Raw genomic sequence first — 57,671 nt, 5'->3', positions numbered from 1 at the left:
GCGAGCCGACTCGGGTTGTCCCACTCGATATTCCAGAGCAGCTCCTCGGTATGCCCGATGATGTGCCATCCGCCCGGCGTGCCACCGGGATAGACGACGGTCTGCGTTCCGGCGATGGCGACCGCGCCCGCCGCGACCCGAGGACGCGGCGAGGACCGGCGCGGCATCGACAGCTGACTCGCGGTCCCGTCGATATACGCGAATCCCGGTGCGAAGCCGAAGAATCCGACCCGATGGGTCGCGCTGGTGTGCGCGTCCACGATCCGCTCGCGATCCAGGCACAGCGCCTTCGCCACGTAGTCCAGGTCCTCCCCGTCGTACACGACCGGAACCACCACGCTCGCACCCTCGCCGCTGGTAGCAGCGGTCGTCCCGTCGAATCCACCGAGCACACTGTCGATCCGGTCGCGGAGCTGGTTCATCTGCCCGGCCGAATGCGCGATCACCAGAATCGATGCCGCCGCGGGAACGAGATCCTGTATCGCGCCGAACCATTCGCGGCCGCGGAACTCGAGTACCAGGGCAGCGATGTGCTCGGACGGGACGTCCACCAGCCAGCCGCGATCGCCCGCCCGGTGCACCGCGGCGGTGAACGCCGTCTGCGGGGTCATCGGGAGCGCTCGATCGGTTCGAGCCGGAAACCGTTCTCCAGCAGCGCTTTACCGGTCGCCCGAGCCATCCCGGCCGCACCGGGGGTGTCGCTGTGCACGCACAGCGCCAGGGCCGCGGCCTCCGGCGGCGCGACCTGCGTGCGTTCGCCATCGACCGAGGTCACCTCTCGACCGGTCACCATCGACACCGCCCGTCGCGCGGCGGCCTCGACGTCGGTCAACAGCGCGTCGGGGTGCTGCCGAGAGACCAAGCGTCCCTGGGAGGTATAGCCGCGATCGACGAAAACCTCTGCGATCGGAGTGATTCCGCGTTCGACGGCGCGATTCCACACCTCGGTGCCGTACTGGCACAACAGAGGCAGTGCGGGATCGACGATTTCGACCGCTTCGACGATCGCCGCCGCCTGCTCGACGTTGTCCGCGGCCACGTTGTAGAGCGCGCCGTGCGCCTTGACGTAGGTCACCTCGGTCCCGGCGATCCGGGCGAACGCCTGCAACGCGCCGATCTGATAAACGATGTCGTTGACCAGCGTCGGCCGGGCCACGTCGATGAAGCGGCGGCCGAAGCCGACCAGATCCCGATAGGACACCTGCGCTCCGATCGACACGCCCCGCTCGGCGGCCAGGGCGGTGGTGCGCCGCAGGATGTCCGGGTCACCGGCGTGGAACCCGCACGCGATATTGGCCGCCGAGACAAGATCCATCAACTCGGCCTCGTCGCTGTTGCCCCAGACACCGAACCCCTCACCGATATCGGTGTCCAGGTGCACCCGCGCGCTCATGCGTGACTCCGCCAGTACAGCCGCATCTCGTCCGCGGAGTTCTCCCACGCGTGATGCAGACCGGTCTGCCCGCCGTCGATGTGCGCGAGGATCTGCTCGGCCAGCGCATTCGCATCACCGTCGGCGAGGGCCTGGACCATCGCCTTGTGCTCGTCCTGCACGCGGTCGTAGGCGCAGGTGCCGTGCACGTAGAACCGGGAGTAGGGCTCGAGCCGGTGGTACATCTGCGAGATGAACTCGTAGCGCAGCGGCAGACCCGACAGGCGGTACATGTCGAGGTGGAAGGCCAGGTTGGTCCGCGACCAGGCGGCCGCGCCGATCTCCGAGACGCCGTCCATCTCCGTGGCCATCGCCTCGAACCGCGCGATATCGCGCCGGGACACCCGCTCGGTGACGTGGCCCGCGAAGCTGGGCTCGATCAGGCGGCGCAGGTCGTAGATCTCATCGATCTCCTCGATGTCCAGCGCGGTCACATAGGTGCCGCGGCCCGGCTCGGACCGCAGCAACCCCTCACCCTCGAGCGTGCGAATCGCCTCCCGAAGCGGAATGCGCGAGACCCCGAACCGATCGGCCAATTCCTCTTGGACCAGGCGATGTCCGGGCGGATAGACACCTTCGACGATCGTGGTGCGCAGCTGACTGGCGACGTCGTCCTTCGTGCCGGGCTTGTGTGACGCAGGTGACATATACTCTGTATACACTGAATACAGTCCCGAAGGAAAGAGGGGGTCGCCGGAGTTAACACGCTCGATTCCGGCGTAACACGGAACCAACAGCCGACGTCACCTCGGGCGCTACCGCCCGCGCACGAATGCCCGACGCGCAATCCCCCTCCCGGCCGCAGCGCAGACACTGGACGATCCTGCCTGTCCAGCCCGGTCGCGTCGAGAAACCAACCGTCGTCGCAAGAGCCCCACCGCTAGCTAATGTAGGTTAGGCTTACCAAGATTCTGATTGGCGAGGAGTGAGCGTGGCCGGGGCAGAAGTTACGACGCCGCCGGACGCGTCGCAGCGGGCCGCCACGCTCGCTTCACACGTTCATCGACGTCGCATCGTAGGTTTGGCCGTGTTGATCGTCGTCCTGGTGCTCGTGGTTCTGGCCGGTATCGCTTTCGGCGCGCGCACGATTCCGCCCGCGGATGCGTGGCATGCGGTGTTCGGCAGCGGTGGCGGTGCGGATGCGGAAATCGTTCGGTCCCTGCGGGTTCCACGTACCGTGCTGGGACTGGTCGTGGGTGTCGCGCTCGGGCTGGCGGGCGCGCTGATCCAGGGGTACACGCGCAATCCGCTCGCCGATCCCGGACTGCTCGGTCTGGATTCGGGAGCCGCGTTCCTCGCGGTGCTGGCCATTCACGTCTTCGGATTGGCCACGCCGAGCGGCTACGTGTGGTTCGCGCTGGCCGGATCGGCGCTCGCGGGGGTGGTGGTTTTCGCCGTCGCGGCCCTGGGCACGCGTTCGGGGACCGCGAGTCCGCTGAGCCTGTCGCTGGCCGGGGCCGCGGTGACATTCCTGCTCCAGGCGCTGACCAACGCGCTGGTCCTGACCGACACCGCGACCATGGACACCTATCGGTTCTGGGTGGTGGGTTCGGCGGCCGGGCGCGGGTTCGACGTGCTGTGGGACGTCCTGCCGTTCCTGATCGTCGGCGTCGTCATCGCGCTGTTCGCGGGCCGGGGATTGAACGCGTTGAGTCTGGGCGAGGATGTGGCGCGGGCGCTCGGGGTGAAGGTCGGGCTCGCCAAGGGGGCGGGCCTGCTCGCGGTCGTCCTGCTCTCCGGCGCGGCGACCGCGGCCTGCGGGCCGATCGCCTTCGTGGGACTGGTCGTTCCGCACATCGCCCGCGCGATCACCGGACCGGATCAACGCTGGCTGCTGCCGTATTCCGGGCTGCTCGGCGGGGTGTTGCTGGTCGCGGCCGACACCGTCGGGCGGCTGATCGCCCGGCCGGGCGAGGTCCAGGTGGGCATCACCCTCGCGATCTGCGGTGCGCCGGTGTTCATCGCACTGGTGCGACGACGGAAGTTGGTGACGTTGTGACCGAATCGGCCGCCGATATCGCATCGGACGCGAAAGTCGTTCTCCCGCAACGTCTCGTACGTCCCGCCGTTCGGATCGGGCCGATCTCGGCGGTGCGCCGACCGGCCGTGCTGACCGCGGTGCTGACGCTGGCGGTCGTGCTGGTCGTGCTGGCGGTCCTGTACGTGTGGCTCGGCGGCGATCCGATCCCGTTGCCGCAGTTGCTGAACGCGTTGACCGGCGGCGGAACCGGCGCGCAGCGGTTCATCGTCTGGGAGTTGCGGATGCCGCGCACCGCGACCGCGCTGATCGTCGGCGCGGCGCTCGGCCTCGCGGGCGCGATCACTCAGTCGGTGCTGCGCAATCCGCTGGCCGCGCCGGACCTGCTCGGGATCACCGCGGGCGCGAGCCTGGCCGCCACCGCCGCGACGGTTGTCGGCGGCGCGTTCGCAGCGAGCGTGTACGGCGTCCCGCTCGCCGCACTGCTCGGGGGGCTGATCACCGCAGCCGCGATCTACCTGTTCGCCTGGCGTGGCGGTGAGGTCGCGGGATTCCGCCTGGTACTCATCGGAATCGGCGTCAACGCGATGCTGGTCGCCGGTGTCGGCTGGCTGCTGGTCTCGGCGCAGATCCAGGACGTCGGTAAGGCTCAGGTCTGGCTCAACGGATCGCTCGACGACACCAGCTGGTCCCGATTCTGGCCGACCGCAGCGGCATTCGTGATCGCGCTGGCGATCACCCTCGGCGCGGCGCGCTCCCTGGCGGCACTGCGCTTCGGTCCCGACATCGCGCGATCGCTCGGCGTCCGGGTGCAGTGGAATCAGGGCCTGCTGCTGACAGCCGCGGCCGCACTGGCGGCACTGGCGACCTCGGCCTGCGGTCCGATCGCCTTCGTCGCGCTCGCGGCGCCACAGATCGCGCGCCGGATCACCGGTTCGGCGGGCGAGCCGCTGTTCGGCTCGGCCCTGACCGGCGCCGTATTGGTCACCGGCAGTGACCTTCTCGCTCGCGCGATACTTCCCGAAGATCTGCCGGTCGGCGTCGTGACCGCCGGATTCGGCGGCTGCTACCTGTTGTATTCGCTCGTCCGCAGCAACCGGAAGGCATCTCTGTGACGGCCCAGCTCTCCGCACGGGAGATCACCCTCGGCTACGGCGATCACATCGTTCTGGACAAGCTCAGTCTGGACGTGCCGCCGGGGCAGGTGACCACGATCATCGGCCCCAACGGCTGTGGAAAATCGACGCTGCTGCGCGCGCTGGGCCGTCTGCTGACGCCCTCGTCGGGTCGAATCCTGTTGAACGACAAACCTATTGCGGGACTTCGCCCACGCGATGTGGCGCGCACGATCGCGATGCTCCCGCAGACGCCGATCGCATCGGACGGTCTGACCGTCGCCGATCTGGTGGCCCGCGGTCGTCACCCGCACCAGTCCTGGCTGCGCCAGTGGTCCGCCGACGACCGGGCCGAGGTGGCCGCGGCCCTCGCCCGGACCGGTATCGCCGAATTGGCCGACCGGCCCGTCGAACAACTCTCCGGCGGGCAGCGCCAGCGGGCCTGGATCTCGATGGCGCTGGCGCAGGGCACCGACATCCTGCTGCTGGACGAGCCCACCACCTATCTCGACCTGGCCCACGCCGTCGAGGTCCTGGACCTGGTCGACAACCTGTCCGCCGAACTGGGCCGCACCGTGGTGATGGTGCTGCACGATCTGAATCTCGCGGTGCGCTACAGCGATCGGCTGGTGGTGATGGCCGAGGGGCGGATCGCCGCCTCGGGAACTCCGCAGGAGGTCATCGATGTCGACCTGCTGCGCACGGTGTTCCATCTCGACGCACAGTTGATCGAGGACCCGGTGTCGGGCCGACCGCTGATCGTCCCGGTCGGCCGCCGACGCGCCCTCGGCCCGATCAGTCCGGTTACGGCGAGCTGAATCACCCGGGAACTGCATTCACTCCGGTTCAGGGCGAGCCTGACCGCACAGCCGCAGGGCAGACCGAGCCACACGGATTCCCGACGAACCGGGTCACGCGGATGCGCGACGAACCGCCCCACGCGACTCACGGCAGGCCAGGGAGGGCCGATCGGACGAGCGGCGCTCGGTCGCTCAGAGGCCGACCTTCCCGGTTGCCCAGTACGGCTTGGTGGCGATCGACTTGCGCGATAATCCGTTGCGGTCCAACAAGATCCGGCGCTGCCGCTGGATCGATCGGGCGTGGCCGAACAGCGAGGCCGCGTCGTATCGCACCCCGGCCGACGCGGTCCCTTCGAGCCAGTCGGCAACCGCGTCGCCAGGGATCGAGGCGGCCGGGAGTACGTCGATTCCGGGCAGCAGGCCCGCGAGGGCGTCTCGATCCTCGGCGGGCACCTCGACCGCACCCGATGCCGTGCCGTTCGTGTTCTGGACGGCGGCGAGGCCGTGGATCGTGCCGACGGCGGATCCGTCGCCGAGATAGAGGTGCTCGTCGCCCAGCCGCTTCGGCGCGGGCGTGTTCATGCCGAGGACGATCGTCTCGTCACCGGCGTTCCGAGCCGCGACCCAACGGCTTCCGGGACCATCGACGCCGAGGTGGAACAGTACCGAGATCGTCGTGCCCGAATCGTCCACGGCCATCACCGAATAGTGCCGGAAGGTTTTGTCATCGATCCGGAACTGGACGTCCTGGCCCGCCTTCCAGCCCGACTTCAGCGGCTCGACCCGCAGGTCGACGCGGCGAAAATTCGGCGAGACCTGCTCGATCGCGGCGATGCTCGCGCGATGGCCGAACGATTTCTCGGTGAGAGTGGCCAGCAATCCGGGCATGGACGGCACGACATTCCTCCTGGTGACCGGGCGTCACTCCACGCCGCGACGTTTGGGTTAAGCTTAGCCTAACCAAAGATCGCAAACGGTTCCACGGCTCCGCTCATGCGTTCCCGAGGCGCAGCGACGTCGTGGCCACAAGGGAGTTCGAATGGTACCCAACGACGCTCAACATCGCGTCGAAACGTTGACAGCACAGGTACGCGGGCCCGTCACCGTCGCGGCGGTCGCCGAATCCGCGTCCGCCGCGCTCGCAGTGGTCCCGGTCATCGCCACGGTGAACATCGCCGGGCTCATCCTGGACGGCGGCGCCTCGCGCACGCACCTGTGGGTCTGGGTGCTCGTCGCGGCGGTCGCACTGGTACTGGGCGCGCTGTGCAGTATCGCGTCCTCGATCGTCGCCCACCGCGCCGACGCCGATCTGGGTCTGTCACTGCGGATGCGGCTGGCCGGGCACCTGGCCCGGCTCCCGCTGGGCTGGTACTCCTCGGACGCCGCGGGCAAGACCAAGGCCGTCGTCCAGGACGACGTCGCGGGCCTGCACGAGGAGGTCGCGCACCGCAAACCGGAACTCGCCGGATCGGTGGTCGCCGGAATCGCCGTGGTCGTCTACCTGTTCGTGCTGGACTGGCGGCTGGCGCTGGCCGTGGTCGTGCTGGTCACCATCGCGCAACTGGTCCGGAACTTCCTGACCCGCAAGATCATTCCCGCGTACGGCGCGGTGGCCGGAGCCTCGGCGCAGATGGGCTCGGCGGCGGTCGAACTCGTCCAGGGCATCACCGTGTCCAAGGTGTTCCATCGCGCCGACGAGGATTCCGAGGCCACCCCGGACACCGCCTACGGCGCCCACGCGCGTTTCCGGCGAGCGGCCGCCGACTACGCCGACGCCGACGAGAGTCTCACGAACAACATCGCGACGCTGCGTGCCTGCACCCGCGCCACCGTCGCGCCGGGCACGGTCGCGCTGATCGTGCTGGCGCTGGCGACGCTGCTGCTGGCCACGTGGGATGCCAAGCCGGTCAACATCATCGCGTTCCTGCTGCTGGGCCTGACCCTGTTCGACGTCACCACCCCGCTCTACCTGAACCTGGTCATGCCCAAACTGCGCCTGGCCGTGCCGATGCCGAACAAGGCACAGGCGATGGCCGAGCGAATCGGTCAGATCCTGGACGTTCCCGAGATGCACGAGCCCGCAGCTCCCGCGACGCTGCCCGCGACCGACGGGGCACGGCGGGTCTCGATGAAGAATGTGAGCTTCTCCTACGACGGGCAGCGCACGGTCCTGCAGGGTCTGGATCTGGAACTCGCGCCGGGCACCATGACCGCGCTGGTCGGCCCCTCGGGTGCGGGCAAGTCCACCGTGGGTCAGCTGCTGGCCCGCTTCTACGATCCGACCGAGGGCAGTATCGAGATCGACGGTGTGCCGATCTCCACCCTGGACGCCCAGCGGCTGTACGGCACAGTGGGATTCGTCTTCCAGGATGTCGCGCTGCTGCGCGCCACCGTGCGGGACAACATCGCCCTCGCCCGCCCGGATGCCACCCCCGAGGACATCGAACGCGTCGCGCGGGCCGCTCAGATCCACGACCGCATCCTCGCGCTGCCGGACGGCTACGACACCGTGCTCGGCGAGGACGCCGCCCTGTCCGGTGGCGAACGCCAGCGCCTGAGCATCGCGCGGACGCTGCTGGCCGACACCCCGGTACTGGTGCTCGACGAGGCGACCGCCTACGCCGACCCGGAATCGGAAGCGGCGGTTCAGGATGCGCTCTCGGAGCTGGCCCGCGGCCGCACTCTGCTGGTCATCGCGCACCGCCTGCACACGGTCGTGCACGCCGATCAGATCGCGGTGCTGGTGGACGGCGCGGTGACCGAACGCGGCACCCACGACGAATTGCTGAGTACCGCAGGCGAATACGCGAAGCTGTGGCAGCTGCAGACCACGACGATCGGAGCGCGCGCATGATCGCCCTTCTCGACAAGATCTTCGGCGATGCCGCGCGCCGACGCATCCGGCTGCTCATCGCCGCGAGCGCCGGTAACGCGGTACTCGAGGGAATCGCTGTGGCACTGTGCATTCCGGTGCTGCTGGAGCTGCTGCGCCGCGACATCGGCGCGGCCGGGTTGTGGCTGATCCCGCTCGCGGTGGTGGTCGCAGGCTACTGGGTGGTCAACGCGGTCATGGAGCACCTCGGCACGCATGTGGCCGCGACGTTGCGGCGCGAGCTGTTCGCCCGGCTGGCCGACAAGATCATCGCGCTGCCGCTGGGCTGGTTCGATTCCACCAGCGCCGGATCGGTGACCGCGCTGGTCACCGGCGGCTCGCAGGCGCCGCTGGGCGTCGTGACGGCGCTCAAGACCATCGCCGAGACGGTCATCCCGCCGGTGATCGTGCTGGTGGTCGTGCTGTTCCTGGATTGGCCGGTGGCCGTGGCGGTGCTGATCGTCGTCCCGCTGCTGTGGGCGCTGCAACGCGCGGTCGCGGGGCCGATCGCGCAGGCGGACGCCGACGAGGCCGGTGCGGTCGCGGACGCCAACGCCCGGCTGATCGAATTCAGCCAGACCCAGCCCGTGCTGCGCGCGAGCGGTCGCGAGGACCGGGGCCTGGGCGAGCTGTCGGCCGCGCTGCACCACCGGCACGCGACGACGAACAAGCAGATCCTGCGCGCCACAGCCGGACTCAACGTCGGCGAGCTGAGCGTGCAGCTCGGATTCGTCATCGTGCTCGCGGTCACGGTCGTGATCGGCAGCGGCGCTTGGCAAGTGGGACCGAACGATCTGGCCCGGCTGATCACCGCGGCGGTCTTCGGCATCTGGGCGCTGCGCCCGATCGGCAAGATCTCCACGGCGATGCTGATAATCAATGGTTCCGCCGCCGCACTGGGCCGCATCGATGCACTGCTGTCCCATCCTGAACTGGCCGAACCCGATTCGTCGGCGAAGGCCACGAGCACGGGCAACGCGATCGAACTGCGCGATGTGCGCTTCGGCTACCGCGAGGGCATCGATGTGCTCTCGCAGGTGAACATCACCGTGCCCGCGGGCAGCACGACCGCACTGGTCGGCCCGTCCGGTTCGGGTAAGACCACGATCGTGAACCTGGTGGCCCGATTCTGGGACGCGAGTTCGGGCAGCGTGCGGGTCGACGGGGTGGACGTGCGGGATCTGCGCGGCGAGGACCTGATGGACCGAATCGCATTGGTACCGCAGGATGTCTACCTGTTCGACGACACCCTCGAGGCGAACATCCGCGTCGGCAAGCCGGACGCCACCGACGAGGAGGTCCGCCGGGCGGCGAGTCTGGCCCAGGTCGATTCCATCGTCGAACGCCTGCCGCAGGGCTGGCAGAATCCGGTCGGCGCGGGCGGCAGCATCCTGTCCGGCGGTGAGCGGCAACGGGTTTCGATCGCGCGGGCACTACTCAAGGACACCCCGATCGTCCTGCTCGACGAGGCGTCCTCGGCGCTGGACGCCCGGAACGAGGCCGCGATCGCCGCGGCCCTGGGCGAACTGGGGCGCGGCCGCACCCTGCTGATCATCGCCCATCAGCTCTCCACCATCGCCGACGCCGATCACGTGGTGTATCTGCGGGGTGGTCAGGTGGTCGAATCCGGTTCGCACACCGAGCTTTTCGCCGCAGACGGCGAGTATGCCCGGTTCTGGCGGGAGCAGCAGCGGGCCAGGTCGTGGCGGCTGCGCGAGCGTGCGAGCGAACCCGCGCGCGGGCGCCCGGCCTGACCGGGCGGTCGGACGCGCCGACAGCGGTCGGGGTGCGGACGGGCACGGGCCCGTCCGCACCCCGACGATCTTTACCTGAACGGGTGACCATTATAGGATTGCCTTACCTAAGTAAGATTTCCTGAGAGGTTCTGCACTCCATGGCTTCACCGACAACACTGCGCCGGCGCACGCGCCCGATTCTGCGGCGAGTGGCCGCGACATCCCTCGCTCTGGGCGCTATCGCTTTCGCCGCGGGGTGCGGCAACTCGGACTCGACGACGTCGAGTGCGAGCGCCTCCTACCAGGCGGTCACCGTCGATCACGCCTTCGGGCAGACCGTCGTGGCCCACAAGCCGACCCGCATCGTGTCGCTGTCCCCGACCTTCACCGACGCGCTGGTCGCACTGGACACCAAGCCCGCGGGCTATGTGCCGAACCCCATGACGAATGCGGATTACGCCTGGGACCAGGGGAATTCGAACCTCGCCGGGGTCACCGAGCTGGCCCTGGGACCGGGCGGGACCGTGCCGGAGGAGAAGATCGCGGCGCTGCAGCCGGATCTGATTCTCGGCGGCGGACTCATCCTGTCCAAGGACGAGTACGACAAGCTCAGCAAGCTGGCGCCGACCATCCCGTCGCTGAAAGCCGGTGCGCTGGACAACTGGCAGGACGACACCACCCTGGTCGGCAAGCTGCTGGGCCGCCCGGCCGACGCCCAGCCGATCATCGCCGCGAGCGACAAGGCGCTGGCCGACGCCAAGACCAAGTACCCGAAACTGGCCGGAAAGACGTTCGCCGTCAGCCTCTTCGTCGATGCGACGAATATCGAGGTCATCACCAATCCGGATGACAACGCCAACAAATTCTTCGAATCCCTGGGCATGCAGATCCCCGACTCGCTGCACGGCCTGTCCGGCGGCCTCGGCGGGCTGAACGGGAAGATCAGCATGGAACGTCTCGACCTGCTGAATTCGGATCTGCTGACCGTCGGATACATGACGCCCGGCGCGGCCGGACAACTCGAGAACCAGCCCCTGTTCAAGCAGCTACCCGCCGTGCAGCACGGCACCTACGTGGCCACCGATGCGGATGTGAGTGCGGCACTGCGGCTTCCGACCGCGCGGACCGCGACCTGGTTGCTGACCAAGTTCGACGGGGCTTTCGGAAAACTCTGATTTCACCACAGTGGTAGCGCCGCAACGATTCTCGTCGCGGCGCTATCGCTGCGCGCCGAGTGCTGGCACGTATTCGATTGTGCCGCAATAGCTTACCCGTGTGACATCACGCAAGGACTCGACGCCGACGTTTCAAATTGTTAATGTAGCCTTGCCTCACTAAGGATTACCTTAGACGGTTCGATCCGTACTGGGTTCCTGTGATCGAAGGGATAGATAGAACGTGGGCACTGTCCACCGGCCGCTGCCGGACCTCCCAGACACCACCGATCCGAACGCCATCGTCGTCGCGTTCGCCTCGAATCCGGCATTCCGCGCCGCGGAATGGAGCGAACTCACCACCCCCGGCAACCCGTACCGCAGGCCGGTACGGCCCGACGATCTGGCCTGGGTCAAATACCACAACACGATGCTGCCGGAGAAGGCGTTGCGCCTGAGCGCCCTGCTCGGACATCGCATGCTGCGCAACATCTACGACCTCGAGTCCACTCTCGTCGCACCCGCCGACGGCGTCGACACGGTCGGCCAGGACCGCGCCGACTTCTACAGCCGGGACAACCGGGTGCGGTCCGCGCTGGCGCGCCCGGTCCTCGAGCGTCACCTGTTCGACTTCCTCGACGATGCCGACGACGACGAGACCTCCGCCGCGGATGCGCTGGAGCTGGTGCGAACCACCGCGCAGAGCCTGTCGCAGAGCGCTCCGGAGGCCGCGAAGCTCATCGAAAAGCTCACCGGCACAAAAGAAGCCGCCATCTTCGTGACGATGCAGTACCACGGCTTCATCCCCGCGGTGCGCGAAGCGTTGGGCCGCACCGGCATCGGCGAATTTCCGCGGCACCTGGACGGGCTGCAGGCCGCGCTGCTGGGCTCCTATCAGCAGTGGATCTCGCTGCGCTCGGCCTATCGCGACCTACTGGACGCCGCGGGCCTGGCACAGACCCCGGGCGGACACTGGCAGCTGCTGCTGGGAACCTCGCTGGCGCGCGGAAATCATCTGCTGTCGCTGGCCGCCGATCCGGGACGGCTGCCCGAACTCGTCGGCGCCGCAACGTTTTCGCATCTGGCCGGACAGCGGGACACCGCCGCGCTGCGGCCGATCCTCGAGCGCGGCCTGCCCGCGGAGACGAATTTCGCCGGATTCGATCTCGGTATCGGCTGGCCGGTCGACCTCGACGATTTCCTGCCCGAGGTCCTCGATGCCCTGGTGACCTCGTACGGCCAGGATGCGCCCCGCGCCTTCCGACGCGGATTCGCCGCCGCCCAGCGCCTGCACGAGCTGTGGCATCAGGACCTGGCCGCGCAGCTGAGCTGGGCCGATCAGATCGAACTGCATCAGGAGTACGCGGAGAAGATCGCGCACTACCTCGAGGACAACGACATCGTCGTCGATCTGGACACCTTCGTGGAGAGCGAGGAGGAGACCTCGACCACGCATGTGCACAACGAGCATCGACTGGTGATGATCGAGGAAGGGCAGATGCACTTCTGGAACAACGCGACCCACAAGATCGAATTGTTCACCGGCGACAAGATTCTCATTCCGGTGTCGCGGCTGCACGGCTCCACCGTGTTGTCCGGCGTGTGCACCTATCACCAGCCGATCATCCCGGACGAATTACTCCGGAAGATCATCTGATGGAGAGCGAAAGTTCGACCGGCCCAGGTGAATCCGACGGCCTGCGCCGAATGACCTTCGGCCCCCTGCCCGAATGGGGGATCAAGCACGGCACGGAATTGCTGGACCTGATCGGCCTGCCCGAGAACGGTTTTCCGTGCACCTTCGCGGTGCGCGGCGCGCTGACCGAGGGATTGCGATTCGGTTTCATCGACGAACTCTACGATTCCGGTGCGCGCGATGAACTCCGAGCCATTCTCCGGCGGTATCTCGGGATGTACAAGACCATCTCCCGGGAAACCTCGCTGATCGTCTTCTTCCAGACCAAGGAACCCGACGACACGCTGTCCGGGTATTACCGGACGTTCTGGGACATCCTGCAGGACCTGCACGACGGCGATCCGGTGCCGTGGCCCGAGGATATTCCGCCCGAGACCGACGATCCCATGTGGGAGTACGTCTTCGACGGTACTCCGATGTTCGTGGTCTGCAGCAATCCGGCACATACGCGTCGCCGCAGCCGCTACAGCCCGATCTTCTACATCACCTTCCAACCGCAGTGGGTGTTCGAGAACATCAAACCCGACACCAGAGCGGGTCAGTTGGCGCGCAAGCGTATTCGCAAGAGATTGGTCGCATTCGACGACGGCCTCGAACCGTCCTCGGTACTGGGCAACTACGGCGACGCGGACAACCGGGAATGGCGGCAGTACTTCCTGCCCGACGACAACGAATCGGACGTGCCCGCCGGCGGCTGCCCGTTCCTGCACCGCATGCGGCAACAACCACCGTCTTCCGATTGAGCGGCTCATCGGATCGACTACCGCACAAATCTCGACGGAAGAAGAAATACGAATGTCCGACAAGCCGAACTGTGACGATCTCCTGCGCAGATTGGTCGGTGAAGCGATGGGGGCCGACGCCGAATCTCTGGACTCCGACGCCAATCTCATGGCCCTGGGCCTGGATTCGGTTCGCGTGATGAAGATTTCGGGTCTGCTCAAGCGCGAGGGAATCCGCCTGCGGTTCGCCGAGATGATGTCCGAGCCAACCCTCGGAGCCTGGTTGCGACTGACCGGCGCCACCGCCCCGGACGCCTCATGACCGAATCGATGGGCGACGAACCGATCGGCGAGGACGCCGTCGCCGTGGTCGGCATGGCGCTGCGCACGGCGGGAGCGCAGACGCCCGAACAATTCTGGGCACTGCTGCGCGAGGGCCGTGAGGCACTGACCACCTTCACCGACGAGCAACTGCGCAGATCCGGACTCGGCGAGGCCGACCTGACCGATCCGACGCTGGTGCGCACGCGTCCGGTGATCGACGGCATCGAACAGTTCGACCCGGGCTGTTTCGGCCTCACCCCGCGGGAGGCCGAAACAACCGACCCGCAGTTGCGGCTGTTGCTCGAATGTGCTGGCGAGACACTGGAATCCGCCGCCATCGACCCGGCTCGATTCGACGGCGCGATCAGCGTGTTCGCCGGATCGGGCCCGGATTCCTACTACCAGCACCACCTGCTCCCGCTCGAGCGGCGCGATCCGGCCGCGCGGATGGACCATCTGCTGGGCAACAGCAAGGATTTCCTCGCCGCGCGCATCGCCTGGTCGCTGGGCTTGCGCGGTCCCGCGGTGAACGTGCAGGCCGGCTGCGCGACCTCACTGGTCGCGGTGCACCTGGCCGTGCAGAGCCTGCTGGCGGGGGAATCCGATCTGGCGCTGGCCGGTGGCGCGACGATCTACGTGCCCCAGTACACCGGCTACCGCTTTCGCGAGGGCGGAATCAACTCGCCCGACGGACACTGCCGCGCCTTCTCCGCCGCAGCCGACGGCACCACCCCGGGCGACGGCGTCGCGGTGCTGGCGCTGCGCCGACTGGCCGATGCGATCGCCGACGGCGATCCGATTCTCGGCGTGCTGGAAGCGACGGCGGTGAACAACGACGGCGCGGGCAAGGCCGGATTCGCCGCGCCCGACGCCGGTGCACAGGCCGAGGCGGTCGCCGAGGCGTTGAGCGTGGCGGGTATCGAGGCCGACGACCTGGATTACCTGGAAACCCACGGCACCGGAACCGCACTCGGCGACGAGATCGAGATCGCAGCCCTGAGCGAGGGGTTCGAGGGTCTGCTGCGCGATCGCGGTCACCGCGTGTGGATCGGCACGCACAAGCCCAATGTGGGCGATACCTGGGCCGCCGCAGGGGCTTTGGGCCTGGCCAAGGTGCTGCTCTCGCTCACTCACGACGAACTGCCGCCGAGTATCAACAGCGCGCCGCTCAATCCGCGCATCGATTTCGAGGCCACCCCGTTCGCGGTCAACCCCGCACTGCGGGCCTGGCCGGAGCACGAGTCCGGGCGACCGAGGCGCGCGGGTGTGCACGTCTTCGGGCTGGGCGGCACCAATGCTCACGCCGTCCTCGCGCAGGCCCCGCACCGTGCGCCCGCCGCGCCCCCGCGCGCCGCGGAACTGCTGACGCTGTCCGCTCGCAGTACCGTCCAGTTGCGCGATATGCGCAAGGAACTGGCCGATCATCTTGCCGCACACCCTGATACGGATCTGCGCGCGTTCGCGTGGACGTTGCAGTCCGGTCGGCAGTGCCATCCGGTGCGGGCCGCGTTCCTCGTCACCGATCCGGCCGAGGCCGAACGGGTACTGCGCGACGATTCGCTGGAGTCCTCGAACTTCGCGGTGTCCGCGGCCGACGCATCGGCCGCGGACACCGCGCCCGGTATCGATGTCGATCTGCTCACCGACGAGAAGTATCTCGCGACGCTGCGCACGGTGGGCCGGGCCTGGCTCGACGACCGCGCCGATATCGATCCGACCATCCTGCGCGGCGGGCACACCCCGGTCCGGCTCGCCCTGCCGGGCCATCCCTACCTGCGCCAACGCTGTTGGGCAGCGGACCTGCCGCAGGAGACGGTCGAGTACGCGACCGCGGAACCTGCCGCATCGGTCCATCCCCGCCCGATCACCCTGCCGCACTATGTCGAGCCCGGCTCGGCCACCGAGACCACGGTGACGCGGATCTGGGCCGCGGAGTTCGGCTTCGACCGGATCGGCGTCCACGACGAATTCTTCGACCTGGGCGGCCATTCGCTGCTGGCGGCGCGCCTGGTCGACCGGTTGCGCGAAGCCTGCGCCGTGGACCTGTCGATCCGCGAATTGCTCTCCGAGGCAACGACTCCCGCCGAGCTGGCGACACTGATCGATGCGCGCGAGCGGGTCGAGAGCAACCAGGACGCACCTGCCTGGCAACCGGGTATGCGCATACCGCTCAGCGCCGCACAGCGGCGGATGTGGCTGTTCATGCAGCTCTACCCGACCTCGAGCGCCTACAACATCGGATTCCCGATGCGGCTGCGCGGCACCGTCGACGTCGTGGCGCTGCGCCGCGCGGCGAACCGGCTGCTGGCCCGGCACGCCGCGCTGCGGACCCGGTTCGTCGTGCACGAGAACACCCCGTTCGCCGTCGTCGACGAACCGGACGACACGGTGGACATCCTGACCGTTCGCGACCGCGACGACCGCACCGCCGAACAATGGATCGGCGAGATCGACTCGGCGCCATTCGATCTGGGCGCCGGTCCGCTGGTGCGATTGGCCTTCGCGCCCGCCGGGAATCCGGACGGACCGCATCTGATGCTGCTGTGCGCACACCACAGCATCGCCGACGGGATGAGTGTGGCCGTCCTGCACGCCGAACTGGCCGAACTGTATGCGGCCGACCTCGACGCGCGCACCCCGCGACTGCCCGCGGCAGTCGCGCAGTTCCCCGATCTCGTGCTGCGCCGGGAGGGTCCGGCCCGGCGCGCCGAACGCGCTGCGGCACTGGACTATTGGCGTACACGCCTCGCGGGTGAGCCCGCGGCGCTCGACCTGCCCGCCGACCGTCCGCGTCCGGACACTCCCACGTTCGCCGGACACGCGCTCACCTTCGACCTCGCCGCGGAACCATCCGCCGCCCTGCGCACGCTCGCGCAAGGCCGGCACGCGAGTACGTTCGCGCTCGTCACCGCGGCGTTCGTCACGGTGCTGCACCGACTCACCGGCCAGACCGACATCCTGACCGGCACCGTCACCCACGGCCGCCTCGACGCGGCCGAACGCGATGCGGTCGGCTGCTTCGCCGACACCGTGCTGCTGCGCGAACGCATCACACCCGACCTCGCCTTCAGCGCCCTGCTCGGCCAGGTGCGCGACACCATCGGCGAGGCGCTGGCCCACCAGTCGGTGGCCTTCGACGAACTGGTCGCCGAACTGGGCTGGGACGCCACCGCCAACCGGACGCCGATTCCGCAGGCCATGGTGATCGGCCAGCAGCCGGTGCAACCCCTGCGGATGGGCGGGGCGGTCGGCGAGGCGATCATCGACCGCGTCGACACCGCGCGATTCGATCTGGTGTGCAACGTCTGGGAGGAGGACGGCCGCATCCGGGGCGCGGTGACCGGCGCACTGGACATCTTCGCGGTCGAAACCATCGCCCGGATCGCCGAATCGATCACCGCGGCACTGGAATACCTTGCCGTCGAGCCTGATTCGTCACTCGCCGATGTCTCGATCGTCCCGGCCGCCCAACGCGAACTGGTGCGCACGGGATGGACCGGTGCGGCGCATCCGGATTCGGCCGAGGTCTCCAGCACCGGAATTCCGCGCGGGGCACGTCCGCCCTCGGTGCCCGAACTCGTCATCGAGGCGGCGCGACGCGATCCGGCGGCCGTCGCCATCACCACCGATTCGGCGACGCTCACCTACGGTGAACTGCTCGCCGCCTCCGAACGCCTGGCCCGCCGACTGCTGGACGCGGGCGTGGCGCGCGAACAGATCGTCGCGGTATCGCTGCCGCGCGGCATCGACTACGTCGTATCGCTGCTGGGCGTGATGCGCGCGGGCGCGGCATTCGTACCCGTCGACACGACCTGGCCCGTCGAACGCCGCCGCCAGGTGCTCGCCCAGGCGGGCGTATCGCTGATGATCACCGATCCCGATGCGACGGACGTTGCGCTGCAGGGTATTTCGGTGATCGGTGTGCGGTCCGAGGCAGAACCGGGTCGGCACACGCTGCCCGCAGTGGATCCGGAGCAACTCGCCTACGTGATGTTCACCTCCGGCTCGACCGGAACGCCCAAGGGAGTGATGATCCGGCACGGCGCGATCGGCTACCGGCTGCGCTGGCAGCAGGATCTGCTGCAGTTCGGCCCGTCCGACGCCGTGCTGTTCAAAGCCCCGCTGGGCTTCGACATCTCGATCAACGAGATCTTCCTGCCGCTCGCGGTCGGCGGCCGCCTGGCCATCGTGGCTCCCGAGCGCGAGGCCGATATCGGTCATCTGCTGGAGGTGATCGAGCGCGACAAGGTCACCTTCTTCTACGTCGTGGCCTCGATGCTCGATCTCCTCCTCGATCGTCGCGACAGCGCCACCCGGGCCCGCTCGCTGCGCTATGTGTGGTGTGGCGGTGAGGCTTTGACCGACGAGCTGTATGGCCGATTCGCCGCCGCCTTCCCCGAGGCGACCATGTTCCACGGGTACGGGCCGGCCGAGGCGACCATCGGGGTGGCCTGCCGTCCCTACACGCCCTCGGGCGGCGCGAGTACGGCAGTCACCATGGGTACGCCCAATCCCGGTGCGCGCGTGTACGTTCTGGATCGCCGGTTGCGTCCGGTCCCGGCCGGAATGGTGGGAGAGCTGTACATCGGCGGGCTGCCGCTGGGACGCGGCTATGTCAACGCTCCCGGCCGAACCGCGGAATCCTTTGTCGCCGACGTCGTTTCCGGCCTGCCCGGAACTCGTCTCTACCGGACCGGCGATCTGGCGAAGTTCACCGCGACCGGGGAGCTGCAGTTCTGCGGCCGCGTCGATCACCAGGTCAAGGTGCACGGGCACCGGGTGGAACTGCCGGAGCTCGAGACGGTGGCCCTGCGCCACCCGGCGGTGCGCCGCGCCGCGGTCGTCCTGGATTCCGACGGTGAACTCGCGGCGTTCTGTCAGCCCGAGGACGGTGCGCAATGCGATGTGAATTCGTTGCGACAGTGGTTCACCCGGTGGGTTCCGGCCTTCATGGTTCCGCGCGGCATCACCGTCCTGGACCGGATTCCACTCACCGATGCGGGCAAGGTCGACCGGAAGGGATTGGCTGCCCTGGCCGTTCCGCCGCAGGACGAGCCAGTCGACCGCATCGCGCCCAGCGGCGATACCGAGCTGCGGCTCGCCCGGATCTGGTGCGAGGTGCTCGGCGTCGAATCGGTCGGATCGAACCGCAACTTCTTCGAACTCGGCGGCCATTCCATGGCGATGGTGCGCGTGCAGAACCTGATCGACGCCGAATTCGGTACCGAGATCGCGCTGTTGGAGTTGTTCGAGCACACCACGATCGGCCAGCTGGCCACGCACCTGGACAAGCACCGAACCGGCGACGAGGACGGGTTCCCTGCCCAGGCCCGAGTCGACAGCGACGCGGTCGCCGCGGCCCGGCGACGCGCCGAGGCGGCCAAGACCGCACAGCGAGCGGCCGCCGCACGCCGGAGGAACAAGCGATGACGACCGAACGCTTCGAACCGTTTCCGCTGACCGACACTCAGCGGGCCTACCTGATCGGCCGCGGCGACTTCTATCCGCTCGGAAACGTCTCCACGCACGCGTATCTGGAATACCGCTGCGTGATCGACCCGGACCGCTTCGCGGTGGCCTGGGCGCGCGTGGTGGACCGCCACGACATGCTGCGCGCGGTGGTCGATCCGCGCACCGCCACCCAGCGGATCCTGACCGAGGTGCCCGATTCCGGTCTGGTCCTGCGGGATCTGCGCGGGATCGACGAGTCCGCCGCGGCGGCACAGCTCGCCGCGATCCGCGACACGATGGCGCACGAGGTGCGCGCGTGCGATCGGTATCCGATCTTCGGAATGGCGCTGTCGCTGCTGTCCGATACCGATCGGGCGCACGAGGTGCAGGCCCGATTGCACGTCGGCATCGACGGATTGACGCTGGACTACGCGAGTTGGCATGTGCTGCTTCGTGATCTGTCCATCTTCTACGACGATCCCGAGACGACGCCGCCCGAGCTCACCTGTTCGTTCCGCGATTATGTGCTCGCCGCACAGGATCTCGCCGATCCCGAGGACATCGCGGAGGCGGACGAGTACTGGGACCGGGTGCTGCCGGATCTGCCCGGCCCCCCGCAACTTCCGCTGCGCCGCGAGCCGGAATCGGTCACCCATCCCCGATTCGATCGGCTCGACGACTGCCTGGACGCGTCGACCTGGTCCCGGTTGCAGACCAGCGCCACCGAGCACGGGCTCACCGCCAGCGGACTGATGATCGCCGCCTTCGCGCAGGTCGTCGCGCACTGGAGCGCGACCCCCCGCTTCACGCTGAACGTTCCGCGGATGGGCCGCAACGAACGGCTGGACGGCGTGCAGGACGTGGCCGGTGAATTCGCCACCTTCACCCTGCTCGACATCGATGCGAGCGAGCGGGAACCGTTCACCGACTTCGCCTTCCGGGCGCAGCGCCGGATGTGGGAGGCGCTCGAGCACGGTGTGATCAGCGGTACGGAACTGCTGCGCCGACTCGGCGAACTGCACGGCGCCGAACACGGGCCCGTCCTGATGCCCGTGGTGCTGACCAGCACATTGGCCTTCTCCAAGGGCGATTCCGCGCTGGTGCGCGCGCTCGAGCCGGTCTACCACATCACCTCCACGCCCCAGGTGTATCTCGACGTGCAGTTGGAGGAACGGCTCGGTGAGCTGTACATCAACTGGGACTACGTGTGCGATGTGCTGCGGCCCGGCGTCATCGAGGCGATGTTCGCGGCCTGGTCGGCGCTATTGCGCAATCTCGCGAGCGACGAAACCCATTGGCGCAGCGTGGACCCGATCGGCTTGGATGCCGCGCTCACAGTAGGCGCGCAGGGTCGGCCCGGCGGCGACTCCATCGGGCTCGACCCGACGGAGTCGGCCGACGAGCAGAGTCGGCACAGTAATGACCTCACAGGTCTCGACGCCGCCGTCGTGAATGATGAGGGGGCTCGGCAGAACAGCGTGTCTGCCGACTGTGCCGTGCCCAACGCAGTGCACGAGATTTCCCCGGCGCTGATCGAAGATAATGCTCTGGCGCACAACGACTTTCTGGAGCAGGTGCGGACTCGCCCGGAGGCACCGGCGGTGCGCGGTGCGGACGGCCGCGAGTTCACCTACGCACAGGTGCACGCCCGAGCGTCGGCCATCGCGTGGTGGCTGAGCGAGGTATCGCCGGAACCCGATGCGCCCGAACCGATCGTCGCGATCGTCATGGGCAAATCCCCTGTGCAGATCGCCGCGGCGATCGGGGTGCTGTGCGCCGGAATGGCGTATCTGCCCATCGATCCCGAGCTGCCGACGTCCTCGATCGCCGCACTGCTGGAGCGGGCGCGGCCGATCGCGCTGCTGACCGACACCGCGACCGAGCAGGTATTGCCGCAGGGCGCACCGCCAACCCTCGCCGTCGACCGGCTCGCGCCCTCCCCACAGCTCGGACTTCCGCAGACCACGACCACCGCGCGCAGCCTGGCCTATCTGCTGCCGACGTCCGGATCGACCGGCGAGCCCAAACTCGTCGCGGTCGAGCACGGCGGCGTCGTCAACTGCCTGCGCGCGACCGCACGCACCTTCGGCATCGGTCCGCAGGATCGCTCGCTGGCGGTCACCGCACTGCACCACGACATGTCGCTGTTCGACGTGTTCGGCGTCCTGGGCGCGGGCGGCTGCGTCGTGGTGCCCGACGCGGCCCGGCGCACCGATCCGCAGCACTGGCTGGTGCTGATGTCCGAACACGGTGTCACCCTGTGGAATTCGGTACCGGCGATGATGCGGATGCTGCTGGACTACCACCGGGAGAACCCGGCGGCCGAACTCGGTTCCGTCCCGCTGCGGCTGAGTTTCCTCGGGGGAGACTGGTTTCCGCTCGAACTGGCCGCCGACTATCGCGCCATCTTCGATACCGCCGAGCTGGTCAGCGTGGGCGGCCCGACCGAGACGACCCTGTGGAACATCTGGCATGACGTCGGCGATCCGGCCGACTATCCGGACTGGATCAGCGTGCCGTACGGCAAGCCCATACCCGGCGCGCGCTACCACCTGCTCGACGAGCGCGGCTTCGAATGCCCGGACTGGGTGGTCGGCGAGATGTGTTGCAGCGGAATCGGTGTGGCCCGGGAGTACCGGGGCGATCCGGAACTCACCGCACAGCGATTCGTCCGGCATCCGGTCACCGGCGACCGGCTCTACCGCACCGGCGATCTGGGGCGGCGTCGGCCGGACGGCACCCTGGAATTCATCGGCCGACGTGATTCGCAGGTCCAGTTGCGTGGCCGCCGGGTCGAGCCCTCGGCGGTGGAGGCGGCGCTGCGGACTCATCCGGAAGTGCGAAATGCCGTCGTCACGGCGGTGCCGCAGACCTCCGGACCGGGACATCGCGCGCTGATCGCCCACGTGGTGGCCGATACCGACGAGCCGACGCTTCGCGCGCACCTGCTCGATCGCGTCGCGGGATATCTGGTGCCCAGCCGGATCCTGGTCCTGGAGAAGCTGCCGCTCACCGCGGGCGGCAAGGTCGATCGCGCGAGGTTGACCGCGCGCGGTCACGCGGCCCTGAGCGAGTCGGTGGCCGTGGAGACCGACAGCACCACGGATTCTGCGCTGACCACGGTGATCGCCGCCGCCTGGGCCGAAGTCCTGGGCCTGGACCGGGTCGGCCCGCACGACAACTTCTTCGCCCTCGGCGGAGATTCGTTGTCCGCCACCAGAATTCTGGCGCGGCTGCGGCGAGAGCTGGCGGGCTGCGAGGTGTCCGCACGCGCCGTGCTGGCCGGTATCGACGTCGCGACCTGCGCGCGGGAACTACTCGCGCACGCGGGCCAGGCGATCGAGCAGGCAGCACGTCGTGCGCTCGACGACGGACCCGCACCCGAGTCCACCGGACCCCGGACCACCTTCGAGGGCGGATCCGCACCAGTTACCGGGACACTGTCGGCTGCCCAGCGGCGCATGTGGTTCGCCGAACGCCTCGCCCCCGGACGCGCGGCCAACCATCTGGCGGTGACGATCCGGCTGGACGACGCCCTGGACCCGGACGCCCTGTGCGCGGCCCTGGCCGACGTGGTCGCCCGGCATACGGTGTTGCGCACCGTCTACCGCGTCGACGCGAACGGCCTTCCCACGCAACACATCCTGGACTGGAGCCGCGACGAGACATCCCGCACCGCACCCGTCGGCGACCCGAACACTCGGACAGACGCGGTTCGGCCTCTCGAGGTCGCCCGGATCAGCGATCCCGACCCGATCGCCCACGCGCATGCCGAGGCGATCCGCCCCTTCGACCTGAGTGCGGAGCTGCCGATCCGGGCGGGCCTGGCCCGGGACGAGACCGGGGACGGCTGGCTGTTGTGGATCGCGTTGCACCACATCGCCTTCGACAACAACTGCTGGGACATTCTGTTCGGCGATCTCTCCGCGGCCTACCGCACCCGGCGTGATGGCGAAGTCCCGGCGCTCGGCACGGCAGGCAGATATCTGGATTACGCACTGGCCGAGGACGATCGCGCACGCAGCGTCGAGTACGCCACCGCCCGCGACTACTGGCGTTCGCGTCCGTTGCAGGCCCGTCCGGGCTCGGCTCTCCCGCCCCGTGGCGGCCGCAGGGCCGTCCGGGAGCTGACCGCGTCGGATCTGGACGCGGTCGCTGAAACCGCACGTACGCATCGGATTTCGGAAACCACGGTACTGATGACGGCCGCGGCGATGACCATCGCGCGCCGCACCGGCCGCGACACGGTCGCGCTGGCCGTGCCGGTGATCGACCGCGGTGCGCCGGGCGCGGAATCGGTCCTCGGCAACTTCGGCAATCTCGTGCTCGTCGACATCGATCTCGCGGCCGACGATCCGCTCGCGGAGGTCGCCGCCAGGAGTATCGAAGCCTATGCGCACCAACAGGTTCCGTTCGATGTCGTGGTGGCCGACCAGCGCGCGGCCCGGCCGGGCGAATCCGGCCCGCTGTTCGAGGCCGTCTTCTCCGCACGCGGCGAACTGGCGGGCGAACTGGCGCTCGACGGCGTGCGCACCACCCTCACCCCGATCGACCTCGCCACCGCGCGATTCGACCTGGTACTCGAATCCGTCGACAGCGGCGGCGGACGCCAACTCGGTGTCGTCGCGGACCGCGACCGCTACCCCGCCGACGACATCGAGTCCCTGCTCGGCGAATTCCACACCACACTCATCGGCCTGTGTTCACCTACCCAGCCGACTCCGCAAGCTCCGTCGGCTTGCCACCCCCCGACCACGGCCCGGAAGGAAGTTCAGATGACCGGCACCCACGAATTCGAGGAACTACCCGAAGGGCCCGACGCGGACGCCATCGCGGTGATCGGCATGGACGGCCGGTTCCCCGGCGCACCGGATCTGACGACCTTCTGGGACAACCTGATCGAAGGCCGGGAAGGCGCAGAGGAATTCAGCCTCGCGCAATTCCTCGCCGCCGGCGGGACCGAGGCCGAATACAACGATCCCGCGCTGGTGCGGGTCGCCTCCACCGTCGAGGGCATCGACCGATTCGACGCCGATTTCTTCGGCTACCGCCCGTCCGAAGCCGAACTCATCGACCCGCAGCAACGCCTGTTCCTGGAATGCTGCCACCAGGCCCTGCAGCAGTCCGGTCAGGTGCCCGACCGCTTCGACGGCCGGATCGGGGTGTACGCGGGCAGCAGCCAGAGCCGTTATTTCCTGGAGAACGTGTACCCGCACGTCATGGACCAGGCCAATTCGATGGCGTCGCTGCCCGCCACCTCGGGCAGCTCCCCCGGCGGCATCGCCACCCGGGTGGCCTACAAGCTGGGTCTGACCGGTCCGGCGATGAGCGTGCAGACCGCCTGCTCCACCTCCCTGGTCGCGATCCACGTCGCCTGCCAGGATCTGTTGAGCTACCAGTGCGATGTGGCGCTGGCCGGCGGTGCCTCGCTGAATCCCAATCCGCACCAGGGATATCAGGCGATCGCCGACGGCCCGCTGTCCCCGGACGGCCGCTGCCGCGCCTTCGACGCGGGCGCGAACGGCATGTTCCCCGGTGACGGTGTGGGCGTGGTCGTACTCAAGCGCCTGGCCGACGCGCTGGCCGACGGCGATCCGATCCGCGCGGTGATCAAGGGTTCCGCGGTCAACAACGACGGCAACCGCAAGGCCGGTTACGGCGCGCCCAGTGCGCCCGGTCAGGTGGAGGTCATCCTCGCCGCGCAGGCCGCGGCCGGGACGACCCCGGAGGACATCGGCTACGTCGAGGCGCACGGCACCGGCACGCCGGTGGGCGATCCGATCGAGCTGCGTGCCCTGGACGACGCGTTCCGCACCGGCACCGACCGCACGGGCTACTGCCTGCTCGGTTCGGTCAAGACCAACCTCGGCCACCTGGACGCCGCGGCGGGTGTCGCCGGATTCATCAAAACCGTTCTCGCCCTGGAGAACCGCACGATCCCGCCGAGTCTGCACTACTCCGCGCCGAATCCGCTGTTCGACCTCGACGCCAGCCCGTTCCGGGTCGTCACCGGCCCGACCGAATGGACCGAATCGCTGCCGGAGCTGGCCGCGGTCAGTTCCTTCGGCATCGGCGGCACCAACGCGCACGTCATCCTCGGGCGCGCGCCGCAGCGCGAGTCGGACCGCGGAAATAGCGGCGCCCCGGAGGTTCTCGCTCTCTCCGCACGCACCCCGGAGGCGCTGGGGCAGGCCGCCGAGCAGTTGGCGGCGCATCTGGCGGCGCATCCGCAGCTCGACCTGGCCGATGTCGCGCACACCCTGCGCGTCGGGCGTGAGGACTACGAATTCCGCACGGCCGTAACGGCTTCCGGAATCGACGAGGCCCGCGACGCACTCGCCGCCGCGGCGCCTGCGCATGCCCGTGCCGACCGGCCGGTCGTGTTCGTCCTGCCCGGCGGCGGCACCGACTACGCGCGGATGGGCCTGGGGCTCTACACCTCCGAACCGGCGTTCCGCGAGGTCATCGATGCGGCGGCCGCGGTCGCCGAACCGCTGACCGGCGTCGACCTGATCGCCCAACTGCGGGATCCGGAAGGGTTCACCGAATCGGGCGATTCCGCGGTCGCGTTCGCGGGAATCGTCGCCACCGAGATCGGGCTCGCGGCGACCCTGGCCCGCTACGGCGTCACCCCCGCCGCGCTCATCGGCCACAGTCTCGGCGAATACGCCGCGGCCTGCATCGCGGGCGTCATGAGTCTCGAGGACACCATCCGGGTGGTGATCGAGCGCGCGCGTCTGCTGGACCGGGCGGGCGGCGCGGCCACGAGCGTGCTGCTGGGCACCGACGAACTCGCCGAATACCTCACCGCGAACCTCGGCATCGCCACGGTCAACGGACCGCTGCACACCACGGTGTCCGGTCCGGTCGACGAGATCGCCGCACTGGAAACCGCTCTGGAGGTCAAGGGCGTCGACGTCAACCGGCTGCCGCTGCCCGCCGTGCACTCGTCGCTGCTGGACCCCGAATTGCCCGCGCTGGCAAAGGTTCTGGTGTCAGTAACGCTGAGCGCACCGCGAATTCCGGTGATCTCCAACGTCTCCGGCACCTGGCTCACCGCGGCCGAGGCCGCCGATCCCGACTACTGGCTGCGGCACACCCGGCAGACCGTTCGCTTCGCCGACGGTATCGACACCCTGGTCAAGGAACACGCACCGCTGTTCGTCGAGGCCGGACCCGGCCGCGGACTGACCCGGCTGATCGAACTCCAGGCGGGTAAGGACGCGGTCGGGGCGCCGGCCATGCGACATCGTCGCGACGAGAGCGAGGATCGCATCGTCCTGCTCCAGGCGCTCGGCGGCATCTGGGCCGGCGGCGGCGCGGTGGACCTGGCCCTGACCAGCTCCCCGGCGGCGCAGAAGGTGACCCTGCCCGGCTACGCCTACCAGCGTCGCCGGTTCTGGATCGATCCTCCCGCTCGCAGCGCGACCCGGCGATTCGACCTGTTCGGCTATCTGGATCGGCGGGAAGACGAACTGCGCCAGCAGATTCCGGTCGAACATGTCGAACAGGGCCTGGATTCGCGACTGGAAGCACTGTGCGCGCTCTACGTGACCCGCTTCCTTCGTGAAATCGGTTGCGCCACAGCGCCGGGCACGCTCATCGACCCGGCGGCGATCGCCGCGGAGCAGAAGTTCGTCGCGCCCTACGAGCGATTCTTCGACGCGTTGCTGTCCCTGCTGCTCGCCGACGGGTACGCGGTGCGCGAGGGCGATCGCCTGCGCATCACCGACAAGCCCTGCGACGCAGGCGAACTCGACCGCGAACGCGCCGCGCTGCTGACGCAGTACCCCGACGCCGAGGAGGAACTGGCCTTCCTGGACTACTGCTCGGCCCGCTACCGCCAGGTGTGCACCGGTGAGATCGCCGGAACCGAGGTGATGTTCGCCAACGGATCGGACGACCGCTCGACCGATGTGGTCGACAAACGTCTCGCGCACAGCGACGTCGCGATCTACACCCGCCTGGTCGGCTCTGCGCTGCGCGAACTCGCCGCCGGTCGCGACCGTCCCCTCCGGATTCTGGAAGTCGGTGCGGGCCAGGGCTATCTGACCTGGGTGGTGGCCGAGGCGGTGCACGGCGCGCCGGTCGAATACACCTTCACCGACCTCGGGCGCTCGTTCGTCGTCGCCGCACAGCGCAAGGCCCAGGAGGAGGGCTACGACTGGATGCGTTTCGGCGTGCTGGACGTCACCTCGGACGCCGAGGCGCAGGGCTTCACCGAGCCGTTCGACGTTGTGCTCGCGTTCAACGTGCTGCACGCCACCCCGGAGCTGGCCACGACGGTGTCCGAGGTGCATTCGCTGCTCGCCCCCGGCGGCAGTCTGCTGCTGCTGGAATCGGCTCAGCAGCGCCGGGTTTCGATGCTGACCGCGGGTCTGTTCGAGGGCTGGTGGTACTTCACCGATTCCCTGCGCACCCATTCTCCTCTGGTCTCCCCGAAGCAGTGGGCCGAACTGCTGCGCGGCGCCGGATTCGCCGAGGTGCGCGTGCAGGCCGATGTGGACGCACACGAGGGTCCGATACCGGTGGACCACGCGCTGATCATCGGCACCCGCGCACTCACCGGTACGGCCGACGCGCCGGAGCAGCAGGCCCCGGCCGGTCGCGGAATGTTCGGTGGCGGTTCGGCATTCAACGCCCGGCCCAACCTGTCGGTCCCCTACCGCGAACCGGACGGGCCGTTGCAGGGCCGGATCGCCGAGGCGTGGCAGGCGGTGCTGGGCATCGACAAGGTCGGCGCCGACGACGACTTCTTCGATCTCGGCGGCGAATCGCTGCTGGCGATGCAGCTGGTGACCAGTCTGCGCAAGGAGCTGGGCGTGAGTCTGTCGGTCAAACAGTTCTTCTCCTCGGGCAATCTCACCGTCACCGGGCTGGCCGAACTGGTCGAACGCGCCCGGTCGGACAACGGCGCGGAACGCGCGGCCGACGTGATCATCCCCAGCGCGCGACGTGCGGTGCGGTCATGAGCGAACAGGAGACGCTGAGCTTCCCCGCCTCCTTCGCCCAGCAGCGAATGTGGTTCCTGCACAGGCTCGATCCGGGCGATCCGTCCTATCACGTGCCGCTGCTGCTGCGCATTCGCGGACCGCTGGACGCCGCGGCGCTGGCCGGAGCGTTCGCGGATGTGATCGACCGCCAGGAGCAGTTGCGCACCTCGTTCGCCGATGTGGACGGCGAACTCCAGCAGCGGGTGCATCCGCGCGGCGGGTTCGAACTGAACCGGCACCGCGTCGAGGCCAGGGATGCGGCCGATGCCGAACTGGTCGACCGGCCCGCCGTCGCCGCGATACTGCGCGAGCTCATCGACGCGCCGTTCGACCTGGGCGAGCCCGGTGCGCTGCGGGCGGGGTTGCTCGAACTCGGCGGCGAGGACCGGTTGCTCGCGATCGTGGTGCACCACATCGTGGTCGACGGACTGTCGCTGAAGATTCTGCTCGGCGAACTGGACGCGTTCTATCAGGCGCGCACCGCGGGTGTCCCGGTTATGTTGCCCACGTTGGAGATTCAATACGCCGACTACTCCGAGTGGCAGCACGGCAGGACCGACCAGACCGCGCTCGACGCGGAGCTGGCGCATTGGCGCGGGCTGTTCCCGCACGGACTCGCCGATTCCACCGTGCCGGCCGACCGGCCGCGCTCGACGACGCGCACCTCCAACGGGGCGCGGCACGAGTTCGATATCGACGCCACGGTGGCCGATGGCGCGCGTCAGCTCGCCCGCGGCGACGGCGCGACGCTCTACATGGTGCTGCTGGCCGCCTGGGCCGCGACCGTCTCCCGGGCCAGCGGCGGTTGTGACGACGTCACCGCCGCAACCCTGCTCGCCAATCGCGACAATCCGCAGATCGTCGATCTGATCGGCCTGTTCGTCAACACGCTGCCGATCCCGGTCGATCTGAGCGGGCAGCCGACCTTCCGTTCGCTGCTCTCGCGCGTGCGCGCCGCGACCATGGACGTCTTCGCCCACCAGGACGCACCCGTCGAGCAGATCGTGCCCGCCCTGCGCCGGACCCACGACACCGGCGAGGTCACCTTCCCGCTGCTGTTCGCGTTGCAGAACTTCGCCGACGCCCGGGTTCGCTTCGCCGACCTCGATGTGGTGCGCATCGACGAGGACGAGCGCTCCACCCGGTTCGAGCTCGAACTGCACATCTGGGAGCATCCCGATCGGCTGCGCGCGGCCATCGTCTACAGCACCGATCTGTTCGACGCGGACACCGTCGAACGGTTGGCGCAGACCTTCACCACGATGCTGCGAAGCTGCTGCGCCGCACCGGATCTGGAGTTCGGCCGACTCGCGCTGCCCGCCGAGTCGGTGCTGCCGGCCTCCCCCGTGCGCCGACCGTACCGGGCATCCGAGCGCAGCGCCGCACCCGACGTCAGCGAGCTCACCTCGCCCGTGGAGTCAGAGCTGCCCGACTCGAGCACTCGCCGAGATACCGAGGCGGACCTACGCTCCGATGACGAAGCCGCGCCTGGCCGCGACCAATTCGGATCGACCATCGAGTCGATATTGTCCCGCTTCTCCGGACAACGAGAGTCGTTGCCGGAACCGTCTTTCCGCCCGGACGCCGACTCGGTGGCGCGGTACGAGGCCGTGCTGCACGAGGCGGGGGTGCGTCCCGGCGACGTGGTCGCGACCGCCGGGCATCTGCGCTCGAGCGACGTGCTGATCGCCGCGCTCGCGATCCTGCGTCGCGGCGGCGTGTGGCTCCCCCTGGACCCGCGTGACTCGGATGTGGCGCTGGCTCAGGAGATCGCCGCGGCCAACCGCTGGTACCGGGCCGAGAACTGGTACGCCGTCGGGTTCCGAACACCGGGAGTCCACCCGCTGCGCGCACCCGGCAGTGTCGAATCCGGCGACGCCACTATCTTGCCGCCTGCGGAGCTGACACCCGACCGTCCCGCGATCCTCACGACCGCCATCGACGGCCGAGTGCTACTGGATCGCGCAGCCGTGGCCGCGCAGGTGCAGACCATGCGGACGTGGTTCCCCGGCGACGCGAATCGGACGATCTGGCTCGGCGATGCCGCGCACGCCGCGGACGTACTCTGGGCCGCAAGCGAATTCGGTCAGATCAACGACACACCGACACCAGGTGACACCGATGTAGCGCTCGGCTCCGGCGCGGAACTGTCCGGTTTCGAAGGCGCGGCGATCGCCGTCGGCGAATCCGTCGCCGCCCCCGTGCACACCCACACCGTCTACGGCGACGAGGCTCGCGGCTGGTACCTGCGAGTCGACGCCGACGCGAGCGCGTACAGCCCCGGCGAACTGACCGTGCGCGACCACTTCGGCGCGGTCGTGCCGCACGGCTTCCGTGGCGATGTCCACATCGATGCCGAACCGACCGGGTTGCGCGGCGCCATCACCGGGACGCGACTGCGTATCGACACCAACCGCGCCGACACCGCCGTCTGGACCGGGCGAGGTCCGGCGCTCGCCGCCCGCGTGCGCGATGCGCTGCTGACCCTGCCGCAGTTGCGCGAAGCCGCCGTGTTGTCCCGCACGAACGCCGCGGGTCTGCGCGAAACCATCGCCTACGTCTCGCGGGCCACCGCCATCGATGGGCGCGCGGTGCTGCGCCTGCTCGACGACGACGTGCCGCGCGCACTCGTCCCGGACGCCGTGGTCACCCTCCCCGGCGCACTGCCGCTCGACGCGACCGGCGGCATCGATACCGTTGCGCTGCAACGTATCCCCGTACTCGACGCGGTGGAGACCGAACGCATCACCGCGGCGGCCGTCGCGGCGGGCGCCACCACCGCGACCACCGGCAAACCGCTGCCGCCGCCCCTGCGCCGCACGGCCGTCCCGGCCGCGGCTGCCACAGCGAACGGCGAGGACGTCCCCGGCACCGGTCCCGCGCTATCCGACGGCGGTCCGCAACCCGAACCGCGCTGGACCGCCCTGGGCCCGGCGCTGGTGGCCGCCGCCGGTGGCAGCGGCAGCATCCGGCATCTGCGCGCCACCGACACCGAGACCGTCTCGAACTACGGCGAACTGCTCTCGCGGGCAACCGCTCTGGCCGAGGCTCTGCTCGACGGCGGCAGCCGGACCGGCGACCCGGTCGTCCTGCAGGCCCGCGACACCGAGGATTTCCTGGTCGGCGTGTGGGCGTGTCTGCTGGCGGGCCTGGTCGCCGCACCCATTGCCGCCCCGGTCGACTACGCCACGCCGAGTCCGGCGCGCGATCGGTTCCTGCGCATCTGGCAGAACCTGGAACAGCCGATCGTGCTGGCCGGACGCGACGAGTACGACACGCTGCGCAGGTGGCACACTCCGGACGGAGATCCGGTGCGCGCCATCGGCATCGAGGCGTACTCGCGCGGCTCCGCGAATCCGGACAACCGTTCGTCCCGAGAGCTGCCGAAACTCGGCCCCGACGACGTCGCGCTGCTGATGTTCACCTCCGGCAGCACCGGGGCGCCCAAGGGCGTCGAGCTGACGCACGGCAATATCCTGCGGCGCGGCGAATCCCTGCGCACCGTGGAGGATTTCACCGACTCGTACGTCTCGTTCAACTGGATGCCGCTGGATCACGTCGGCGGCGTGGTGATGTGGCATCTGCGCGACGTCTACCACGGCGTCGATCAGATCCACGCCCCGACGGACTGGATTCTCGCCGACCCGCTGCGCTGGCTCGATGTCATGGACCGCTACCGGGTGACCGGCACCTGGGCCCCGAACTTCGCGTTCGGCCTGGTCAGCGAGGCTGTCGGCGCATCACCCGAACGCAGCTGGGACCTTTCCGCACTCCGGATGACCCTGAATGCCGGAGAGGCCATCGCGCCCGCGGTCGCGGCGGCGTTCCTGGACGCGCTGACTCCGCACGGCCTGGCCGCCGACACCATGGTCCCGGTCTGGGGTATGTCCGAAACCTGTTCCGGCGTGGTGTATTCGCCCCGGTTCCGCAGTGCCACCTCGCGCGCGGACACCTTCGCGCACCTGGGCGCGCCGATTCCGGGATGCCGAATCCGCATCGTGGACGACGCGGATCGGCTGCTCGCGACCGGCGAGGTCGGCCGTCTGCAAGTGTCCGGAGCCACCGTGACGCGCGGCTATCGCAATCTGCCGCAGCAGAACTCGGCCGCCTTCGATGCCGAGGGCTGGTTCGACACCGGCGATCTGGGTCGCATCGACGACGTCGGCAGCCTGCAGATCACCGGCCGGGCCAAGGATGTCGTCATCATCAACGGCGTCAACTACCCGTGCCACGAGATCGAAGCCGCGGTCGATCGGCTGGACTGCACCCTGACCTCCTGGTCGGCCGCGTGCGCGGTGCAGCAGGGCGACGGGGAGCAACTGATCGTGTTCTGCCGTCTCGCGGACAACGACGACGCCGCTTCGGCGGTATCGGTGATCCGGGCCGCCGTCGTTGCGACAGTGGGTGTTTCACCCGCCGTGGTGCTGCCGTTGCCCGAGGGCGTGATCACCAAGACCGAAATCGGCAAGATCCAGCGTTCGGCCCTGCGCGAACGTTATGAGCGCGGCGAATTCGCCGCCCTCACAGCCGATCTCGCGGCCCTGGGCGTCGCGGCCGGAGATGCGGGCACCGTCGCCGACCATTTCTTCGACCTGACCTGGACGCCCAGACGACTCGAGGCCGATGCACCATCGGACCCAGGCACGGTGATCACCGTCGGCGCCGTCGAGGGCGCGCCCGCCGAGGCAGCCACGGTGGACGACACCGCCACGCCCGCACAGGTATTGGCGGCCCTGGCCACCGCACTGTCCGAGTGCCCGCCCGGCGCCTCGGTGACCGTGGTGACCAAGGCGGCGTTCGCCGTCGGCACGGCGGCCGACCCACTGCACGCGGCGTGCGCCGCACTGGTGGAAACCGCGCGAGCCGAACTCGAGCAGTTGCACATGCGCCACATCGACACCGCCGCATCGGTCTCCTCCGAAACCCTCGCCCGCGAAATCGCCAGCAGCACAGGTGATCCGGTGGTCGCGCTGCGAGATGGCCGATTCGTACCCCGGCTGCTGCGCAGTACGACCCCGCTGGACGCCGAACCGCCCACGCCGGGTGATTTCTATCTGGTCAGCGGTGGCCGCGGCGGTGTCGGCACCTTGGTCACCGCACACCTGCGACGCCGATACGGGTTGCGGCTGCTGGTGATCGGCCGCTCCGAAGCCCCCGCCGATTCGGACGGAATCCGCCACGCCGTCCTGGATCCGACCGACGCCGAAGCCCTGCGGCGGTGCGTCGAGGCAGCGGAGACGGATTTCGGGCGACGCCTGGACGGCGTGATCCACCTCGCCGGACATTTCGCCGAACATCCGCTGGCCGAATCGACGGCCGAGGATTTCGACACCGCACTCACCGCCAAGGCATCGGTCGCCGAAACCCTGATGCGCCTGGGCGATTCGCGGCCTGATCTGCGCTGGATCGGATTCTCCTCGGTCAACGCCGTATTCGGCGCGGCGCATGCCGCGGCATATGCGGCGGCCAACGCCTATCTCGACGCGCTCACCGGACAGTTCGCGGCGCGCGGGCATCACACCCGGTCGATCGCCTGGTCGACCTGGCACGGCGTCGGCCTGAACCGTGCCAGTACGCTGAGCGATCTGGGCCGGGCCAACGGCTATCGCGCCCTGGATCCGGCCGAGGCACTGGCCTCACTGGATGTGTGCCTGTGTCGCGAAACCCCTTATCCGCTGGTCGGACTCGACCCTCGGGGGGCGCGGATCGCCGGATTGCTCGCCGTCCCCGACCCGACGACCACCGATCTGGTGCTGCGCCTCGACGCGGCCTCGCGCGACCGAGTGCTCGGCGCCCTCGGCACGGTGCGCGACCGCTTCGGCGTGCCCGTGCGCATCGAGGTCGCCACCACCGACGCACCCGGCGACGCCGGCGCGGGCTCGGACACCGGAGGACTGGACGCCACGATCGCCTCGGTGTTCGGTGCCGCGCTGCGCGTCGGCGAGTTCGGGATCCACGACAGTTTCTTCGACCTGGGCGGCACGTCGATCAGTGCGATCCGCGCGCACGCACTGCTGGAAGATCAGCTGGGACAGCACTTCTCGCTCGCCGAGCTGTACCGGAGCCCGACGCCGTACCGGCTGGCGCACACGCTGCGGCCGGTGCGGGTGGTCACCGCGGCCCAGCGCGTCGCGGCACGAGCACAGCGGCGACGCGCCGCCCGAGCCACTCGATGATCCGGCCGCCGGGTTCCCGATATCCGTCACCCCTTACCCGACCACCGAGTATTTTGTTATGGTTAGCCTAACCTTACATATCCGGGCCGAACTCCGTTCGATCCGAGTTCGGCTCCGGCGGTGGGTTTTCGGACGGGTAGCAGTTAGTTCGCGAAGAAGAGTTGGGAGGATCCTGTGGCTGCGGTTCCAACGCAGGCAAACGCCGAGGCCGTGGTCGTCGAAGGCGTCGAGAAACGATTCGGTGCCGTGCACGCCCTCCAGGGAGTCAGTTTCACCGCACCGGTGGGCAGCGTTCTGGGTGTGCTCGGACCGAACGGGGCGGGTAAGACGACGACGGTATCGGTGCTGTCCACCCTGGTCCGGCCGGATGCGGGGCGCGCGACGGTCGCCGGATTCGATGTGGTGCGCGATGCCGCGTCGGTTCGCGCATCGATCATGCTCACCGGACAGTACGCGGCGTTGGACGACCTGCTGACCGGGCGGGAGAACCTCGTACTGTTCGGCCGTCTGCTGGGGATGGGCAGCAAGGCCAGCAAGCAGCGGGCGGCGGAACTGCTCACCCAGTTCGATCTGGAGGAGGCCGCCGACCGGCGCGTCGGCCAGTACTCGGGCGGTATGCGCCGACGCATCGACATCGCCTGCGGTCTGGTCCGGCTGCCCAAGGTGGTGTTCCTGGACGAGCCGACCACCGGACTGGATCCGGTGAGCCGCCAAGCGGTCTGGTCACTGGTGCGCGATCTGCGGCACGAGGGCGTCACGGTGCTGCTGACCACCCAGTACCTCGAGGAAGCCGATGTGCTGAGCGACAACATCATCGTCATCGACAAGGGCCGAGTCATCGCGGAGGGCACGGCCAACGATCTGAAAGCGCGCTCGGGGCCCAGCTATTGCGAGGTCGTGCCGGTGGAGTCCTCGGACATCCCCGCGGTGGCGAACGCCATGGCCGGTCTGGGAGAGGTCACCATCGCCGACGCCGGGGACCGCGTCTCGGTGCCCGCTCCGGGCGGAGCCGCGACGTTGACCGCGGCGCTGGAACGCATCTCGGCCGCCGGAATCGAGTTGGTGGACATCGCCCTTCGCCGTCCGTCGCTGGACGAGGTGTTCGTCAAGCTGACCAGGTCCGACGCGAATTCCGACGCCGAAGCGGTGCAGGCATGAGCGAACAGGCCAGCATCGCGCTGCCACCGACCGGCCTGCAGTGGCGCACACTCAGCGGCCGCACCGTGCGCGCCGCGATCCGAGAGGGCGACCTGGCTTTCGGATTCCTCGCGCCGATGATCTTCTTCATGTGTTTCTATGTGCCGCTGCGGCATTCGATGGAGCGGTCCGGGATGAACTACGCGCAGTACCTGCTGCCGGTGATCGTCCTGCAGGGCATGTTCTTCACCGCCATGTCGGCCGCCGACCGCGCGGCCCTAGACACCTCGAGCGGAATGGGCACGCGATTGCGCTCGATGCCCGTGCGGCCCTGGGTGCCCATGGCCGCGCGGATGTCGGCCAACGCCTCGCGCGCGTTGGTGGCCATCGCCGGTGCGCTGGTGATCGGTTCGATCTTCGGGTTCCGATTCCACGGCGTCGGCACCGCGGTCGTGTTCGTGGTTCTCGCGCTGTTGTTCGCCGTCGGCGTGGTGATCGGCGCCGACGTGGTCGGCACCGCGACCGGAAATCCCGAGATCGGCGGGCAGATCCTCCTGCTGCCACAGCTGCTGCTGATCATGGCCTCGACCGGATTCGTTCCGGCGGAAGGCTTTCCGGGATGGATTCAGCCGATCGTCCGGTGGCAGCCGGTATCGGTGTGCAGTGACGCGTTGCGCGCGTTGTCCGCGGGCCGGTACGACTCGGTGGGCTCGGCGCTGGCGTGGGCGGTCGCCTTGATCGCGGTGTTCACCGCGGTGTCGGCGCGGATCGGAAGGCGAGCACGATGACCACGACGACACAGCAGAACGACACCGCGACCACGCACGCATCGCTGGTCGGGCAGAGTCTGATCCACGCCGGCCGACTGCTGCGCCGTTGGCAGCGCGAACCCGAGATCATGGTCCAGTCGCTGATCTTCCCGACCGTGCTGCTGCTGATGTACCAACTGGTGCTGAGCAGATTCCTGTCCGCGTCCTCCGGACGGGCGAGTATCGAGGGCTTCGTTCCGCTGGTCGCGGTGACGGCCACGATGTTCGGCGCGATGGCGAGCGGCACCTCGCTGCACGCGGAGGCCGAGAACGGCCTGCTGGACCGCTGGCGGGCGCTGCCGGGCCACCGGGCAGCCATCCCGGCGGGCAGACTGCTCGCCGAATGCGCGCGCACGCTCGGCGCGACGGTGCTGCTGCTCCTGATCGGTGCGCTGCTCGGGCTGCGCTGGCACACCGGTCTGTTGTCGGTGCTCGGCGCGCTGCTCGTCCCCGTGCTGCTCGTGGTGGGATTCGCGACGATGGTGATGGCCCTGGCGATGAGCCGCGCGGGCGCGAAGATCGTGGAACTGTCCTCGATTCTGATCCTGCTCGGCATGTTCTTCAATTCGGGATTCGTTCCGGTGGACCAGTATCCGGGCTTCCTGCAACCGGTGGTCCGGGCTCAGCCGATGAGTGTGGCGATCGACGCGATGCGCGGTCTCATCTCCGGCGGACCAGTGGCCCTGCCGGTGTTGTACACGGCACTGTGGTCGGTGGGACTGACGATCGTATTCGGCGGGCAGATCATTCGCAGCTTCCGCAAATAGCATCCGGGGCGGAGATAGCCGGTGCGAACAATGTGTTTCGTCCGCGCGACCGTACGGGATCGACAGGCCGAGCGGGGAGAGGTGAACCGATGACGAATCACTTCGCCTCCGCTCGGCGCGGTCAGTGGATCGCGCTGAGCGAGCGGGCGGTTCGCACTGCGCGAGCGAGATCTGGCGTTCGGATTCCTCGCCCCGATGATGTTCTTCATTTCTTTCTATTTACCGCTGCGCTATTCGATGGCGGTCGTCGGCTACGACTACGCGCAGTATTTCCTGCCGGTGATCGTCGTGCAGGGGATGTTCTTCACCGCCGTTCCCGCGGCGCGGTCTAACTCCCGGGGCGTCGTGCGCGAAAACGGAAGCTGGACAATCGTTTGTCGACCTCGATGTCGGTGAATCCGATGCGGGCCAGGCGCTCGGTGATCGTCTCCGGGGGTACCGGCACGCAGGTGTCGCCCACGTGCATCAGCCGGAACGGCAACTGATCCAGGCCGTCGCTGCCCGCGAACACTCCGCCGGGGCGCAGCACCCGCAGCGCCTCGGCGAACAGTTCGTCCTGCCGGGAGGGCGAGGACACATGATGCAGCATCGTGAAACAGACGACCGAGCTGAACTCGTTCTCCGGCAACGGCATTGCCGCACCATCGCCCTGGACCACGCGCAGCCGCTCACCGTGCCTGCTCCGCAGACCGGCCGCCAGTTCGGGATCGATCTCGACTCCGGTGAGTGTCGCCGCGCGAGCGCGCAGCGCCCTGACATCGGCGCCGTATCCGGGACCGATCTCCAGCGCGGAGTCGCCCAGATCCAGACCCGCCAGCGCCCACGGCACGATCTTCTTCACGCTCGTGCGCTCCCACAATGCGGAGCGGCACAGCACTCGATGTAGGTAGTTCATTCCCATGACTCGACGGTAGGACGCCTGAGCCGTGGCAACCAGACGCTACAGTGACAGACTGTGTCGCAAAACGGCCACGCACAGCTGCTCACCCCACCGCCGATGTCGACCACGATGATCTTCGGCGCCGGCGACCTCCCGTCCGGCCATTGGTTCGAAATGCACGAACACCCGCAGCACCAGATCGCCTGGGCATCTCGGGGAGTCCTCGCTGTCCAGATCGGCGTCGGCCGTTGGGTGCTGCCGCCCACCAGGGCACTGTGGATCCCCGGTGGTATCGCGCACCGCACGGGCACATCCCACGGAGCCGCGATGCGCGGCATCTTCGTGGAGCCGGAGCACACCCCGGTCGCCTTCACCGCGCCGACGTTGCTGCGGGTGGGCCGCCTGCTGCACGAATTGTTCGACCACCTGGCATCGGACGATGCCGACGCCGCGAACGACCGCCCGGACGCCCGGCGTGACCGGGGCGATGCCGGGCCACGCCGACGAGCGGAAGCGGTCGTGTTCGACCTGCTCGACCCCGTGGAGGTGGTGCCGGTCGGAGCGCCGATGCCGACCGATCCGCGCGCCCTGACGGTGGCACGGGCGCTGGTGCGCGATCCGGCGGACGACCGCGCCCTGCACCAGTTCGCCGCGACGGCCGCCGCGAGCCCGCGCACCCTGGCCCGGCTGTTTCTCGCCGAGACCGGAATGACCTTCGGGCAGTGGCGAACTCAGATCCGGCTCGCGGCCTCACTACCGCTGCTGGCCGGTGGTCTGCCGGTGACCCGGATCGCGGAGCGGGTCGGCTACGGCACGTCGAGCGCCTATGTGGCCGCCTTCCACCGCATGGTCGGCATCTCCCCGGGCCGGTACTTCGCGCGGTGATCACCGGCACGCCGACGCCGGGACAACGTCGTGCCGTTAGTCTCGGTACCGATGAGACGCAGGCAGAAGCCACCGTTGCCGAAGCGGCACGGACTGGACCCGGCGCGGCTGCGGCTGCCGGAGGAGGGTTCCTGGGCGACCATCCGCGATCACCTCGTGGAGCGGTTGCCCAGAGTCGCGCCCGCCCGCATCGATGAACTGCTCGCTCAGGGCGGCATCGTGGACATGACCGGCCCGATCGCGCCGGACGCACCCTATGTGCCGGGCGGGGCGGTGTGGTTCCACCGGGATCTGCCGCAGGAGACCGAGGTGCCGTTCCGGATCACGATCGTGCACCGCGACGAGGACCTGCTCGTGATCGATAAACCGCACTTCCTGTCCACCATCCCGCGCGGCAGGCACATCCTGCAGACCGCGCTGGTGCGCCTGCGGCGCGAGCTGGAACTGCCGGATCTCGTCCCGGCACACCGCCTCGACCGCGCGACCGCCGGACTGGTGCTGTTCGTGATCAACCCCGCCAAGCGCGGGGCGTACCAGAAACTGTTCGGTCAGCGCCGCGTGCGCAAGGAGTACGAGGCGATCGCCCCGTACCGTCCGGACCTGTCGCTACCGACCACGATATACAGCCGGATAATCAAGGAACGCAACATCATTCGCGCCTTCGAGGTGCCGGGTGAGCCGAATGCCGAGACCCTCGTGGAACTTCTCGACCACCGCGACGGGCTGGGCCGCTACCGCCTGAGCCCGCACACCGGCCGCACCCATCAACTCCGCGTGCACATGAACGGCCTCGGCATCCCGATCCTCGGCGACGATTTCTTTCCGGAACTGACCGAACGTCCCATCGACGACTTCACCCGGCCACTGCAATTACTCGCCGCCACACTGGAATTCACCGACCCGGTGACCGGGGCAGCCCGCCGCTTCGAAACCACCCGAACCCTGCGGGCCTGGACGGATCCCACCGGCTGGTCGGCCGGGCCGCCCCCGGAACCGCACCGCGACAACTGATCTCGAATATTCAGATGTCGAGGTATTCGATACGCGGCTGCTCGACCACCGCGACCACGCGACGGTGCAGTTTGGCCGAGAGCAGTCCGCGCAGATCGTCGAGGGTGTCCACGACCTCGACCTCGTAGTCACCCCAGGTCGGCTCGGCCTCGAGATCCACGCCGAATCCGCCGCCGCCCAGCATGCTCAGCCAGTTCTTCCAGTTGCCCTGGAAATTGGCCCGCGACGCCATCTCCGCCCAGTCGAACCGCTGCCGCTGCACCACGAATTTGCCCGAGCGCCCCTGGTAGACCTTGGTCACCTCGACCTCGCGCTTGCCGAATTCGCGCCCCTGGACCACGAATCGGCCCTCGAAGCGTTTGGTTCGTGCCCCCGCGGGGCCGTCGGCGAGTTCGACGGTGGTGAATTCGGCCGCGGCGTCGGTCGAATCCGGGGTGTCGGCCGAGACGGGCTGCTGCGAATCGATGGCCATGGGTTTCACCTTCCTGAATTGATGCATAGATGCGCATCAAGTGATCTGTTCGAGGCACGGGGGACCGTGCGATCGAGACTCCGGCGACCACCCGCAACATCGCGGGCTACCCAACGTCGAACTGTCACCTTGTCTGTCGACCACTATACGTAGACGTATACATATAGCGCAAGGACTGTTCGGGACCACGTGATCGATGGAATACAGCGAACTCTCAGCTAGCGAACGTAGACTGGCCTCGATGTCTCGAAACGATAACGGCAATACGCCGGTCGCGACCGACTCCGGCGCGGGCGCGCACACTCTCGCCGAACCGCCCGCGACCGCCGGACCGGTTCGGCGGCTCCACGCCTACGTGGACGTGGCCGTCGTCGTTCTCACCCTGGCGGGCACGAATCTGATCGCGCACTTCACCTCGGCCTGGGCCAATATCGCGACCGTCCCGGTAGCTGCGGTGGTGCTGGTGCTGCTGATGCGCCGACGCGGCCTCGGCTGGGCCGAACTCGGCCTGTCACCGCGACATTGGCGACGCGGCACGCTGTACGCGCTGGGCGCGGTCGGGATCGTGCTGAGCGCGGTGGTGATCGGGGCGGCGCTGCCGATCACGCGGCCGTTCTTCCTCGCCGATCGCTATGCGACCGTCTCCGGCGCGCTGATCGCCTCGATGATCGTGATCCCGCTGCAAACGGTCATCCCCGAAGAACTCGCCTTCCGCGGCGTCCTGCACGGCACACTCGACCGCGCCTACGGCGTGCGCGGCGTATTCGCCGCGGGCTCACTGCTTTTCGGGCTCTGGCATATCGCCTCCTCGCTCGGCCTGACGCACGGCAATCGCGGACTGAGCGGAATTCTCGGCAGCGGCCCGGCCGCACAGATCGCGGGAATCGCGCTGGCGGTCCTGGCGACCGGCGCGGCGGGCGCGGTCTTCACCTGGCTGCGACGGCGCAGCGGCAGCCTGCTCGCGCCGATCGCGCTGCACTGGTCGCTCAACGGGGCCGGCGCACTCGCCGCGGCGGTGGTCTGGCACACCGCGCTGCACTGATGCCGAAACCGAAACGAGGGCCCGGGATCCGTCATCGGACGGATTCCCGAGGCCCTCAGCGATTCCCGCGGGGTCGGACGTGCGGATCACACCTCCAGGTCCTCCTCGATGCCCTTGAGGCGGTGCCGGGCCAGCGCCAGGTTCGCCCGCGCCCGATCCGTGGCCAGATAGAGGAACAGGCCCTGGGATTTGCGGCCGGTCATCGGCCGGATGATGTGGTACTGGCCGGACAGGGTGATGAGGATGTCCTCGATACTGTCGCTGAGCCCGAGCTGCTCCATGGTGCGCAGCTTGGCGCGCACGACCTCGGTGTTCCCCGCCGCGGCGACCTGCAGGTCCAAGCTCTTGGAACTACCGAGCATGCCGAGCGCCATACCGCTGTTGTAATCGACGACGGCTGCTCCGATCGCGCCGTCGATCGCCATCATCTCCTTGAGCGCCAGATCCAGATTGGACATATGTGTTCCTTTCAGTGGGTGTTCGTCGGCTGGTCTTCGTCGGAAACCGCGAGATGGTCGGCGATCGCGCGAGCCACCGGCCGTGACTCCAGATGGAGCCGGCCGACGTTCACCTCCGCACTCGCCAGCACGGTCAGCGAGGTCCAGCCCGCCGCGTAGACCACGACGTGCCCGCCGGTGCCGCGCACCACGACCTCGTGGAATCCGCCGCCGTGCGCGGTGGTGGCGAGCCGGTGTGACAGCGCCAGCTGCGAGGCGGCCATCGCGGCCATCGTCGAAGGCTCGAGGTGTTCGGGCAGATCGTGCGCGACGAGCAACCCGTCGCTGGAGGCCACCAGCGTGCCGGTCAGCTGCGGGACGCGATCGCGCAGTGCTTTCAGCTCCGCCAGCACCGCGGCGTTCGGTTCGGGTTCGGACATCGCCACCTTCGTCAACCTTCCCTTCAGTGCTTGACCGAGCAGTTTCCTGCGCGCGGTCATGCGAGCTCCGCCAGAGCTGCTCGCAGACGCAGGAGTAGGTCCTTGTCGACCGGCTCCCAACCGTCCGAGTCGGGAATCGGCTCGGACCGCCGCGGCGCGCGGCGAGGGAGCGGCCCGGACCGGGCGGGCGCGCGAACGGCCGCCACCGGCTCAGCGTGCACCGGCTCGGCCGTCGTGACCTGGGCAGGCGCCGCGACCGGCGGCTCGATCAGGCCCGCCGCGGTCAGATCCCGCACCGCCTCCAGACAGCCATAGGTGGTGCGGCCGAGGTCGCGGGCGATCTCGGTGACGCTGCGCCGCGTGTCGGCGGCGGCCAGCACCTCGGCCTGGCCGCCGGTGAGCACCACACGCCGTCGCCGCACGCGGTGCACCGGCACGACCGGAGCGCGGTCGACCAATTCCGCAGGCCACGGCCCGGATTCCGGATCACCACGTCGGGCACACTCGTGTACCAGCGCGCGCGGAGTGATGTGGCAGATCGGAGCGAGCCAGTGCGGCGGCGCGGGCCGGAATTCGGGGACCGACGGGGAGGCCAGCAGGAAATAGGCGGCGTCGAACGCCGACAGCAGTGCCAGGGTTTCCAGCCTCGGCCGTCCCAGCATGTGGCCGGGATCGCCGGTCGCGGCCCGCTGCCAGTCGTCCGTGGTCGCCACACCCGCCTCCACGACGAGACGATCCAGCCCGACCGTGCGGCGGCAGTCGACGGATGCGATGGCGCCTTCGGCCAGATGGAACACGCCGTCGCTCGCGCGCAACATGCCGGTACGTCGTTCCTGCTCGAGCCGCCGCAGTTCGACCGCGAGCTCAGCGGTCACGACCGTCCGTCCAGTTCGCCCAGAATCCCCCGGAGCTGGAACCGCGCCATCGCGAGATTGCCTGTGTCGCCGTCGAACAGCACGTGCACGAAGAGGCGACCGTCGAAGTCGCCGTTCAGCAGATTCAACAGGTGATAGGCGCGGGTGCCCGAGACGATGATCTCGGTGACGTCGTCATCGCCGCCATCGGGGCGGGTCGCCAGCGCGGCGCAGCCCAGTACGGCACGGACCACATCGGTGGTCGCCGCGGCGTCCTCGTGCTGATCCACCAGATCGTGTCGACCGGCCGCGGCGATCGCCAGACCGCTCGCGCCGTCCACCAACGTCACGCTGCACGCACCGGGAATGTCCATGATGCGGCGCAGACAGCCGTCAATATCGGTCACCGTGCCCTGGCCTGTCTGTCGTGTGAGATTTTCAGCAGACCAGACGGTACACACCGCGCCCAGCGAATGTACAGAAAATACCGGAATATTCTAGTAGAAAATACATTTCCCCAGGTCGAGACATAAAGAATACCAATCGGTTTGATCTATGTCAGGGCTGGAGACCCGCTCGCGAACCAGGTGCGCGATTCGGCCTCGCCCCGCCGACAGATTTCGACGATCACCAGCCTTCAACCGAACGGATGTTCGGTGGAAACATTGACCTCGGATAGGCCGGGCATTACTCTCACTGCGGTCACACATACGTTCGAGTAATCGGTTCGGCGGCTGCCGGAACCGCATCCGCACCCGGGAAGGCGCGCCATGCTCGACAACCGGTCGACCGGCAATTCCGAACCCTCCGACCCCGCGACCACTGCCCCGCCCCAGGCGGCGGAAGCGGCCACCGCGACGTCACCCTCGCCCGCCGAGGCCGCGATCGCCGCCCTGGCGGATCGGGTCGCCACCGCCCGCGGAAAGCTGCCGCTGCAATCGGATCCGGCGCTGTTCGCCGAACTGTCCGAGGCCGAGATCGCCGCCGAGCGCGAACTCGCGGAATGGATGCGCAAGCAACGACGGCAGCAGCGCCGCCGGGCCGTGAGCGCCGAACTGGCCGCCGAGAAACGCGACCGCAGCGTCGCGCTGTCGGTGCGCCGCGCCGACGACGCCGATGCGCGCTGGCACCGGCGCGCCCTGGCCGCGCGGCGGCGGGTGTCCAATCCCGATGCGCGCCTTGCCCAGTTGTATCGCCGGGCCGAATGGTCCTCGCGGGCGCTGATCGGCGTCGTCGTGCTGGGCATGCTGTGGGCCGGGGTGAACGTGCAGCACAATCTGGTGCCCAGCGGCGATATGACCGACCCGCTGTACTGGCTCAGTTACGGTTTCGAGGCGATGATCTCGATCCCGATCATCACCATCATGGTCGTGGCGACCACCGCCGCCCGCTGGGGTCGCGAAATCGCCCGCGGCAAGGTCGTTTTCCTGGAGGTGGCGCTGCTGGGCGTCACCATCGCCCTCAACGCGGGCCCGCATCTGGTCGCGGGCGAATTGGCCCGCGCCGCCGAATCCGCGGTCGCGCCCGTCATGGTCGGCGTGGTGATCTGGTTGCACTCCTGGGTCTCGGCCCGCTACGCCCAGCTCATCGACGCCATCCCCGTCGAGAACGACACCTCCGCGCCCGACCGGTCGCCGCGCCGACTCACGCACACCACCGTCGAATTCGGCGAACCCCATCCGTTTCCCGAATTCACCCCCGAACCAACCGATTCGGTAGCCCTGCCCATCGGCCACACCGCTCGCCCCGTCGACGGTTTCGACACCTACGGCGCCCGATTCGATCCCGCCGCAGGATTTTTCGCCACGGCCGACCCGAACGGCGTGACCGCTACCTCCGCGACTCCACAGCAACCTCCGGTCCCCCACGGCGACAACAGAACCACCGCGCCCCACCAGCCTGCGCAGGATCAGGCAACGGTCCCCGCCGCCGCACCCCAGCAGGCTCCGGCCACGGCATCCACCGTGCTCCCGCAGACCGATCCGTCCGAATTCCCCACGGATTACGCCACTTCCACGCCGAGGAACAACGGTTCCACCGCAGTCGCCCCCGATCCCGCGCCGACTCCGCTCGCGCACAACGTGATCCCCGATCCGACGACGACCGCTCCAGATGTCGCCGCGGCCGCCCTCGCTGCCTCCGAGCAGATCGCGACCAGCGCACCCACTCGGACCGAGGCCAGCGCTGCCGGCCGCCCCACTGAAGCACCGGCTCCGGACGGCACGATCACCGAGACCACACCCCGGAACGAGACGGCACCCCGCCCCACGGCGATCACGCAAACAGCCGACGCTCCCGAAGCCACCGAAACCCCGCGAAGCGAAACTCGAGCGCCCGCCGACGGCGCACCCACTGCCGCCACGACGGACGAATCGCAGCAGCGGGCCGCGAGCGCACGCCAGACGGAACCGGCCCAGCATCCCGCCCAGCGCGCGGCAGCGATGCCCGAGTCCGCCGAAACCGCCCGCCGGGCCTCGAGCACCGAGCAGCAGGGCACACAGCTCGCACTCGACGAGCAGGCGGTCGCCCAGGCGCCGGTGCGGCGGCCACGGCCGCGCATCGTGCCGGTTCCGGAACCGCAGGAGCGCGTCCAGGAGCACCGCGAGCTCCCCGAGGCGCACGATCCGTGGGACGACGGTGACGAGATCGACCCCGACAGCGACGAGACCGGTGTCTGGGCCGTGGCGCGGGAGATCTCCGCGCGCCGCCTGTCCAAACTTCCGGTGGAACAGCTCGCGGAAGTCCTGACCCTCGCGGACGAATCCTGGACCCCGGCCGCCATCGGCGCGTCGATCGGCCTGCCCGGCTCGCGTATTCTCGGCATCCTCGAGGCCGCGCGCCGCCTCGCCCGCCCGTACGCGGTGAGCAGTTGAGCGGAAATCGGACTAATCCGCACACCGCTGACCTGCAATTATGTCCTGGTGGCGTAGCTCACCGCGCCGCACAGCTTGACCCGCTGTTGCAACCTGACAACACTGGCTGCGTGAAGCGCGTTTCGAGATTCGGCATCTACGCCACTGTTGTCGCGGCGGCGGCCGTAATCGGACTTGGTGCCCAGCACGGCCACGCGGGGGCCACCGGACCCGAGGCAGCGCAGGATCGGCCGACGCTCGCCGTGGTCGGAGCATCGATCAGCGACGGGGTCGGTGCGGGGTCACCGCAGAAGGGCTGGCCGGTACTGCTGGCCCACCAACTCGGCTGGCGTTCGACGGTGAGCGCCGATCCGGGCGCCGGATACGTCGCACCGGGCTACCACAAGCTCGGTCCCATGGAACGCCTCCTGGGCAAGCTCCAGCTCGCCTCCGACCACCCGACCGTGGTCATCGTCCAGGCCGGATACAATGACATCGGCACGTCCCCGGCTCAGCTGACCGCCAATGTGCACAAGGTCATCGGCGAGATCCGCACTCAGGCCCCGGACGCTGCGGTCGGTGTGATCACCGTCTTCCCGAAGGGCGAGGCGACCCCGGCCGCATGGGCCACCGACAAGATCATCGTGGCAGCGGCCAGGGACGCTTATCCGAAGGTTTATGTCTTCGATCCGCTGGGCTCACATTGGGTATTCCCCACAGTGGCGGATCGGCTGCATCCCACCGCGGCCGGTCATCAGTGGATCGCCAACCGGCTCGCCTCGGATTTCCGGCACTACGGTCTGACCCGCTGACATCGGGCGGCGAGCCCGCGCCGCCGACACAGTCGATTCGGAGGAATCGATCAGTCGGTTCACAGGGTCGGTGGGAACGATGGCGATAAGGGCCGACCGAGGGAAGCATATGACGCAGAGCGAAGTGCGCGATTCGCAGAACCGAATACTCCGAACCGATACCGTTGGGCGCGTGCATATTCGAGGCGGCGGTGTCAGCGGCAGTTATCCGGGCGGTCGGGCCGCCGAGCGCTTCGACGGTAGGTATCAGCGGCCCGCACTGTGGCAGCGCTGCCGGGAGCAGGCTGCGGTGGCCTGATGAGTATCGGCATCGCACCCCCCGCCATCGCAGCGCAGTCCGAGACCCCCGCGCCGCGACGCAAACGGCCGCATCTGCATCAGATCGACCTGTTCCGGATCCTCACCTTCGCCTGCGTCATCGGCGCGCACGTGGTCGGCAATTCGATCGACTCGGGCAATACCGCCGCCAACGGCGTCGTCATGCCGCTGCACTTCACCCGGGACGCGTTCTTCGCGCTCACCGGATTCGTGCTGATCTACCAGTACCGCGGTAAGACGCTGGACACCCGGGCGTTCTGGCGAAAGCGTTTTCCGCTGGTCGGCATCCCCTATCTCGCCTGGTCGGTGATCTACTGGGGTTATTCGGTCGGGGCCGGACTACATCCCGGGGAATCGGTCCGCAGCGCGCTGTGGCGGCTGGTGTTCGAGACAGCGACCGGCGGGGCCTGGTATCAGCTGTACTTCCTGCTGGTGACGATGCAGGCGTATCTGCTGTTCCCGCTGATCATGCGGCTGCTGCGCGCCACCGAGGGCAATCACCGCTGGGTGCTCGCGGCGAGCGCGACCCTGCAACTGGGCGTGCTGTGGTTGCTGGTGCATCCCCCGGCCCTCACCGGACGACCGCTCGGCATCTGGAACCACCTGTACGCCACGGCCATCCCGTACCAGTTCTACATCCTGCTCGGCGCGATCGCGGCCTGGCACATCGACGCGGTGACCCGCACGGTGCGCCGACTCGGCCCGGTGTTCGTGGCGGCGGCGATCGTGGGCCTCGCGCTGGCCGAGCTGTACTTCCTGTGGCAGACCCGGCAGATGCCCGCCTGGCAGGCCAACAACGTCTTCATGCCGCACCTGCTGTTCTGCTACGTCCTGATCATCTTCGCCGTGTACACGGTGAGCAGTTGGTGGGCCGCGCACAGACAGCAGCACGATCTGTTCTCCCGGGCCGTGCGCTACGGCTCGGACCGATCGTTCGGCATCTTCCTGTCGCACCCGATCGCACTGCAACTGCTCGCACCGGTCATCCCGGCGCTGCAGACCCATCTGGGACTGCTGTGGGGCACCGTCGTGCTGTACCTGACCGTCGTCGCGATGGCGATCGGCATCACCGAGGTGGCGCGCCGCATTCCGGGCAGCCTGTGGCTGACCGGGCGGCCGATGCTGCACACCGATCCGCGTGCCCTGGCCGGGCGCCTACGTCGAACGCAGACACCCGAATCCGCGTCCGCCGAGGAACTGACCTGTACGCCGACACGCTGAAGACGGTGGCGATATCCCACGGGCGATCACCCCGTGATGCCGAATCTCGGCGGCTAGACCTCGGAACGGACCTCGTCGCTACGCGTTGAACGGACCTCGTCGCTGAGCGTTTCGACGTCTTGCGACTCGTCGTTCAACGACTCGGCGGCACGTGACTCATCGCTGGGCGACTCGGCGTCCGGCGACTCGGCGTCCGGCGACACCTCGACCGACGACTCGGCCTCCGGTGACCCCTCACCCGGAACCTCGGGCGTCGACGGATTCTCGACAACAGCGTGCGCCGGATCCAGCGGCGTATCAACGGTTCCGGACCGCCGCACACCAGCCTCGGCGATCTCCGTCGCGGCGGCCATCCGCAATCGTTCGGCGACCTCGTTGAAGATATAGAAGTTCGGAATGGCTTCGATGGGCGGCAAGGTGACCCAGCGGCTACCGGATTTGAATCGGATCAGACCACCCTGGGCATCGATCGTATCGACCTGCTCCCAGGGGTAGTTCGATCCCGCAAACGCCAATTCGGCCAGATCCACGGCGATTTCACCGAACGGCACCCGCTGCCCGGCATCGATCGCCGCCACCGCGCGCGGGAGTTGTGCTGCGGTCACCGCGGATTGGATCGCCGGACCCCATTCGTGCGCACCGTCGAATTGGCGTTCGTCGAAGGATTCGTGCGATCCGTCCGGTCCGTCGAGCGTCAGCGAGTACTCGGTGGTGGTCGCGGCCGCCGACCCGTGCAACGGGATCACCGACTGCCGCACTTCGGCGGTATCCCAGCGGAATGCGGTGATCTCCTGCCCGGACCGGTACACCGTCAGACCGTGGTCGAACATGTCCATCCGGGCGGTGCGCACCGCACCGGTGAGACTGCCGCGCAACCAGGCCGCCACCAGGGGAATCAGCGCGAGAATCGCGAACACGATCGTGCCGGTCCACCACGAGGCGGTCGCGCAGATCCCCGCGACGATCGCCAGACCACCCGCGATCAGCCCGCAGGCACGCACGAAGGTGTCCTCACTCATCGACGCGGGTAGAAACGTCTGGCGATGCGCGCCCAGCTTCTGATATTCGGCCATCAAATGGACCAGCCGCGTCAGGGGTACCGGCGGTCGTTCGCCGGTACCCCCGGTCCCGTGCTGAACCGTGCTCGGGGTGGTCACATCATCCCTCCATACGCGGATTCTCCCGCGCGAAGCGTATTCCACTCGCCCGAATCTTGCTACCAGTGGGCAGAATGGCTTCGCTTATCTCGCAACCCGCCCGCAACCACCATGGAAATCAGCACCCCCGGCGAATGCCGCGCCGACAGCCAGCATCGGCACCAACAACTCGGTGGAGAAGCTCATCCCGCCGAGTATCGCCACAGCGATCACCATGCCGGACTGACGGCTGGTGTTGAGCAGTCCCGCCGCGGTTCCGGCGACGGGAGCCGGGGCCAGATGCATGGCGGCCGCACTCAGCGAGGATGCCAGAATCCCTGCGGCGTAACCGATCAATGCCGTCGGCGCGATGGCGAGCACGAGATTTCCGCCCAGCGACAGCCCGGCAGAACCGATCGCGCCCACCGCGCCGACCGCCGCGAACACCACGATCATCCGATCCCGCCGGTCCGGGGTGATCACCAGCGCGGTCACGTTGCCCAGACACCAACTGACACAACACACCAGCAGTACATAGCCGGTGTGCACCGCGTCGAGTCCATGCTTCTGCTGCAGATACAGCGCCAGTACCAGCAGTGAACCGTAGGAGGCGAATTGATAGCAGCCGCCGGCCAGCGCGACCAGCAGATACGGCCGGTTGTGCGAAAGCTCCTGCGGCACGGTCGGCTTGTCGGAGACCAGCTCGATCCACAGCAGACCGGCGGCGGCCACCACGGTGATCCCCGCCGCAGCGATCAGCCAACCGATCGGCCAGGTTCCGTGCCGCCCCTCGATCAGCGCGGCGGCCAACGAGGTGAGCAGCACACAGAGCAACAGCTGCGAGACGGGGTTGACCCGTCGCTGATGTGCCTCGGGCGCATCGGAGAACCGCCGCAGCATCCACAGCGCCACGAGACATATCGGCACGTTCACCGCGAACATCCAACGCCAGCCGATGAATCCGGTGACCAGTCCGCTCAGCAGGGGTGAGAAGGCGATGCCGACCCCGCCGACAACACCCCACGCACCGATCATCCGGGCACGCCGGCTCGGGTCCGCGATGCCCTTGCCCAGGATGGCCAGCGTCATCGGCAGCGCGAAACTGGCACTGACGCCCTGCGACACCCGCGCGGCGATCAGCCACTCACCCGACATCGCGGTCGCGCACAGCGCCGAGGCGACCGTGAACACCACCAGCGCCACCCGATACACCTTCGCCGCGCCGAACCGGTCACCGGCCGCGCCGGACACCATCAGGAATACGCACAGCGGAATCGTGTAACCGTCCAGGAACCACTGCCCGGCCCCGGCAGAGGTGTGCAGTTCACGCGTTATGGTCGGCAGCGCCACGTTCACCGCGGAGGCGTCGAACGCGACCAGGAAATTGCCGATACTGACCGCGATCATCCCGGCGATGCCCAATTGCCCGGCGCGCGCGGCGATGTCGTGCGATGTCGCGGTCTTCGACGCGTTCACGTCGGTCATGGCTTCCGTCCCGTGCGGGCCGCCGTCTCGGCGGGCAGTTGCGCCGCGTAGATCGTGTGGTGAATGGGAGTCCGGACCCCGGCGGCGCGGCCGAACCGCACCACCGCGCCAGGACCACATACAGCAGATACCAGGCCAGTCCCAGCCCGGTGATCGGAAAGGCGAAGGTGCGCAATCGATGTCGCAGCCGGATGAACTCCGGGCTGGTGTGCGCGCCGAGTACGTCGGCATTGTCGGCCGGATCTCGATCGATGGTCGTCACTCGAAACTCCCCGACCTGTGCAGGAGTGGTACGAGCAATGCTGGATCCGGGGCAGGGCAACAGGATTCGATCGTCGCCGAGCCGTCGGCCGGTGCGGCGAACGGTCGACGAACGGTCACCCGAAGGCGACGAACGGTCCGGCCGACCTCACCCCTCCCCTAGTCCAGATGCAGACGCAGCATCGCGGTCCTGGACCACTCGGGCGCCCGGCCGCGCAGCGAAACCCCGATCATCGTCGCGAATGCGAGCGGAACCGACAGTGGCGCAGGCTGTGTCGCGAGCACACCGAACCAGCCCGGGAGCGGCGGACCGAACGCGGTCAGCGTGATCGCGCCCGAGGAGATGAGCAGGCCGACCAGAACTCCGGCGATCGCTCCGGCCGCGGTGAGCCGCGACCACCAGATCCCCAGGATCAGCAGCGGCGAAAACGTCGACGCCGCAACGGTGAACGCCCAGGTCACCAGGATTCCGGCATCGAGTTTGCCGAACGGCAGGGACAGCAGCAGTACGACGAATGCCGACAGCAGGACCGTCACGCGAAGCCGGCCGAGGCTTCCGGTGATGAGGTCGTGCGAGATCGCACCGGACACGGCCAACAGCAGCCCCAGCGAACTGGTCAGGATCGCGGCGAACGCGCCCGCGGTGAGCATCCCGGTCAACACGACACCCTGCCAGCCGAGATGTACCTGGCTCGGCAGCGCGACGACGACCGTATCGGTGTCGCCGGACAGATACAGCTGCGGTACCAGCGCGCCGCCGAGCACCCCGTAGATGCCGGGGAACAGGTAGAACATCCCGACCAGGGGGACGGTGAGCGCGGCGGCCCGTCGCGCGGCCGTGCCGTCGGGGCTGGTGTGGAACCGCATGATCACGTGCGGCAGCCCCATGGTGCCCAGCGCCGTGGCCAGCAGCACCGACAGGGTGCTCAGCAGGGGGTGGCCGTAGTTCCCGATATCGAACAGCGGCCGCTGCCAGCCCGCCGCGCCGGGCGCGCTGAGCCCGTCGACCCGCGGCGCCTCGGCTCCGGCCGGGAAGACCACGCGCTGCCCGGCATGGAACCGGTGCGGGCCGGGCTCCAGCAGCAGGCCCGGCGCGTGAATCGGCTCGCTGATCTCGACGATCACGTTCTGCCGGAAGACGACCGTGGTCGCGTGCCCGAAGTGGTGGAACGCGACCGGATGCATCGCCTCGCTGCGCGCCACGGACCCCACGCCGACCAGCAACCAGATCGCGGGCACCGCGAACAGTACGACTTTCGCCACGAACTGGAACGCCTGCACATAGGTCGCCGCGCGCATACCGCCGAGCACGAGCGTCAGGCTCACCGCGACTGCGGCCAGCACCACACCGACCCGGTACGGCGTCCCGCTGACCATGCTCAGCACCAGGCCGGAGGTGTGGAACTGCGGCACCAGATACAGCAGGCTGATCACCAGCACCGCGGCCGCGGCCAGCCGCCGCAGCGGCCGCGAGGCCAGCCGCGCCTCCACGAAATCCGGAACGGTCAGCGCGCCCGAACGCCGGATCGGCGCGGCCACCAGCGCCAGCATCATGATGTACCCGGCCGCGAATCCGACCAGGTACCACAGCGCGCCGACGCCGTACTTCACCACCAGCCCGGCCGCGCCGAGAAACGATGCGGCCGAGAGGTATTCACCCGACAGGGCGGCCGAATTCAGCAGTGGCGTCGCATGCCGCGACGCGACCAGGAAGTCCGAGGTCGTGCGCATCGCCGCGACGCCGCGCAGGCCGATGAACAGGGTCACCGCCATCACCAGCCCGACAGCGAGCAGGCCGATCACCCGCTGTCCTCGCGCGGCGATTCGATCGCCTCGGCCCGGCGCAGATGCCACACACACCCACCACCACCAGCAGCGGGTAGGGCAGCACCGCCAGGGCCAGCCAGGACAGCGGGATGTCGACCAGCCGCAACCGATCCAGCCGGGGCCACAGATCCAGTACGACCGGCAACCCGACCAGGATCGCCGTCAGCACGAGGACGGTGACGATCGCGCGGCGACGCTGGGATCGATAGTTGCGCAACGCCTTCGAGGTATCGATGTCCTCCGGAAATCGCACCTGCCGACGACTGTGGCGGCGTGGGCGAGCATGGGCGCGCCTGGTCTGCGGGCTCATCACGGTCACCCTGCGGGCGGCGCTCAACGCGGTCCCGTTTCGCTCGAGCGCGCCACGTCCAGCAGCCGCTCCCGCAGTTCGCGCGCCATCCGGCGGCTGACCGGGACGTCGCCGAGCGCGGTATGCGCGAACAGCCCACTCGAATCGGTGCGCAGTTCCCGGATCGCGCCGAGAGCGACCAGATATCCGCGATGGGTTCGCAGGCTGGCTCCCAATACTCTTCGAGCCGGGAAATCGGCATCCGATACAGATGCACCCCGCCCACGGTGTGCAGTTTGACGTAATCGCCCTGCGCCTCGACGAAATGCACCTCACTGCGCCGCACATAGACGGTGCGACCACCGCTGTCCACCGGGAGAGCGGCCAGCACATCGGCGATCGCGGCGCTGCGCGGCGCATCCGGTTCCTCGGGCAGGAATTTGAGCACCCGCGCCAGAGTGGCGGAAAGACGTTCCGCGCGAACGGGTTTGAGCAGATAGTCGGCGGCGCCGATGCCGAACGCGGCGACCGCGTGCCGGTCGTGCGCGGTGACGAAGACGATCGCGGGCGGGTCGCCGAGTTTGGCCAGGAGGTTGGCCAGTTCCAGACCGTCGAGTCCGGGCATGGAGATGTCCAGCAGCACCGCGTCGTACCGCTCGTTCTGGATCAACTTGAGCGCCGTCAGCGGATCACCTGCGGCCGTGACGTTTTCGATCATCGGTGACTCGCGCAGCAAACGGCACAGATCGTCGAGCGCGGAGGGCAGGTCGTCGACCGCGAGCACGCGCAGACGCCGCGAGGTCGTCCTCATGAGGCCACCACACCCGGCTGCGACAGCGGAGCTCGCACCAGAACCCGGGTTCCGGCGTCCCGCTCGGTTTCCACGACCAGGCCGTACCACGCCCCGTAGCTGGTGCGCAGCCGGCGATCCACATTGGACAGCCCGACCGACCCGGTGGATCTGCCGGCCAGGATGGCGGCCGCATGTGCCGGGTCACATGCCGACGCCGTCGTCCTCGACGGTGATCAGGCAGTCCCCGCCGCGCGCCTCACCGTGCACGTGGATCGCGCCACCCTGCTCACGAGCCTCGATCCCGTGCCGAATCGCGTTCTCCACCAACGGTTGCAGCACCAGATACGGCAACGGAACCGCGAGCACGTCGGGGGTCACCCGGATCTGGACGCGCAGCCGATCGCCGATCACGGCGCGCTGCAGCACGAGATACGTTTCGATGGCCTGGAATTCGTCGGCGACCGTGGTGTACTCGCCGTGCCGTGCCAGGCTGTAGCGCGCGTAGTCGGCGAAATCGAGGATCAGCTCGCGCGATCGTTCCGGATCCGAACGCATCAGCGAGGCGATGACCGTCAGCGCGTTGTAGACGAAATGCGGTGAGATCTCCGCCCGCAGCGCCCGCAGTTCGGACCGGGCGGCCCGCTCGGCGCTCTCCTGCAACCTGCCGTGCTCGAGCAGGTACTCGACCAGCAGGACAACCTCTTTCAGCGCCTTGCCCGGAATCGGACCGTCCACCAGCAGCACACCCGCGACCGCACCGTCGAGGGTCAGCGGCGCGGCGGTGAGAGGTCCTTCGGTCGCGTTCCGTTCGGTGCGCAGCGCCCGGTGCAGCACCACGGCGGCGTCACCGGAGTCTCCGGACCAGGTGAGATTCGCGTTCGGATCGGACAACCCGACCGATCGCACCCCCAGTATCCGCCGCAGCCGCTGCGCGGCGGCCGCAGCGCCGGGGCCGGACAGGCCCTCGGCCAGATCGGTGGCGAGGCGACGCACATGCCCCAGCGTCGCGATCGGATCCGCGCGTTCACTTCGCGGCCGCATCCACATCTGCACTGTGACAGACCCCCTCATCGTCTGCAGTTGTTCGAGGGCTCCACACCACCGCACCCTCGGTTCATCCAGCCGGAAGCGTCCCGGTCATCACCTGTTGCGATCACCGAGGTCACTCCCAAACAGGAAGCGGCCCCGGTCTTTTGGAATCCACTGTAACGCCATCCGGCCAACGCCGCGGAGCACCGGATACCGCACTGCCGGACACGGTGCGGGAAAGACGAAGGCCCGCTTCCCGGGACGGGAAGCGGGCCTTCGTATTCGGACTTCGAGCCGAGAAGCGAGCCTTACTTGGCCCGCTCCAGGACCTCGACCAGACGCCAGCGCTTGGTGGCCGACAGCGGACGGGTCTCCATCAGCTGAACGCGGTCGCCGACACCGGCGGTCTCGTTCTCGTCGTGCGCCTTCACCTTGGAGGTGGTGCGAATGATCTTGCCGTAGAGCGGGTGCCGGTTACGGTCTTCCAGCTCGACGACGATCGTCTTGTTCATCTTGTCCGAGACGACGTAGCCGACGCGAACCTTGCGGCTGCCACGCTCCGTCTCCTTGGCCGGCGTCTTGGCCGGACCCTTGGTGTCGCTCATGCGGCGTCTCCCTCAGTCTTGGGACCGGTGGCCAGACCGAGCTCACGCTCGCGCATGACCGTATAGATGCGCGCGATCTCGTGGCGGACCACACGCAGCCGACGGTTGTTCGTCATCTGACCCGTCGCCATCTGGAAGCGCAGGTTGAACAGCTCTTCCTTCGCCTCACGCAGTGCGGCGACGAGCTCGTCCTGATCCTTGTCCCGCAGCTCTGCGGCCGGTGTTCCGCTCATCAGAACTGCTCCTCCCTCGTCACGATCCTGCACTTCATCGGGAGCTTGTGCATCGCGCGGCGCAGGGCCTCACGAGCGGTCTCCTCGTTCGGGTAACTCATCTCGAACATCACCCGGCCGGGCTTGACGTTCGCGATCCACCACTCGGGCGAACCCTTACCGGAACCCATGCGGGTCTCGGCGGGCTTCTTGGTGAGCGGGCGATCCGGGTAGATGTTGATCCAGATCTTGCCGCCACGCTTGATGTGGCGGGTCATCGCGATACGCGCCGACTCGATCTGCCGGTTGGTGACGTAGGCGGGCTCCAGAGCCTGGATGCCGTACTCGCCGAACGTCACCGCGGTTCCGCCCTTGGCCATGCCGGAGCGGCCAGGGTGGTGCTGCTTGCGGTGCTTGACCTTGCGAGGCATCAGCATGGGTCAGCCCTCCTGAGGTGTCTGCGCCGGAGTCTCCGCCACAGCGGTGGCGGCACGCCCGGCCTCGGTGCTGGTCGCGGTGGTACCGGACGAACCGGACCGCCGCGGACGGTTCGGCCGCTCCCGACGCTCGCGACGCTCACCCGACGGAGCAGCGCTGGCCGTGACCTCACGCTTGCCGCCGACGATGTCGCCCTTGTAGATCCAGACCTTCACGCCGATGCGGCCGAAGGTGGTCCGAGCCTCGTACAGGCCGTAGTCGACGTCCGCACGCAGCGTGTGCAGCGGAACGCGACCCTCGCGGTAGAACTCCGAGCGCGACATTTCCGCGCCGCCGAGGCGGCCCGAGCACTGCACGCGGATGCCCTTGACGTTCGGCGAACGCATGGCCGACTGGATGGCCTTGCGCATCGCGCGACGGAACGCCACACGGTTCGACAGCTGCTCGGCAACACCCTGAGCAACCAGCTGGGCATCGGACTCGGGGTTCTTGACCTCGAGGATGTTCAGCTGAACCTGCTTCTTGGTGAGCTTCTCCAGCTCGGCGCGGATGCGGTCGGCCTCGGCTCCACGACGGCCGATCACGATGCCCGGACGCGCGGTGTGGATGTCCACCCGGACGCGATCACGAGTGCGCTCGATCTCGACCTTCGAGATGCCGGCCCGCTCCATGCCCGTGGCGAGCAGCTTGCGGATCGCGACGTCTTCCTTCACGTAGTCCGCGTACTGCTTGTCCGCGTACCAACGCGACTTCCAGTCGGTGGTGATACCGAGGCGGAAGCCATGGGGGTTGATCTTCTGTCCCATTTACTTAGCCCCTCCCTTCCGGCGGCTGCGAGCCGGGGCGGCGCTGGCGACGCTCTCGACCTCGATGGTGATGTGGCTGGTGCGCTTACGGATCCGGAACGCGCGGCCCTGGGCCCGCGGCTGGAAGCGCTTCATGGTCGCGCCCTCGTCGACGAACGCGGTCGAGATGACCAGCGTCGCCGGGTTCAGGCCCAGGTTGTTCTCGGCGTTGGCCGCGGCCGAGGCCACGACCTTGGCGACCGGCTCGCTCGCGGCCTGCGGCGCGAACTTCAGGATGTTCAGCGCGTCCTCGACCCGCTGGCCACGGACCATGTCCACGACCCGGCGCGCCTTCATCGGCGTCACGCGGACGTGCTTGGCGGTCGCGCGTGCGGTCGGGTTCTGAGTTTCAGTGCTCATCGCCG

The 57,671-nt window shown here is 68.5% G+C and carries 44 protein-coding genes and 1 pseudogene (2 of these 45 cut by a window edge); 22 read left to right on the top strand and 23 right to left on the bottom strand.

Annotation, left to right across the window (positions count from 1 at the left end; all coding sequences use genetic code 11):
- The 3 genes in view from ON40_RS03820 to ON40_RS47870 are tightly spaced (each overlapping or abutting the next) and all read right to left on the bottom strand, a layout consistent with a single transcriptional unit that may run on beyond the window.
- A protein-coding gene (locus tag ON40_RS03820) for a 5-oxoprolinase subunit B family protein (RefSeq protein WP_040818478.1) crosses the window boundary here: on the bottom strand, positions 1-611 show its 5' portion. It extends 37 nt beyond the left edge of the window; only the first 611 of its 648 coding nucleotides appear in the window; its start codon is at positions 609-611; its stop codon lies off the left edge, out of view.
- The gene (locus tag ON40_RS03815) at positions 608-1,393 is read right to left on the bottom strand and encodes a LamB/YcsF family protein (protein ID WP_040818476.1); all 786 of its coding nucleotides are present in this window, start codon (positions 1,391-1,393) and stop codon (positions 608-610) included. The genes ON40_RS03820 and ON40_RS03815 overlap by 4 nt, the downstream gene beginning before the upstream one ends.
- Positions 1,390-2,079 carry a GntR family transcriptional regulator gene (locus ON40_RS47870; protein ID WP_051192651.1) on the bottom strand — a complete coding sequence of 230 codons (690 nt, stop codon included), beginning with the start codon at positions 2,077-2,079 and terminating at the stop codon, positions 1,390-1,392. Before ON40_RS47870 ends, ON40_RS03815 begins: the two co-directional genes overlap by 4 nt.
- 281 nt (positions 2,080-2,360) lie before the next feature.
- Here ON40_RS47870 and ON40_RS03805 point away from each other — a divergent pair.
- The 3 genes and pseudogenes from ON40_RS03805 to ON40_RS03795 form a co-directional block, all read left to right on the top strand.
- A pseudogene (locus ON40_RS03805) lies at positions 2,361-3,431 on the top strand (FecCD family ABC transporter permease); the annotation flags it as partial.
- Positions 3,428-4,525 carry a FecCD family ABC transporter permease gene (locus ON40_RS03800; protein WP_245567649.1) on the top strand — a complete coding sequence of 366 codons (1,098 nt, stop codon included), beginning with the start codon at positions 3,428-3,430 and terminating at the stop codon, positions 4,523-4,525. The pseudogene ON40_RS03805 and the gene ON40_RS03800, both read left to right, overlap by 4 nt.
- A complete protein-coding gene (locus ON40_RS03795) occupies positions 4,522-5,343 on the top strand; it encodes an ABC transporter ATP-binding protein (RefSeq protein WP_245567648.1) in 822 nt (273 codons plus the stop codon). Before ON40_RS03800 ends, ON40_RS03795 begins: the two co-directional genes overlap by 4 nt.
- 174 nt (positions 5,344-5,517) lie before the next feature.
- Here the strand turns inward: ON40_RS03795 and ON40_RS03790 are convergent, their stop codons facing one another.
- The gene (locus ON40_RS03790; protein ID WP_157186184.1) at positions 5,518-6,222 is read right to left on the bottom strand and encodes a siderophore-interacting protein; all 705 of its coding nucleotides are present in this window, start codon (positions 6,220-6,222) and stop codon (positions 5,518-5,520) included.
- 142 nt (positions 6,223-6,364) lie between these two features.
- Between ON40_RS03790 and ON40_RS03785 the strand changes: the two genes are divergently transcribed.
- The 12 genes from ON40_RS03785 to ON40_RS03730 all read left to right on the top strand — a co-directional run bounded on the left by ON40_RS03785 (position 6,365) and on the right by ON40_RS03730 (position 37,162).
- Positions 6,365-8,179: an ABC transporter ATP-binding protein gene (locus tag ON40_RS03785; protein ID WP_051192648.1), complete on the top strand. Its 1,815-nt coding sequence runs from the start codon at positions 6,365-6,367 to the stop codon at positions 8,177-8,179.
- Entirely contained in the window at positions 8,176-9,951 is a 1,776-nt protein-coding gene (locus tag ON40_RS03780; protein ID WP_040818470.1) for an ABC transporter ATP-binding protein, read from the top strand. Before ON40_RS03785 ends, ON40_RS03780 begins: the two co-directional genes overlap by 4 nt.
- Before the next feature lie 140 nt (positions 9,952-10,091).
- Complete coding sequence (locus ON40_RS03775; protein ID WP_083895382.1) at positions 10,092-11,108, top strand: ABC transporter substrate-binding protein; 1,017 nt, start codon at positions 10,092-10,094, stop codon at positions 11,106-11,108.
- Between the two features lie 223 nt (positions 11,109-11,331).
- On the top strand, positions 11,332-12,744 hold the full coding sequence (locus ON40_RS51645) for a cupin domain-containing protein (protein ID WP_051192646.1): 1,413 nt from the start codon (positions 11,332-11,334) through the stop codon (positions 12,742-12,744).
- Complete coding sequence (locus ON40_RS51640) at positions 12,744-13,526, top strand: YqcI/YcgG family protein (RefSeq protein ID WP_063712932.1); 783 nt, start codon at positions 12,744-12,746, stop codon at positions 13,524-13,526. The genes ON40_RS51645 and ON40_RS51640 overlap by 1 nt, the downstream gene beginning before the upstream one ends.
- A 52-nt stretch (positions 13,527-13,578) precedes the next feature.
- The gene (locus ON40_RS03760; protein WP_040818467.1) at positions 13,579-13,827 is read left to right on the top strand and encodes a phosphopantetheine-binding protein; all 249 of its coding nucleotides are present in this window, start codon (positions 13,579-13,581) and stop codon (positions 13,825-13,827) included.
- Positions 13,824-19,259: a non-ribosomal peptide synthetase gene (locus ON40_RS47865; protein ID WP_051192645.1), complete on the top strand. Its 5,436-nt coding sequence runs from the start codon at positions 13,824-13,826 to the stop codon at positions 19,257-19,259. The genes ON40_RS03760 and ON40_RS47865 overlap by 4 nt, the downstream gene beginning before the upstream one ends.
- Positions 19,256-28,252 carry a hybrid non-ribosomal peptide synthetase/type I polyketide synthase gene (locus tag ON40_RS03750; RefSeq protein ID WP_040818465.1) on the top strand — a complete coding sequence of 2,999 codons (8,997 nt, stop codon included), beginning with the start codon at positions 19,256-19,258 and terminating at the stop codon, positions 28,250-28,252. The genes ON40_RS47865 and ON40_RS03750 overlap by 4 nt, the downstream gene beginning before the upstream one ends.
- Positions 28,249-34,449 carry an SDR family oxidoreductase gene (locus ON40_RS03745; RefSeq protein ID WP_040818463.1) on the top strand — a complete coding sequence of 2,067 codons (6,201 nt, stop codon included), beginning with the start codon at positions 28,249-28,251 and terminating at the stop codon, positions 34,447-34,449. Before ON40_RS03750 ends, ON40_RS03745 begins: the two co-directional genes overlap by 4 nt.
- A 174-nt stretch (positions 34,450-34,623) precedes the next feature.
- Entirely contained in the window at positions 34,624-35,607 is a 984-nt protein-coding gene (locus ON40_RS03740; protein WP_040818462.1) for a daunorubicin resistance protein DrrA family ABC transporter ATP-binding protein, read from the top strand.
- A complete protein-coding gene (locus ON40_RS03735) occupies positions 35,604-36,374 on the top strand; it encodes an ABC transporter permease (protein WP_040818460.1) in 771 nt (256 codons plus the stop codon). Before ON40_RS03740 ends, ON40_RS03735 begins: the two co-directional genes overlap by 4 nt.
- Positions 36,371-37,162: an ABC transporter permease gene (locus ON40_RS03730; protein ID WP_051192644.1), complete on the top strand. Its 792-nt coding sequence runs from the start codon at positions 36,371-36,373 to the stop codon at positions 37,160-37,162. Before ON40_RS03735 ends, ON40_RS03730 begins: the two co-directional genes overlap by 4 nt.
- A 328-nt stretch (positions 37,163-37,490) precedes the next feature.
- Here ON40_RS03730 and ON40_RS03725 read toward each other — a convergent pair whose 3' ends face one another.
- A complete protein-coding gene (locus ON40_RS03725) occupies positions 37,491-38,063 on the bottom strand; it encodes a class I SAM-dependent methyltransferase (RefSeq protein ID WP_040818459.1) in 573 nt (190 codons plus the stop codon).
- A gap of 54 nt (positions 38,064-38,117) precedes the next feature.
- On the opposite strand from ON40_RS03725, the gene ON40_RS03720 reads away from it, so the two are divergent.
- Positions 38,118-38,927 carry an AraC family transcriptional regulator gene (locus tag ON40_RS03720; protein ID WP_245567647.1) on the top strand — a complete coding sequence of 270 codons (810 nt, stop codon included), beginning with the start codon at positions 38,118-38,120 and terminating at the stop codon, positions 38,925-38,927.
- A gap of 51 nt (positions 38,928-38,978) precedes the next feature.
- Positions 38,979-39,938, top strand: a complete 960-nt coding sequence (locus ON40_RS03715) for an RluA family pseudouridine synthase (protein WP_040818458.1) — start codon at positions 38,979-38,981, stop codon at positions 39,936-39,938.
- Between the two features lie 10 nt (positions 39,939-39,948).
- On the opposite strand, the gene ON40_RS03710 is transcribed toward ON40_RS03715, so the two are convergent.
- Positions 39,949-40,410: an EXLDI protein gene (locus ON40_RS03710; RefSeq protein WP_157186183.1), complete on the bottom strand. Its 462-nt coding sequence runs from the start codon at positions 40,408-40,410 to the stop codon at positions 39,949-39,951.
- Positions 40,411-40,651: 241 nt separating this feature from the next.
- Between ON40_RS03710 and ON40_RS03705 the strand changes: the two genes are divergently transcribed.
- Positions 40,652-41,452: a CPBP family intramembrane glutamic endopeptidase gene (locus ON40_RS03705; RefSeq protein WP_083895381.1), complete on the top strand. Its 801-nt coding sequence runs from the start codon at positions 40,652-40,654 to the stop codon at positions 41,450-41,452.
- 86 nt (positions 41,453-41,538) lie between these two features.
- Here the strand turns inward: ON40_RS03705 and ON40_RS03700 are convergent, their stop codons facing one another.
- From ON40_RS03700 to ON40_RS03685, 4 genes are read right to left on the bottom strand one after another with little or no spacing between them, the layout of a single operon-like run.
- Positions 41,539-41,910, bottom strand: a complete 372-nt coding sequence (locus ON40_RS03700) for a hypothetical protein (protein ID WP_040818452.1) — start codon at positions 41,908-41,910, stop codon at positions 41,539-41,541.
- An 11-nt stretch (positions 41,911-41,921) separates the two neighbouring features.
- Positions 41,922-42,389, bottom strand: a complete 468-nt coding sequence (locus tag ON40_RS03695; protein ID WP_245567646.1) for a roadblock/LC7 domain-containing protein — start codon at positions 42,387-42,389, stop codon at positions 41,922-41,924.
- Positions 42,386-43,204 carry a MarR family transcriptional regulator gene (locus tag ON40_RS03690; protein WP_040818450.1) on the bottom strand — a complete coding sequence of 273 codons (819 nt, stop codon included), beginning with the start codon at positions 43,202-43,204 and terminating at the stop codon, positions 42,386-42,388. The genes ON40_RS03695 and ON40_RS03690 overlap by 4 nt, the downstream gene beginning before the upstream one ends.
- Entirely contained in the window at positions 43,201-43,590 is a 390-nt protein-coding gene (locus ON40_RS03685; RefSeq protein ID WP_085997640.1) for a hypothetical protein, read from the bottom strand. The genes ON40_RS03690 and ON40_RS03685 overlap by 4 nt, the downstream gene beginning before the upstream one ends.
- A gap of 363 nt (positions 43,591-43,953) precedes the next feature.
- On the opposite strand from ON40_RS03685, the gene ON40_RS51635 reads away from it, so the two are divergent.
- From ON40_RS51635 to ON40_RS03665, 4 genes are all read left to right on the top strand, one after another.
- Complete coding sequence (locus tag ON40_RS51635) at positions 43,954-46,056, top strand: hypothetical protein (protein ID WP_051192643.1); 2,103 nt, start codon at positions 43,954-43,956, stop codon at positions 46,054-46,056.
- Positions 46,057-46,166: 110 nt separating this feature from the next.
- On the top strand, positions 46,167-46,847 hold the full coding sequence (locus ON40_RS03675; protein WP_040818447.1) for an SGNH/GDSL hydrolase family protein: 681 nt from the start codon (positions 46,167-46,169) through the stop codon (positions 46,845-46,847).
- Positions 46,848-47,019: 172 nt separating this feature from the next.
- Positions 47,020-47,145 (top strand): hypothetical protein, encoded by a 126-nt coding sequence (locus tag ON40_RS55390; protein ID WP_281032995.1) that lies wholly within the window; start codon positions 47,020-47,022, stop codon positions 47,143-47,145.
- On the top strand, positions 47,145-48,386 hold the full coding sequence (locus ON40_RS03665) for an acyltransferase (RefSeq protein WP_157186182.1): 1,242 nt from the start codon (positions 47,145-47,147) through the stop codon (positions 48,384-48,386). Before ON40_RS55390 ends, ON40_RS03665 begins: the two co-directional genes overlap by 1 nt.
- Positions 48,387-48,439: 53 nt before the next feature.
- On the opposite strand, the gene ON40_RS03660 is transcribed toward ON40_RS03665, so the two are convergent.
- From ON40_RS03660 to rpsS, 13 genes are all read right to left on the bottom strand, one after another.
- Positions 48,440-49,543 (bottom strand): DUF6585 family protein, encoded by a 1,104-nt coding sequence (locus ON40_RS03660; protein WP_063712931.1) that lies wholly within the window; start codon positions 49,541-49,543, stop codon positions 48,440-48,442.
- Positions 49,544-49,627: 84 nt separating this feature from the next.
- Positions 49,628-50,929, bottom strand: coding sequence for an MFS transporter (locus ON40_RS03655; protein WP_083895400.1), 1,302 nt, complete (start codon positions 50,927-50,929; stop codon positions 49,628-49,630).
- On the bottom strand, positions 50,847-51,269 hold the full coding sequence (locus tag ON40_RS55930; protein ID WP_373281842.1) for a DUF485 domain-containing protein: 423 nt from the start codon (positions 51,267-51,269) through the stop codon (positions 50,847-50,849). The genes ON40_RS03655 and ON40_RS55930 overlap by 83 nt, the downstream gene beginning before the upstream one ends.
- A gap of 158 nt (positions 51,270-51,427) precedes the next feature.
- On the bottom strand, positions 51,428-53,071 hold the full coding sequence (locus tag ON40_RS03650) for a sodium/solute symporter (RefSeq protein ID WP_085997639.1): 1,644 nt from the start codon (positions 53,069-53,071) through the stop codon (positions 51,428-51,430).
- Positions 53,068-54,195 (bottom strand): LytR/AlgR family response regulator transcription factor, encoded by a 1,128-nt coding sequence (locus tag ON40_RS56470; protein WP_444543720.1) that lies wholly within the window; start codon positions 54,193-54,195, stop codon positions 53,068-53,070. Before ON40_RS56470 ends, ON40_RS03650 begins: the two co-directional genes overlap by 4 nt.
- Positions 54,192-54,317 carry an ATP-binding protein gene (locus tag ON40_RS55385; RefSeq protein WP_281032994.1) on the bottom strand — a complete coding sequence of 42 codons (126 nt, stop codon included), beginning with the start codon at positions 54,315-54,317 and terminating at the stop codon, positions 54,192-54,194. The genes ON40_RS56470 and ON40_RS55385 overlap by 4 nt, the downstream gene beginning before the upstream one ends.
- Before the next feature lie 61 nt (positions 54,318-54,378).
- Positions 54,379-55,218, bottom strand: a complete 840-nt coding sequence (locus ON40_RS03640; RefSeq protein ID WP_218008729.1) for a sensor histidine kinase — start codon at positions 55,216-55,218, stop codon at positions 54,379-54,381.
- Between the two features lie 296 nt (positions 55,219-55,514).
- Positions 55,515-55,811, bottom strand: a complete 297-nt coding sequence (rpsQ, locus tag ON40_RS03635; protein WP_040818444.1) for a 30S ribosomal protein S17 — start codon at positions 55,809-55,811, stop codon at positions 55,515-55,517.
- Positions 55,808-56,047, bottom strand: a complete 240-nt coding sequence (gene rpmC, locus ON40_RS03630) for a 50S ribosomal protein L29 (protein WP_040818715.1) — start codon at positions 56,045-56,047, stop codon at positions 55,808-55,810. The genes rpsQ and rpmC overlap by 4 nt, the downstream gene beginning before the upstream one ends.
- Positions 56,044-56,460, bottom strand: coding sequence for a 50S ribosomal protein L16 (gene rplP / locus ON40_RS03625; protein ID WP_040818442.1), 417 nt, complete (start codon positions 56,458-56,460; stop codon positions 56,044-56,046). The genes rpmC and rplP overlap by 4 nt, the downstream gene beginning before the upstream one ends.
- Before the next feature lie 3 nt (positions 56,461-56,463).
- Complete coding sequence (gene rpsC / locus ON40_RS03620; protein WP_040818440.1) at positions 56,464-57,267, bottom strand: 30S ribosomal protein S3; 804 nt, start codon at positions 57,265-57,267, stop codon at positions 56,464-56,466.
- Positions 57,268-57,666 (bottom strand): 50S ribosomal protein L22, encoded by a 399-nt coding sequence (rplV, locus tag ON40_RS03615; protein ID WP_040818437.1) that lies wholly within the window; start codon positions 57,664-57,666, stop codon positions 57,268-57,270.
- Positions 57,663-57,671, bottom strand: the 3' end of a protein-coding gene (gene rpsS, locus ON40_RS03610) for a 30S ribosomal protein S19 (RefSeq protein WP_025347177.1). Its footprint extends 273 nt past the window's final position; the window shows 9 of its 282 coding nt (coding positions 274-282); its start codon lies off the right edge, out of view; its stop codon occupies positions 57,663-57,665. Before rpsS ends, rplV begins: the two co-directional genes overlap by 4 nt.

This window comes from Nocardia jiangxiensis NBRC 101359 (assembly GCF_000308615.1).
GTDB classification, from domain to species: domain Bacteria; phylum Actinomycetota; class Actinomycetes; order Mycobacteriales; family Mycobacteriaceae; genus Nocardia; species Nocardia jiangxiensis.
This window is presented reverse-complemented; position numbering and strand designations above follow the sequence as displayed.

What these genes read in the sequence shown, in the direction of transcription:
- ON40_RS03735 (WP_040818460.1), top strand. Translation starts at nt 35,604, where the DNA reads ATGAGCGAACAGGCCAGCATCGCGCTGCCACCGACCGGCCTGCAGTGG.
- rplV (WP_040818437.1), bottom strand. Translation starts at nt 57,666, where the DNA reads ATGAGCACTGAAACTCAGAACCCGACCGCACGCGCGACCGCCAAGCAC.
- rpsC (WP_040818440.1), bottom strand. Translation starts at nt 57,267, where the DNA reads ATGGGACAGAAGATCAACCCCCATGGCTTCCGCCTCGGTATCACCACC.
- ON40_RS51635 (WP_051192643.1), top strand. Translation starts at nt 43,954, where the DNA reads ATGCTCGACAACCGGTCGACCGGCAATTCCGAACCCTCCGACCCCGCG.
- rpsQ (WP_040818444.1), bottom strand. Translation starts at nt 55,811, where the DNA reads ATGAGCGACACCAAGGGTCCGGCCAAGACGCCGGCCAAGGAGACGGAG.
- ON40_RS03715 (WP_040818458.1), top strand. Translation starts at nt 38,979, where the DNA reads ATGAGACGCAGGCAGAAGCCACCGTTGCCGAAGCGGCACGGACTGGAC.
- ON40_RS03695 (WP_245567646.1), bottom strand. Translation starts at nt 42,389, where the DNA reads ATGACCGCGCGCAGGAAACTGCTCGGTCAAGCACTGAAGGGAAGGTTG.
- ON40_RS47870 (WP_051192651.1), bottom strand. Translation starts at nt 2,079, where the DNA reads ATGTCACCTGCGTCACACAAGCCCGGCACGAAGGACGACGTCGCCAGT.
- ON40_RS56470 (WP_444543720.1), bottom strand. Translation starts at nt 54,195, where the DNA reads ATGAGGACGACCTCGCGGCGTCTGCGCGTGCTCGCGGTCGACGACCTG.
- ON40_RS03710 (WP_157186183.1), bottom strand. Translation starts at nt 40,410, where the DNA reads ATGGCCATCGATTCGCAGCAGCCCGTCTCGGCCGACACCCCGGATTCG.
- ON40_RS03665 (WP_157186182.1), top strand. Translation starts at nt 47,145, where the DNA reads ATGAGTATCGGCATCGCACCCCCCGCCATCGCAGCGCAGTCCGAGACC.
- rplP (WP_040818442.1), bottom strand. Translation starts at nt 56,460, where the DNA reads ATGCTGATGCCTCGCAAGGTCAAGCACCGCAAGCAGCACCACCCTGGC.
- ON40_RS03785 (WP_051192648.1), top strand. Translation starts at nt 6,365, where the DNA reads ATGGTACCCAACGACGCTCAACATCGCGTCGAAACGTTGACAGCACAG.
- ON40_RS03775 (WP_083895382.1), top strand. Translation starts at nt 10,092, where the DNA reads ATGGCTTCACCGACAACACTGCGCCGGCGCACGCGCCCGATTCTGCGG.
- ON40_RS03705 (WP_083895381.1), top strand. Translation starts at nt 40,652, where the DNA reads ATGTCTCGAAACGATAACGGCAATACGCCGGTCGCGACCGACTCCGGC.
- ON40_RS47865 (WP_051192645.1), top strand. Translation starts at nt 13,824, where the DNA reads ATGACCGAATCGATGGGCGACGAACCGATCGGCGAGGACGCCGTCGCC.
- ON40_RS03730 (WP_051192644.1), top strand. Translation starts at nt 36,371, where the DNA reads ATGACCACGACGACACAGCAGAACGACACCGCGACCACGCACGCATCG.
- ON40_RS51640 (WP_063712932.1), top strand. Translation starts at nt 12,744, where the DNA reads ATGGAGAGCGAAAGTTCGACCGGCCCAGGTGAATCCGACGGCCTGCGC.
- ON40_RS03750 (WP_040818465.1), top strand. Translation starts at nt 19,256, where the DNA reads ATGACGACCGAACGCTTCGAACCGTTTCCGCTGACCGACACTCAGCGG.
- ON40_RS03780 (WP_040818470.1), top strand. Translation starts at nt 8,176, where the DNA reads ATGATCGCCCTTCTCGACAAGATCTTCGGCGATGCCGCGCGCCGACGC.
- ON40_RS03725 (WP_040818459.1), bottom strand. Translation starts at nt 38,063, where the DNA reads ATGGGAATGAACTACCTACATCGAGTGCTGTGCCGCTCCGCATTGTGG.
- ON40_RS03745 (WP_040818463.1), top strand. Translation starts at nt 28,249, where the DNA reads ATGAGCGAACAGGAGACGCTGAGCTTCCCCGCCTCCTTCGCCCAGCAG.
- ON40_RS03700 (WP_040818452.1), bottom strand. Translation starts at nt 41,910, where the DNA reads ATGTCCAATCTGGATCTGGCGCTCAAGGAGATGATGGCGATCGACGGC.
- ON40_RS03815 (WP_040818476.1), bottom strand. Translation starts at nt 1,393, where the DNA reads ATGAGCGCGCGGGTGCACCTGGACACCGATATCGGTGAGGGGTTCGGT.
- ON40_RS03655 (WP_083895400.1), bottom strand. Translation starts at nt 50,929, where the DNA reads ATGATCGCGGTCAGTATCGGCAATTTCCTGGTCGCGTTCGACGCCTCC.
- ON40_RS03640 (WP_218008729.1), bottom strand. Translation starts at nt 55,218, where the DNA reads ATGCGGCCGCGAAGTGAACGCGCGGATCCGATCGCGACGCTGGGGCAT.
- ON40_RS03760 (WP_040818467.1), top strand. Translation starts at nt 13,579, where the DNA reads ATGTCCGACAAGCCGAACTGTGACGATCTCCTGCGCAGATTGGTCGGT.